The sequence below is a fragment of the Sphingobacterium sp. HSC-15S19 genome (assembly GCF_050433745.1).
Lineage (GTDB): Bacteria > Bacteroidota > Bacteroidia > Sphingobacteriales > Sphingobacteriaceae > Sphingobacterium > Sphingobacterium siyangense.
In genome coordinates, this window is the sequence record NZ_JBNPWQ010000013.1 from 1 (window position 1) to 57,671 (window position 57,671).

Sequence of the window (57,671 nt, forward strand, 5' to 3'; positions counted from 1 at the left end):
AAACCCAATAAATCCGGATAACGCTCGGATCCTCCGTATTACCGCGGCTGCTGGCACGGAGTTAGCCGATCCTTATTCTTCCAGTACATTCAGCTAGATACACGTATCTAGGTTTATTCCTGGACAAAAGCAGTTTACAACCCATAGGGCAGTCATCCTGCACGCGGCATGGCTGGTTCAGGCTTCCGCCCATTGACCAATATTCCTTACTGCTGCCTCCCGTAGGAGTCTGGTCCGTGTCTCAGTACCAGTGTGGGGGATTCTCCTCTCAGAGCCCCTAGACATCGTCGCCTTGGTAAGCCGTTACCCTACCAACTAGCTAATGTCACGCGAGCCCATCTCTATCCTATAAATATTTAATAACTAACCGATGCCGGTCAGATATGTTATGCGGTGTTAATCTCTCTTTCGAGAGGCTATCCCCCTGATAGAGGTAGGTTGCTCACGCGTTACGCACCCGTGCGCCACTCTCACCGTCTTCGAGCAAGCTCTCCGATGGATCCCGTCCGACTTGCATGTATTAGGCCTGCCGCTAGCGTTCATCCTGAGCCAGGATCAAACTCTCCATTGTAAAATGAAGTTTTTGATTCCAACTATTTACATAATCAGAATTCTTTTTTTATATCTCTGATCTTGGATCGAATTGAACGAATTACTTGAATTTGTTCATGACTTTCGTTTGTCTACTCGTCACGCTTACATGATTGTGTTTTCTTAAAGAACTTTTGTCGCTTCAACTTCCGTATCCGCTATATTCCGATAGGCATTGCGCCCCTCTTTATCGTTTTGTTTTTCCCTTCGTTTCCGTTGGGACTGCAAAGGTAGAAATCTTTTCTGAACTTCCAAAAACTTTTTGAAGTTTTTTTTCTTTTCCCTTTTTTCGATTTCCGCGTTTAAAATAAACTGAGCGGGATTTTAAATCCTGCCAGACTTCTCTTAAACCCTTCTTTTTTCAGGATTCCTTCTCTCGAAGTAACCGTCCCTCCCTTGCGGAGTGGTGCAAAGATAGGGAGATTACTAACAAACTTCCAAGCCTTTTGTTCTTATTTATTTCATTTTGTCCCTAACTGCCTGTAACGGTGCGAGATTCTTTTTGTAAAACAGGTGATCGGAAGGCTGGGATGGCTGATCCGGCCGGCAGATTGGGCCACATAGCGGCATCGAGCAACGAAAACATCCCGAATTGCACCTGCCGGATCTATCGCCCCACCGACGCAGCATAGCAAAGGGAGATCGGAAAACGCAAACATAGCCGAACAGAGAACAACAGAGATCCGCAACGTTTAATCCCATCGATATAATAGAAATAGGATGTAATGGGGAACCGCAACCGCAACGGAACAGCGGATGGCATGGCGACCTTAAGACTTCCCCGGGATTCTTTTTAGAATTTAAGCAAGGCTCCAGATCCTGTCATTTTGGTCCAGGGATTACTTATTGTAAACTTTGATCAACTTTTATTTTAGTATAGGGTTTAGTTAGGGTTAGTTTAGGTATAGCTTAGGTTATAGCTAAACTAACCCTAACTTAAAGCTAACTAAATACCAGTTAAAATCTAGCTTAAAGAGGAACTAAATAAAAGCGAATAAATATAATCAACAAATAAGATGGTGGCACGCTTCACCTCGGATTTGCCCCAGAGAAACAGAAAACAACAGCGATTTGAAGGAATATAACAGAGATAAGACGCTAAAAAGCCCTTTTAGTCTAGAACAAGAGCTAAATTAACATCCTACAAAACCAAAACTTGGTAAGAAAAGAGTAAGAGAGATCAAAAGAATCGGAAAACAGAAAAGAAACTGAAACCAGCTAAAGCTGATTCGCAAAAAGAAGGAAATTACTATTTCTCCTCCGCTTTAAAAACCCAAAAACGTTGAAGTGTATAGTTGAAGCCCAAAGAAACGAGCAGCTCAACGACTAGTTTCGAGAACAAAAAGTTTAAATGATAAACATCCACCAGAAAATGAATTCCTGTAGACTTCAATGTAATACTACCACAGACGACAATCACAAATTTCCATAGCTGACTCCCAACGGACTTTTGCGTACTACCAAAGGACCAGTATCGATTGATCAAAAAATTAACAACAGCACCAAGGCTACCACTAATAGCATTAGAAAAAGGAGCACTGATATGAAGTAGCTTATAACAAGCAGAGTATACTCCAAAATCAAACAATCCGCCTAAAAAGGCGGAAAGTTGAGCTTTTAAAAAAGTAATAACTTTTGAAGACATCGTTAAATAGCCTCCTCCTGCTGTTTTTTCAATTTATCCTCTTTATCTTTTTCATCGCCTAATTTAAGAAGTAGACGTGTATCATTTGTATTAATTATAAAAAGTGCAATACAGATTACCAGTACACACCAATTAATAGATCCAGGCATTAAAACTTCGAAGAGCATAACCAATGAAATAATCACCCGAATTTCAGTAGGCCCCAAAATTCCGGCGTCTATCGTATACTTATCTGTAATTCTATACCTGAGCTGAGAAATGATCATTGCCCAGCCATATAATGCGACCAATGTAAATCCCAGATACTTAAAGTCACCCACGGTATACAGCACATATCCCAATCCGATAAAAACCGTACTGATCCAATCCATTACAATATCCAGCGCGAAACCGTACCAGCGACGGGATTTATTGCGGTAGAATGCGATACGCCCATCTAATGAATCACCAAACCATTGTACAAAGAAACCAGGGATTCCTAAAAGTAAATAGCGAATATCAACATATTCAGCCAGTATAAAACTCCCCAATATCATTAAGGAACCTAAAAATCCAATTGCCGTAAGTCCATCCGAAGTAATCCAATTGGGGATTCGAGGAACAAGGTACGAAATAAGTTTTTGTTCGGGTTCACTTAAGATATTTGTTCTCTTTCTATCCTGAAAAAGTTTTTTATTTATTTTTAACTCACTCATTATCTGCGATTATAGCCATTTATTTTCCTTATACCAAGCCAATGCCTCCATTAAGCCTTTCTTCAAATCATATTTAGGTTGGTATTGTAGCTGACGTTGAGCCGCCGAGATATCACAGCCCCAGTTTTCAGCTGTAAGTTCATTCAGCCGTTCCGGATATAGTACAGGTATTGCTTTAGAATTTTTATACAAACGTTCAAAAATAACCGCGATAGTCTTCACTACACCCAAAGGAATATGCATACGAATCATTTTCTTTTGACTAAACTCTTTGAAAAACCTAGCCAACTCATAACGCCCATATACCTGTCCATCACTAAGGCTATACACCTGCTTTCCACCTTGGTCAAAACGACAGGCATGAATAATCGCCTGCACCAGGTCGGCAACATAAATAAAGCTAAGCTTTTGAGGAGAACGACCAACATAAGCATCCAGGCCTCCATTCATTGTTTTAAAAACAATAAAAATATCCTTTTCACGAGGGCCGTATACTGCAGTAGGGCGCAAAATCGTTAGTGGCTGATCTTTAAAATCATTCAACGCGAGCTCCGCTTTCCGCTTACTACGACCATATGCCGTAACAGGACGATAAGGGCTGCTTTCATCAATAAGTTGAGCATCATAGTCAACAGGACCGATCGCCGCAAGACTACTAACGAAAACAAATCTTTTGATGGGAGTTTTTAAAGAAAAACAAGCCGATGCCAAGTTTTTTGTATAACCAACATTGACCTTTTCGAGATCTTCTTCATGTTTGGCACGAGTCATTGCCGCAGCATGAACAACATAGGTATAGTTTTCCGCTTCCAGTAATTCTCGGATAGACTCTTCATCAGAGAAATCCGGATAAACAAATTTATCTACAACAGAGCGAATTTCTGAAACATCACTTGACTTCCTCACCGCGGCATGAACTTCCATCCCCGCGTCTTTCGCTGCTCTTGTCAAATGATAGCCTACAAAACCACTCGCTCCGGTGATTAATACTTTTTCTATCATAATGATTTTTGATACAAACGATAACGTTTGTACAATTCTCCATTCATTTGCTCAATAGCGTGGTTCATCATGTAATTATGCTCCAACATCCATGAACATTCGGCCCCCTTAATATTAGAATCTTTTGATTCTTTTATAATTCGGCCATACAAACATGCTTCAATACCAAGTTTACGGTAGTCTTCCAATACCCCTAACATGAGTACACGAAGCAAGTTGATTTTTTTCTTTCCAAATAACAATTTAAAAATACCCGTAGGAAGTAGACGTCCGCGCTTCACTTTGATAAGGATCTGATTGATATCTGGAATCCCTAGACCAAAGCCAACAAGCTCACCATCCTTCTCTGCAACGATAGCAAAACGAGGATCGAGAATCATTTTTAAATCTTTGGCCGTATAATTAAATTCGTCCTCTGTCATCGGAACAAAACCCGAATTTTTATCCCATGCTCTATTATAAATGTCACGAACTTTTGCTGCCTCGTTTTTAAAATCCTTCACATTGAATTGACGCAATGTAATGCCAGATCTTTTCAAACGCTCTTCCAGCCTATCCAAAAGCAATACAGAGCGTTTATCCGCAGACTTTTCCATAACCAAGTAAGCTCTCAAATCCACTTTATGTCCATAGCCTGAATTGGTAATCAAGTCGATGTAATAAGGTGAATTGTAGGGCATCATGGCCACCGGAGGCTTATCAAAACCGTCCACCAATAAACCAACGGTATCATTGGTCGATAAATTGATAGGCCCAACGATCGTATCCCCTCCTTTAGCTTTAACCCATTTTTCTGCAGTTTCAAATAACGCGTTTGCGACTTCTTGATCATCTATACAATCGAAAAAACCCCACTGTCCTTCATTCACATGATTAAAGGCATTATGGTTGTTGTTCCAGATGGCACATATACGACCAACAATCTTATCGTTACGATATGCTAGAAAAGGTTGTGCTTGGGAATGTTTATAAAAGGGATGCTTGTCAGGGGAAAGCAAATCGTTTTGTTCAAGAAATAAGGCAGGTACATAATTAGGATTTCCCTCATAGAGACTATGAGGGAAATCTATAAACAGCCGTCTTTGTTTCTTTGTTTCAACGGGTATAATCTGAATCATACGATTAGATTTTATATTAATGTTTCAACTTCAGCTTGTTTGAATACTTTAACCATCTTCTCAATAGCCTCGTCGATTTGGTCATAAGTATGTGTCGCCATCAATGAAAAACGGATCAAAGACTCTTCCGCAGGAACTGCCGGAGAAACAACTGGATTAACGAATACACCATCATCTTGGAGCATTTTAGTTACCCAGAACGTTTTTTCATTACTACGAATAAAGATTGGTAGAATAGGACTTTCCGTAGCACCTAAATCAAACCCATGATCCAGTAATTGTGCTTTGGCATAATCTGTATTTTTCCATAATTTTTCAATATGCTCGGGCTCATTTTGAATAATTTCCAAAGCTTTCAATGTTGAAGCCACCGAAGCGGGAGTCATTGAAGCACTGAACATCACAGAGCGCGCATTATGTTTTAAGAAATCAATCACATCTGCATCACCGGCCACAAATCCACCTAAAGAAGCTAACGATTTACTAAATGTACCCATAATCAAGTCTACATCATCATTAAGCCCAAAATGAGAAGCTGTACCAGCTCCTTTGTGCCCAATAACACCTAAACTGTGTGCGTCGTCAACCATTACGGCAGCATCAAACTCATTGGCAATCGATGTAAGCTCAGGCAAATTAACAATATCACCCTCCATACTAAAGATACCATCCGTACAAATTAACTTGGCACTATCCTCAGGTAGGCGTGATAACTTAGCACGTAAGTCCTCCATATTGTTATGACCGTATTTGATTACTTTGGAAAAAGACAAACGGCTACCATCAATAATTGACGCGTGGTCACGTTCATCCAACAAAATATAATCATTACGTCCCATTAGACATGACAAAGGGCCTAGATTTGATTGGAATCCTGTACTAAAAAGAATCGCGGCTTCTTTACCTACATAAGCAGATAATTTTTCTTCCAGTTCCACGTGAATATCCAACGTACCGTTTAAGAAACGAGATCCAGCACATCCAGTACCATACTTTTCCAAAGCATCTTGCGCTGCCTTTATAATACGTGTATCAGTCGTTAACCCTAAATAAGAGTTAGAACCAAACATCAATACACGTCTACCATCGATTTTTACTTCGGTATCTTGTTTTGATTGAATAGGTCTAAAATAGGCATATAAGCCCTTAGCTTTCAACTCCTCAACAATCTTAAATTGCGATATTTTTTCGCCTAACTTTCCTTTACTCATGCGATAAAAAGGTATTTCTAAAACTATTTCTAACTTTTAGATGTTATTGTAACAAACAAAATTATCGAATTGGACTTTTATATAAAAAACTCGGTCTCCGACTAAAAATCTGCTAATATGCACAATGCAAGTTGAAATTCTACGTTGTATATATTCACAATAATTCCAAAAAACGTTGCAAACATACGAAAACATAATCTGACTTTCGCTTAAATTTAGTCATATTTTTAACACATCGCCCAAAACCGTTAATTTTATTTTAATACTCCGCTAACATCTGCCCACACAATTCTACTTTAAAATAAGACAATTTTAATAATTATATTTGCGAACTTTAAATTATCCTATAATTAGTTACATTTAGGTTCATTGCAATAGCAATGGTATAGACTTACTAATATACAACAATATATGGCTTTATCTTCAGATATCAATATAAAAAATAAAAAAGCTTCTTTTGAATACCACTTACTGGACAAGTACATTGCAGGAATTCGATTATTGGGTACAGAAATAAAATCCATACGCGAAGGAAAGGCAAATATTAACGATAGTTTCTGTAGTTTTTTTGAGGACGGATTATATATCCGAAACATGCACATCGCTGAATACTCCATGGGATCTTTTTATAACCATGAAGCAAAACGCGACCGTCAACTACTATTGACAAAAAGAGAATTAAAAAAGCTAAAAGAGAAGGGGGAAGAACGTGGTTTTACCATTGTACCCCTACGCATCTTTATCAGTTCCCGGGGGTTTGCCAAAGTTGAAATTGCCTTGGCACAGGGTAAAAAAGATTTTGACAAACGAGAAAACATCAAAGAAAGAGATGTTAAACGAGAGCTTGATCGCGTGATGAAATTCTAGATTAACGCGCCAGGACAAATGCGCCTGGCGTCATTCCTACCCTGCTTTTAAAAAGCCTGACAAAGTAGTTGACATCATTAAATCCAGCCCCATAGCAAGACTCCTTTACATTCCGGGTGAGTAAAAGCATTTTTTTTGCCTTCTCGATACGCTGTTGGATCACATACTCCATCGGACTAAGTCCAAGTTCACGGTTAAACATCCGCGTAAGACTCGCTTTGCTCATGTGGGCAGTCCGCTCCAATAAACCAATTGAAATTTTCTCGGTAATATGTTTCTGAATAAATTCCTGCACATGTAACAGCACCTTGTTGGGCGACTTCCCAATTTTTAATGCAATCAGCGACTGTGACTGAAGTAGCCGAATCGTAAGCTCTTTAAAAGTCAAATCTGCAAGTACATCTTTCAACGGATTTTCGCTAATAATAATTTGAAACAACTTGTTCACCAGGTCGGCGAGCTCAGTCGAATTGTACAGATGAAAAAAATCCGGATCAATCCGCCACTGACTAAATTGTTCTTTCGGATAAAACTCATTTAGATAGTCCAAGACTGCTGCTATCTTCTCTTTATGAATTGTTAAAGCGGTACACTGCGTGGGCTGGTCGAGGCTCGCTTCCGGAAAGTCAATATGCATAGCCACCGATGCAGGCAACACCATCATCTGACCGGGCAGATAGTCAAAAGCCTTTACATTCTCCAAATGCATGATCTTTTTACCTTGGATCATGTTAATCATAACCAAATCCTCAAAACATAAAGGCACATGCTGCGATACCCGATATGTTTCGTAGATATTAAGCTCCAAGCTATCTAACGTAAATGCGCGTCGGTTCTCCACTAATGTGCTAAGCTCCCCAGCCCGCGAAAATGGCAATGTATGAATCAGCGTCCTATCTCCCATAGTGCAACAATTAAATATAATTGGCAGTCAATCAAATATAATAAAAAAAATAAATTGTAGCCGAAATTCATCTGCCACAATTGTGCTATGTTTTGGATCAATTCTGCTACGCTATTGAATAATTGCTGGCTAACTTTGATAAGAAGGGATTAAAAATAATTAATAATAAACCATATGAGCGCAATCAAAAGACCATCGTTCAAAGAACGATATGACAACTACATTGGTGGTAAATTTGTCGCACCAATTCAAGGAAAATACTTCGATAATATCTCGCCGGTAGACGGAAAAGTGTTTACTCAAGTTGCCCATTCAACAAAAGAAGATCTGGATCTCGCTGTCAACACTGCAGCCAAAGCTTTTGAAACCTGGGGAAAAACCTCCGCTACAGAACGAAGTATTATCCTCAATAAAATTGCTGACCGCATTGAAGCTAATTTAGCATATATCGCAGCCGTTGAAACAATAGACAACGGAAAAGCTGTACGTGAAACACTCAATGCGGATATCCCATTAGCCATCGACCATTTCCGGTATTTTGCCGGTGTAATCCGTGCTGAAGAGGGGTCCATAAGCGAACTGGACAGCAATACGGTGTCGCTGATTGTACACGAACCAATCGGTGTTGTTGCACAGATTATTCCATGGAATTTCCCGATTCTGATGGCCGTATGGAAACTAGCTCCGGCCCTTGCTGCAGGGAACACTGTCGTATTAAAGCCCGCTGAAAGTACACCAGCATCTATTCTTGTTCTTATGGAAATCATCGGTGATTTGATTCCTGCCGGAGTGGTCAATATCGTCAACGGTTTCGGCGCAGAACTTGGTCGTTCCTTGGTCACCAATCCTAAGGTCTCCAAAGCAGCATTCACAGGCTCCACAGCAACAGGACGTTTGGTCATGCAATATGCGACTGAAAATATCATCCCGGTAACCCTAGAATTGGGGGGAAAATCGCCCAATATTTTCTTCAGTTCGGTAATGGATGCAGATGATGCATTTTTGGACAAAGCAGTTGAAGGGGCGGTATTATTCGCGCTCAACCAGGGCGAAATTTGCACCTGCCCCTCTCGTCTACTGATCCAGGAGGATATTTATGAAAAATTCATTGCTAAAGTGATCGATCGGGTTAATCAGATCAAAGTCGGGGATCCATTAGACCCAACAACAATGATGGGTGCTCAGGCATCGAAGATTCAAAAAGATAAGATCATGTCCTATATTAAACTTGGCAAAGAAGAAGGAGCCGAAGTATTGACTGGCGGAGATGAAAACAATGTTGGTGCTGGTTTTGAAGAAGGCTACTACATCAAACCCACCCTATTCAAAGGTGATAATAGCATGCGCATTTTCCAGGAAGAAATCTTCGGCCCCGTGCTTGCAGTGACCACGTTCAAAGACGAACAAGAAGCAATTGCCATCGCCAACGATACCATGTATGGTCTCGGAGCAGGTGTATGGACCCGAGATGCACATCAGCTTTATCAGGTTCCACGTGCCATACAAGCTGGACGTGTATGGGTAAATCAGTACCACTCCTACCCAGCTGGCGCTCCATTTGGCGGATACAAACAATCAGGAATTGGACGGGAAAACCATAAAATGATGCTTGCCCATTACAGACAAGCCAAGAATATGTTGATTTCCTACAGCAAAGAAAAACTTGGCTTCTTTTAACTGAAGCATACCGGGTATACTTTTCGAACAGCTTGATACCCGAGTCTAGGGGGAGCAAATGCTGCCCCTTCCGCTGAATTTCATATGAACCAACGCTAAAACACATAAACTGATTTCACCATGATTAATAGATTAGACATCACTGAAAAAGCAAGGGAGCTCATCCATGAACTTGAAGCAAAGCATGGTAAATTAATGTTTTATCAAGCCGGAGGCTGTTGCGAGGGTACGCAGCCACAGTGTTTTGAGGAAGGAGGGTATTTTCCGAGGACGAATGATGCCATGATCGGATTAGCTGAAGGATATGAATTTTGGGTGGATCGTGATCTCTTTGAATATTGGAAACATGCGCATTTCACCCTCGATGTACTGGATGGGTTTGGTCCCGGAGGATTCTCATTGGAAACGCCACTGGGTAAAACTTTCAAAGTTCATTATCGCCTATTTACAACCGAAGAGCTTAATGACCTCGGCCCAATCAAACGAAACGAATAAAAAAAGCATAAAACACCATAGAATCACAACGTTGTAGAGATGACCTATAAAATTCTGGATCACTCTCTCAAAGAAAAAAGGGGCGCAGATGCGTCCCTTTTTCGATGTTATAATTTTAAAAAATTCTCTCCTGAGTTTCCGCATTCGGAATGCTAAAATTTTATTCAATATCCAAGCCTTCAAGGACTGGAATTGGCTGTTTGTTTTCATCTAGGGCAACAAATGTAAAAACACCCTCAATGGCCAGTTCTCTTCCCTCCTTGTACATATGTTCCAAAAATATCTCGACCTTCACCTTCAAGCTGGTCCGGCCTACATTCTGAACCCTTGCGATAGCTTCAATAATACTTCCGGAAGGAATTGCCCTATTGAAGTCTATACGATCTGTCGATACAGTCACCAACGTTTTGCGGCAAAATCGTGTTGCAGCCATAAACGATACTTCGTCCATAATGGACATCGCCTTGCCGCCGAATAAGGTATCGTGATGATTCGTCAAAAACGGAAACACGGTCGTGCAGACGTGTGTTTCTGATAAATCAATACGTTCTTGTAAAGTCATTTATTTTTTTATTAAGTGGATTTAAGAGGAGACAAATGTAAACCAATCTAGCTCCAGTTCCGTCATTTTTATTCCATATTTTCGTCGATATCCACTCCTATACCTTTCAATAAAAGCGAAGCATTGAATATTTTACATTCTCCTATCTTCAGCTTATAATCAAACAGCATCTGACCCTCGTCGACACGAATGTCAAAATGATAATTTTTGATATCTCCCGGAAATTCCTCTTGTAAACTGGACAGCTGTAAGTCATGTGTAGCCACCATACCTTTACCATCCAATCGAACCAGTTTCTTTATAATTGCACGGGAGCCCAGATATTTGTCGACAGAATTTGTCCCACGAAGCATCTCATCGATTAGAAAAAAACTATCGCTATGTGCTGAAACTGTATCCAATATAAATTTCATCCGATTCAATTCAGCTTTAAAGGTCGACGTACTTTCATTCAAATTATCCTTGATTCGCATATAGGATATCAGTTTATAAATCGGGAGCTGAAAAGAAGCTGCAGCAACCGCAGCTCCGGCATATGCCAAAATTGCATTAATACCTACTGTCCGCAGAAACGTACTCTTTCCAGCCATATTTGAACCTGTCACCAAAGCAACTCGATGGTCTATACTACTGTAATCATTGGCTACAACCTGATTGCTTGGAATCAATGGATGATATACCCCTTGCGCATCAATCTTATTTTCCAGTGGGTTATCCAAAATTACTGGATAAATGTACGACGAATGGTTTCTCATCCAAATAGCAAGGCTAGTTACAGCCTCAACCTTAGCTAAGGTATCAAATGAATTTAGAATCTCGTGTTCGTATTTATTCTTCCAGTCAACAATAGCCAATACTTGTCTAAAATCCCAAAGCAGAAACAAGTTTAGAAATATCCCGACAAAGACATTATTCCGGGCGTCCAAATTATTAATAAGACCAGCGAGTTTCTTAAAGGCAAGGGAAATGGATTCTGTACCCTGGTTTTGTTTAAGCTCTCCCGCAATCTCCCGCATAGCAATAGACTTCCATGCGTGGTCTTCAATAGATTGAATCGCCTCTGCGTATGAGCCCAGCACGCCACCTATCTTGTCTATTCGAGAGGAGAATATACTAACACTTCCAGCTTTGGCTAATGCCCAAAGAATATGAAATAGCCCTATCAATGTTGCCACCCCAGCCAATTTTGGCACGAAAAAACTGCCGACTAAAGCGACCAAAAATAAAACAGGCCCTACTTTGAGATAGACTCGCATGAAGGCATTTCCGAACTGAAAATTTCGGTCTTGAAAGTAATTTGTCAAAAATGCTTTGATATCCAATTTATGGTTCAGATTGGCCAAAAGCTTTGCCTGAAAATCCCATATCCATTCCGATTCATTTTCAAGTTCCTGGGAAGCTTCTTGATTGCGTTGAATTTGATGGCTTTGGAGAGGTGCATCAAGCCAAGAAGCCAAAAGATCAATTCCCTGTTTGGTCGTTGCCCGATTTATCTGTGCAAATAAGGAGTATGTTCCAAAGACATCCATATCGGAGCTATAAGGATGAGCTCCGTTTTCGAAATGCTGGCCATGATCATACATATTTAATTTTCCGTCCGCCAGGGCCTGTTCATTTGCCAAAACTTTCAGATAGGCTTCAAAATAGTTCTTCTGAAGCTCTAGCTGGCTCTGCTTCCGCACGAGATAGGCGAATAGGAACAATAATGCAAAAAAACAGAAAAAAACCAGCGGAAGGCTTTCCAGTTGAAAGGTATAAAATAATAATGCTCCGCCACCGAGTATCACAAATAGCCGCGACAAGCTGAGCGTGTTGACTTGTTTATTTAATTTGAGGACAGTTGAAGCGATTTCGCGATGCTTCTGGTCATATAGTATTGCAGTTGGAGTCATAAGGTGAATATTTATTCTTTCACGTTCATTTCAATTTAATCATGGATGTTTTGGTGTCGCTTAAAGACCTTGAGGGAAGTCGTTTAAGCTGGTTGAATGGATATCCTACCAGGCTTGATCACCCACCAAAGGCACAAAACGAAAAGTATCCAATTCGATACGGTCAAAATCATTTTCACCGACGCGAATGATCGTCATCATCTTTTGCGATTTTTCGTCTCCTACAGGGATTACAAAAATTCCGCCCATTTTCAGCTGCTTTAACATAACCTCTGGCACGAATGGCGCACCCGCAGTTACAATAATCTTGTCATAAGGAGCGTGCTCTTCAATTCCCTTGGAGCCATCGCCCAAAAAGAAATTCGGTTTATAGCCCATGTACGGCAACACTTGAATGGTTCGTTGATATAGGTTTTCCTGACGTTCGATGGTATATACGTCTGCGCCAAGTTCCAATAAGATACAGGTTTGGTATCCCGATCCCGTACCAATTTCCAGTACTTTATCTCCTTTTTTGACGTGGAGCAGTTCGGATTGATAGGCGACGGTATACGGCTGTGAAATTGTTTGCCCGTCACCTATTGGAAAAGCAATGTCCCGATAGGCCTGATTCCAGAATGTTTCATCAAAAAAATAGTGACGTGGTACCTTGCCAATGGCATCTAATACTTTCTGGTCCGCAATCCCCCGGCTTTTAAGATGTTCAACCAATTTCTTACGAGCACCTTTCTCTCGATAATTATCAATAAACTTGTACGCCATGATGTTTCAAATTTACCTTTTAAAAGGCACATTAAGCAGAATTAATCACAAATAATTCAATACCAATACAGTACACATTTTCAAGTCAATTTGCTTTATTTTCCAAATCACCTGTCCTTATGCCCAATCTACGCTGACCTCTTGAATTTGGGACCGAACAAAACGATAAGCGCATGTGGTTTAACTTTACCTAAAACGCAAGTCTTTAAAAGCTATATGGGTAATAATTGTCGCTAATATGGATCTACATCGACCTGAACGCGTACACCAGCATTGGTTTTATCTATTTCAAAATCCAGGAGAACCGAGCGGATCAATTCCTTGACCTTCGCAATACTAATATTTGTGCGTTCAATCTTTAAGGTAATGGTCTGGATAAAATTATTCCGCACGCGTGAAACTAAAGGCGGTTCCGGACCCAATACCCTTGCACCCAATTGTTGACGCAGCGCCGAGGCAAAACGATTGGCCGAATCATAGCATTTCTGAAAATCCGTATGTTTAATATCAATCCGAATAAGCCGGTAGAAAGGAGGATAAAGATAGTTTTTTCGTTCTGTAATTTCCGTCATAAACATCCCTTCATAATCGTTATTGACCACCTGTTCTAACACCCGATGATTCGTGGTGTAGCTCTGAATGATCACTTTTCCGCCTGCTTCACGCCGACCTGCACGTCCTGCTACCTGGGAAAATAACGAAAAAGATCGTTCATACGAACGGAAATCCGGAAAGTTAATGATCGTATCTGCATTGACAACACCGATGAGGCTTACTCTTCCGAAATCGAGCCCCTTAGCAACCATTTGCGTCCCAATAAGAACATCAAATTCATGCTCATCAAAAGCCGTGATAATTTTATCGAAACCGTATTTACCTTTTGTGGAATCCAGATCCAACCGACCGATGCGAATTTCGGGCATCAGGATTTCAAGTTCTTCCTCTATCCTTTCTGTACCGAATCCTTTACTTTCGATATGCGGCATTCCACAGGCCGGACAAACACGAAGTGGAGGCTCCACATGACCACAATAATGGCAATGCATCATATTAGAGCTCTTGTGATAGGTTAAGCTGACATCACAATTGACACATTTTGCAACGAATCCACAGGTATTACATTGGATCATTGTCGTGTGCCCACGTCTATTTTGAAATAATATAACCTGCTCTTTATTTTTTACGGCTTCTTCAATTGCTTTTAACAAGGTGCCAGAAAAATAGGAAAACATATTTTCTTTTCTTCCCTCTTCGGGAATATTCACCAACTCAATACTTGGCAATTGTGCGTTGCCATAACGCTCAAGCAGTTGCACAAAACCATACTTCTTAGCCTTGGCATTGTAATAACTTTCCAAAGAAGGCGTCGCTGATCCCAATAGCACTTTGGTCTGATGTAGAAACCCGAGGTAAATAGCCGTATCTCGGGCATGGTAACGTGGAGCTGGATCAAACTGTTTATAGGAGCTTTCGTGCTCTTCATCAACGATGATAATCCCTAAATCCTGAAAGGGCAGAAAAACTGAAGAACGGGCCCCAATCACGACCTGAAATTCATTTTTCATTACTTTATGCCATACCTCGGCACGTTCATTATCATTAAACTTGGAGTGGTACACCCCCAATTTATCGCCGAAATGCAGCTTTAAGCGCGCCGTAATCTGTGCTGTCAGCGCTATCTCAGGCAGTAGATAAAGGGCTGATTTTCCCGCTGCGATTGCTTGTTCGATAAGCCGTATATAAATCTGTGTTTTTCCCGAAGCAGTAACACCATGTAACAGGGTAACTTCCTTCTCTTCAAACGACTCTTGTATTTCGGCATAGGCCCTTTGCTGATTTTCATTAAATTGAAAATTGGCATCCAGTTCGATATCTTCCCCCTGGAACCGGGATACAACCTTTTCCTTTATTTCAAAAACACCTTTGTCAATCAAAGCCGTAATAGCACCGTTACCACAGCCCGAGGCCTCAGCCAACATGGGCCGCGTGATTTCCTCGGTTTTTTTGACCAGCTGCATAAATGCCAATACCGCATCTTGTTGTTTTGGCGCACGGTTTAAGCTATCCAACAATTCTCTTTTTGCATCTTCATTTCTAAAGTCGGGAGCAAAACGTAAAAATGCTTTGGTCTTGGGTTTATATCTTTCTGTAATCTCTTCAGAAATCAAAACAATTCCTTTGTCAAATAATTGCTTCAATATGGGGAAGACTGTTTTTTGTCCCAACAATTTCACAATATCATTGACTTTAAGTTCTCCCGCAACCTCCAAAGCCTCTATAATCAGATACTCTTTATCTGAAAGTGTAGAACGGTCAAAATCTGCCGCAATCGATGAAACGACTTTGGTCTCACTGGCCAGCTTCAATGCCGAAGGCAGCGCAGCTTGCATGACTTCGCCTAAACTACACATGTAATAATCGGCTAGCCAATCCCAAAGTTTAAACTGAGCCAAATTGACAATGGGTTTGTCATCAATGATGTCCAAAATATACTTTGCCTCATAATGCTTTGGTGCTTCCTGACTAATTGACTTCACAACCGCAGAATAGATCTTATTCTTTCCAAATTGCACAATGACACGTACACCGACCTGCACACGATCATTCCAGTCAATCGGAATACGATAAGTATATGTTCTTGCCAATGCTAGTGGTAGGACCACATCAACAAACAGCGTATCTCTTTCACTAAAAATCGTAGATTGTGGATTGGACATAAATTCAAATTATGGTATAAAAGTACAAAAAAACCTTCAGGAAAAGAGGTCAAACGACCCCGGCGATACCTAAAACCGACAACAATCATGCGGGCTCAAAGCGATATCGGCGTGAAAAAACCAAGAGATCATAGGTCAGTCAATTGCAACCTAAAAAAGCCTTCCTGAAATCTATTCAAGAAGGCTCCGTTATAATTAGATACGAATATGATTTCGTATGAACATAGGCAATTAAATAGGATTACGATTTATTTTTTAGTGCAGCAATAAATAATGCAACCCAGCCAACGATTAACGATAATCCTCCCAAAGGGGTGATAGGTCCTAAAATAGACGGATTTCCAAAGCCGGTTATTTCGCGCACGCTTAAGACATATAACGATCCCGAGAAAAAAAGTATACCAATGAGGAAAGCTATAAATGACACTTTAATGGAGTACGTCTTTGCTCTCGAAAAAGTGGATAAAAATAACAGGGCGAAGGTATGATAGAAATGATACTGATTTGCAGTTTTCCAAGTTTCAATATGATATGTACTTACCTTTCCTTCTAGACCATGAGCACCAAAGGCGCCTAATATTACAGCTAATGCTCCCAACAACGAAGCGGCTAAAATGATTTTCTTATTCATTATGTTAAAGTGAATGCTGAAAATGAGTTTCTAGCGATAAATGTATTAAAAACAGAGCAAAATAAGGAATTTTTTGTTAAATTTATATTACAAAGGCGCATTATAGGAACGATTTTCTATCTCTTCCCATATATTTTTATTAGGTTTGTTTTACGTATGAATCATCATGAGCATCGTGCAGCTCACCGAAATCTTGAACGAGGTGCAAGATTTGTATATCCTTGATAAACATCTGCCGCATGATGGCTTCATCACCATTAAAAAAACAAGTTTAGTGTACTTATTCTGCTGACAAGAAAATGAGTACCTCATAAATAGTTGTTCTGCTAAAACTGGATTTTTAATCGCATCGACCAGCGTGGTACTGACGATTTATTCGAGTTCTTATCAGGCATTGAAAAAAATAAAAAGGATGAAAAAAACAATCATCATCACTGTTATATTATTCATCGCGGTCATCGCGGCCACGATCTATCTTTTTGGAGACTTCAATAAAAACAATAAACAAGATTCTAAAGCTTTACAATATCTTCCTGAAAGTACATTAGCTATTGCCTCCTTTGCCAATGATCAGACTGTAGATACGATCTTCAATGACTATGAGCTCTTTAAAGCCATTATAGGTCAACGCAATTTCGGCAACCTGGAGCGTCTTAAAGACGAATTATTACGTAATGAACAGTTTGCACCTCTTGTAGCGGGGCAGCAAATATTACTCTCTTTTCACCAGGAAAAAGATCAGATTACGCCATTATATAGCGTTCAGGTTGGTCAAAGCATTGATAATAACTCGCTGGCAACATTACTTGGAAACGTCGGTAAAAACTACAAAATACAACCTTTTGACACCTTAGGCCAACGATTTTATGGGCTTAATCAAGGCACTAAGGATAGTACACTTTATTGTGCCTATTCTCACGAAATCATTTTCGCTAGCTATTCCAAACAGGTACTCTCCCAGATTTTTGATAAACAGGTTAAGAAAATAAGTACCAAACAAATCGAGTTCTTTGTAAACCATAACAATAAAAACACGCCACTTAGTCTCTATTTTTTCAATGAACAATTGGCGCAAATTGCTCGAATATTGATGAAATCCAAATTTGGCACTTATCTCAACTTAATCGATTCGCTGAAGGGCCAAACGTCCTGGAATATGAATTTCAAAAAGGATGCTTTTATTTTTAAGGGTGAAACAGATCTCTCGGCGAGCAAAAATAGTTACCTACAATTATTTGCCACGCAGACGGCTCAAGTGCAAGCTCTAGGGAATTATCTGCCTAAAAATGCTGCATCTTATATAGACTTTAGTATTTCAGATCCCCATAGTTTTCGCAGTGGACTGAAAGCCTTGTTGGTACAGCAAAAAGAAGATGCTCGATTGGCTAAAAGTATAAAGAACTTTGAAGAAGACAGCAAAGTATCATTTGACAGTATCATCGCGCCAATTTTCAACGATGAATTTGCGCTTGCGGAATTAGATAATCAGGATGCAATAGGTTTGATCAGTATTTCGGATTCAACGCTATTTGCTGATAATCTCAAGAAATTCAGTTCGTCTGTAGGTGATTCAATCTATCAATTTAAATATTCGAATCTCTTACATGCGCTATTTGGAGAACCTTTCAAAAGCTTTACCCGCCCCTATTTTACCATTGTAGATAACATTATGGTGGTCGCTACACGGACGGGTATCTTGAGAGATTATCGGGAATCTTTCCGGGAAAAGCAATTTCTTTCCGGAACGGCTATTTTCAAAAATCATGCAGCATTGCAGAATAGCCGCAGCAATGTGACTTTCTATTTAGAACCTAAAGCTGGTAAAAGCAATATTCTAGATAACTTAAAAGCTGACTTTGCAAAGAACTTTAAAGATGAGGATGAATATGGCTTTCAAAATTTCTACTCCTGGTCTTACCAGTTGAGTGGCAATCAGGGCACATTTTCGTCCAGTTTATATGCCCTCTTTAAGAGTGATACGAGATTAGGCGGCAAACCAGAATGGACAGTCCAGCTGGAGAACCGAATGATCAATAAACCTTGGATTTTCGATCAAGATGGGAAGAACAAGTTTATCCTGATTCAAGAACAAGATCACACGGTACATGCATTTTCGCCGGATGGAAAAGAACTTTGGCAAAACCTCTTCCAAGGTGAAATTTTGGGCGAGCCAATTCAGTTACAGGATCTCAGTATTGTCGCCGTCACAAAAAACCGCTTGTATCGCTTTATGCCCGATGGTAAAAACAGAACTGGCTTCTCCGTTGAACTTCCATACTCGGCAACTTACGGAGCTGCAATCGCCACCTTCAATAAAGAACAACGTATTTACATTCCGGCAACAGACCGCATTCTTGCGTATACCCTGGATGGCAAAAAAGTGGAGGGCTTTGAAAATAATAGCGTGGATGGTCGAATTTTATTCGATCTAAAAACAACCAGCCTGGGACAGACAAATTATATTATTGCCGGCACAAGCACTGCTTCCGTGTATTTCTTTGATCAAAATGGTAAGATCATCCGTAAAAAAACAATGGATACCGATGGGGAAAGTGTTAAAAATCCAATTGGTTTAGTTGCGGCGTCGGATGAAAAGAACTCCTTCATTTACTTGGCAAACAATAAAGGCAGCGTATTCAAAATTCCTTTCGAAGGCGAGGCCAAAAAAATAAAACTGGGTGATTGGGGTAAAGATGCGTTCTTTAATTTTGAAGATATTAGCGGTGGTGCTGACAGAGATTTTGTTATTCTAGCCAACAACAAACTGAATGCCTACAGTTCAAGAGACTCGTCTTCCTACTTTGAATATAAATTCATCGAAGAGGCCAGTAACAGACCGTTGTTTTTTAAACGAATAGGTAAATCTGATATCATAGGTGTTGGAACCGACAACCGCATGATTTATGTTTTCGGATCTGATGGCTTGGTCCAGGAGGGATTCCCTGTAGAAGGTTTTTCAAAGTTCTATTATGGACCGATTAACTATGGCGACAATGCCAATTATTTAATCTGCATGAAGCGGGATTTCAAGATCTATGTATATAAGTTTTAAGAACCTGAAAATCAATTTTTTAAAATCAACACCAAACGCTATAAGATGCTAAAAGATCTTTATAAAAAATTTGTCTAATCTAATTTTTTTATAGTAGGTTTGCAGACTTAATATGACTATGCTGAAATCGGAAGAATTAAAAGAATTATTAGCTGAACCAAAACGTATTGTAATTACAACGCACTACAAACCGGATGGGGACGCATTGGGTTCATCTTTAGGATTATATTTTTGGTTGACCGCGAAAGGACACCACGTAAATCTCATTGTACCGTCAGACTTTCCAGCCTTTTTGGATTGGTTACCTGGCTTAGAAAATGTACAAATTTATACGCAGGATATTGACCTGCACAATCAACAGATTGACGCAGCTGAATTAATTTTCTGCTTAGATTTTAATGGCCTTGCCCGGATTCACGAAATGGGTGAACCTATTCGTCAAGCGAAAGGAATCAAATGCATGATTGATCACCATTTAGATCCGGAAGGGTTTGAAGATTACGCATTTTGGGATCCATCTGCTGCAGCGACTGCACAATTAATCTATCGCTTCTTAGTCCATGAGATGCAAGATCCAGACCATATCAGTGCTGACATGGCGACATGCTTATATACCGGTATTATGACCGATACGGGCTCTTTCCGCTTCCGTTCTACCACTGCAGAAATTCACCGCATCATTGCATCACTCATTGATTGCGGTGCACAAAACTGGGCTATTCACGAAGAGATTTACAACAGCTCGTCAGAAAGCCGCCTAAAATTCTTAGGGTTCTGTCTATTGAATCGTCTAGAGGTTATCCATGAATATAACACCGCCATTATCCATGTAACCAAAGCGGATCTCACTCAGTTTGAAGTGATCACCGGTGATACCGAAGGATTAGTCAATTATGCCCTTTCTATCAAAGGAATTCGATTGGCTGCTTTAATTATTGACAGAAATGAACAAATTAAACTATCTTTGCGTTCGATTGGAGAAGTTCCTTGCAATGAGATCTGTAAATTGTATTTCAATGGAGGGGGGCATCTTAACGCTTCAGGAGGTAATTCGAAAGAAAGCCTCGAAGCAGTGATTGCAAAATTCAAATCGGTTTTACCAAATTATAAAGAAATATTAACAAAATAAGATATCGTAACATACATTAGAAAATGAAGAAAGCAATTCTATTTTTCGCGGCTGCCGGTCTTTTGATGACGTCATGCCAAAAATTCAAAAAGGCTGAAGGTGGTCTTGAGTATAAAATCGTAGATGATAATGCAAAAGAAAAAGCAGTATCAGGCGATTTATTAGCACTTGACATGGTTGTGAAAACGGACAGAGATTCTACAATGCAAAGTACGTATGACATGGGAGTCCCTCAAATCGTTCAATTATATCCAGATAGTATTATCGCAAAAAATCCAGGTGACCCTACTGGTTTATTCAAATACGTAGGTGAAGGTGATAGCTTGGTATTCAAAATCAATTTGGATTCTATGGCTGCTAAAACACATCAACCAAAACCAGAGTTTGCAGATAAATTCATTGTTTATTCGATCAAAGTCAAAAAACACTTCAAAAAAGGAAAGTTAACAGACCAACAATTAGGTGAACAAGTTCAGAAATATTTTGAAGAAGAATTGAACAAACACAAAGCAGCTGAACCAGCTAAACTTGAAAAATACATCAAGGATAAAAGCTTGAAAACAACGAAAACAGCTTCAGGTCTTCAATATGTAATTACTAAACCTGGAACAGGAGCAAATGCAAAAGTAGGTGATTCTATTCACGTGAACTATGTAGGATCATTAACTACAGGAAAAGTATTTGATACAAACCTTCCAGATGTAGCTAAAAAAGAGAAAATTTTCAACCCTCAACGTCCTTATGAAGCATTAAAATTTCAATTAGGTGTTGATGGTGTAATCCCTGGATGGACTGAAGCATTCCAATTGTTTAACAAAGGTACAAAAGCAACTTTAGTCATTCCTTCATCTTTGGCTTATGGCGATCGCCCTTCAGGTGTTATCCCTCCATATGCTCCTTTAGTATTTGAAGTAGAAGTATTGGATATCAAACCTGGAAAAGTTCCTGCTCCTACAGCAACAACTCCAGGCATGGTAGCGCCTACTGGAACTACTGCTCCAGCGGCAACAGCTCCTGCAGCAAAAAAATAATTCGACTGTAAATTTCAGTTAACAAAAAAGCGGTTTCATCTCGATGAAACCGCTTTTTTGTTGTTCGTATTTTTATTCACTATACGCTAATCTTTTTATCTTCTTTTTTGATCTTCCGTATTTTCAGCCATAGTATTATTACCGCCAATATAAAACTGATGATCATGATGATGGTCAATGCGATCAGCGCCTTATCGGTATGGTAATTTTCAGCATGCTGAATAAACATTAACCTAAAAATTCGAAGATAATGGGTCGATGGGATTACATTTGCAATTGCCTGCACCCAGCCTGGCATTAGACTCGAAGGCCAGGTAAAGCCACTCAAGATAAATGCTGGCGTCGCAATGACCATAAGGACTTCTGTCGATTTCAACTGCGAAGGCAGTAGAATACTGACGAGTACACCTATAAAACACACGGCAAGCAAAAAGACGAAAGTACAGAGTACAAAGCGACCAAATTCGGCCTGTAAAGGCATACGGTAATATTGACCAAAACCCCAATATAAAACCAGGATACCAACAGACATCAAAACATATGGTAATATCTTAACAAGAATAAGTCCGATAGGATTACCGATTTTACGTACCAGCTCCGGAAATGTATTGCCTTCAAATTCCGAGGAAAAAGACAAAGCCAAGCCCAAGAGCAAAACCTGTTGCAGCACAGTAATTAGCACTCCCGGCAGCATAAAATACAGGTAATTTCCACTTCGAATATTCTGCTTAACAAAAGTTGTCTTAAATGGTTCGTACTGCTGCGCAGCGATCTTTGCCGGAACACCACGTTTCATTTGCGCCTGAATCTGTATGCCCGCTTTCAACGTCGAGGCACACACATTGACAGCCATCATGGCGGTATTTGAGGTCAATGTATTGGCACCGTCTACAAAAACAGTCATTTCGGGCAAACGCCCCTGTTGGACTCCGGACGCAAAACCCTTGGGAATATGTACAATCGTTGTTGCCTCATATTGCATCGCAATATCTTTTGAATCAAATAAGGAGGGTATTACACGGGCAACTTCAATACTCTCATTATCTGAAAGCATATCAATAAATGAACTGCTTAAGGGGCTATTATCCTCATCAACTACAATGATCGGCATCTGAGTTACCTTACCTTGTTGATAAACATGCCCCACCAATACACCATACAATACAGGTGCACCCAGAAAAAGCATCAATAGCACTTTATTATTGAAGAAGAGCTTAAACTCCCGTTGGATCAATTCTAAAATTTTTTTCACAGTCAAGCTCTTTAATTCGCATGGAGAACCACAAGCGTTTTTGTTAACAAATCTTTGCTACCGGCAACATCTTCAGGAACAATTTTCAATTCAAACACAGCCTGTTGCGGATCGAAATCAGGATAAGCTGAGGCAATGCTTGCGTACGAATTTAAGGCTTTGATACTAATCACCTTTGCTTTAACCTTTTTGTGATTCAAATAAGGAATTTCAACCTCAACAGCCTCTCCTTTTTGAAGTTTTCCCATTTTATTTTCGGGCAATGTAAATCTAAAATAGGTCGATCGATCAAGGAAACCATTGATAATCGGATAACCTGCCATCGCCAATTCACCGACTTTCAGATTAATCGTTTCCACACTCATGTCCTGTGGAGCAATGACATATTTCTCCTGTGCAGCAACATTGACTTCAGATACCGCTCCCAGTGCACGTTCCTTTTGCCCCAAAGCCATAATCTGCTGTTCTTGTCTAGCCCCACCCTTTGCTTCAGCTAATTCAGCCTGTGCTGCAAGATACTGATTTTTAGCCCCCTGAAATTTAGCGTAGGTCTCGTCGTACTTTTGCTGCGGAATCAGGCTATCCTGCAAAAGGGCATCCAGCCTACCTATTGATTTTTTCGCAAATTCATATTGTTCCTTAAGTCCATCTACCTTCGCCTGCAATTGCACGAGTTGACCTTTCGTAGCACCTTTGACTGCCATGTTATATTGTGCATCAGCAGACTGCAGCGCTCCCTTTGCCTGCTCTTCTTTCGCATCTACCTCGGGAATACTCAAAATAGCCAAGGTATCACCCGCATGCACAAAGTCACCCTCTTCAACCAGAAGCTTCGCAATTTTCCCCGGAACCTTTGTCACAACCGTCACTTGCTCTCGCTCCACCTTGCCTTCAATAGGCTTCTCTTTCACTTGATTTGTACAAGAAACAAAAATAGACAGCGATAATATCCCATATAAATTCTTCATGTTACTCATGTATAGTTTGTAATAATTTTCCTGATGTATGTAGTAATTCAACTGCAGCTGTACGTTGCTGCAAAACATTGTTAAAATAACCCAAATTAACTTTGTACCAATCGTTTTCAGCAGCCAATAACTCAGTAACATCTATTAAGCCAGCTTGATATTGTTTAACAGCCATAGAAAGATTATTTTCGGCAACTTTCAACTGCTGTTCCCCCACTTTCAACTTTTGATTGCCAGTCGTGTAGGTAACGGTATTTTTGCTGAGTAATAAATTTAATTTTTCCTGTGTATCTTCCCTTTTGGTCGTATTGATATTTTGATCGAGTTTAACTTGCTTTATCTTATTGTGATGTTCCCCGCCAGTATAGAGATCCCATTTAACCCCTACGCCAACCATTAGATTGGGACTCCCCTTGATAGAATTAAGCGGTAAGTTGACCGTACCAAATAGCGGTTGGTCTTTCACCGTGAGTTTGGAGTTGAATACATTCAGATAGTTTGCGGATCCAAAGGCAAAGACAGCAGGAAGAGCTCCCCCCTTTTCTTTTTTATACAGGTACTCATACGCTTTTGAGGAAGCATCTAGTGCTTTCAATTCGGATCTTTGTTCGACATCACGTGGAAGATCCGACAAAAATATAGGTTTAAGTCCATAATGAATTCCACCGACCTCCTGAAAAGATACCCCTGTTTCTTGTTCGATCTTTTGACACAACAAATCCCGATTGCCAGAAACCTCTACCTTTTTCTCTTCCAGCTCCAGCAAGGCCAATTTCAATTTATCTCTATCATAAGGTATTGCAAGGCCATTTTGAATCGCTTTATTCACCTTTTCCTGTTCTTTCTTTAATCGCTTTTCAGAATCGACAATCAATTTATCCACCTCATCCAACAACATCAGCTGATCAAAAGAAGCAATAATATCCTTTGAAAGTGTTTCTCGACCGGCCGATTCTAAATATTGTTGAGCCACAGCTTTCTCCTGCAATGCTTTTATTCCATTCGGAATCTGTAATCCCGAAAAGATAATCTGCTTTACTGACACCCCCGCATAGGCCGCTTGTCCATGCATACTAAATCCTGTAGCTCCTTCAAACAAGCCGAGGTTCAATAAAGGGATATTAACCGTAGGAATATCAATACTCCCATTGCTATGTACATAACCGTATAGCCCGAGTGCCGAGACATGTGGCAGCCGGTTTGCTTTTACTCCATCGGCTTCCAGACGTGCTTTATCGACTTCGTAAGCCTTCAATTTCAATTCTTTATTTGTCTGAAAGGCTTTTTGAATAATATCTTTTACCGAAGGGTCAATCAATGATTGCGCATGTAGTTTGTTTAAAAACATAACCGACGCCAAAGTCAATAAACCCAGGCATAACCTCTTATTCATCATATGATTCATTTATTCTTATAAAAATAGGACAACAACCACCTCTTTTATCTGTTTAACAGTAAACCGTACGGTATGTTTGACTTCTGACTCTTTTTAATTAAACGTATCTTTTCAACGGCCAATAACAATCGTCACTTATGCATTCATGGCATGAAGGACTGACCTCCACCTGTTAGCTTTTCCAAGATACAAAAAAAGGAATTCGTTTCTGTAGAAGGAATCCTGTATTAATTTTCATTTTTGCTAATTAATAAGTTATCTTTGGAGATCGAATTGAAATTTTGGTAATTAAGTCTACCACTTTATTCGATAATAATAAAAACAAGTTTTTACCCTAACCCGCTGCTTCCACGCAGAAAACTATGTTGCTTACAGATACACATACACACATTTATTACCATGCAGGGACCGAAAAACTGCAAGAACATCTACAACGTTGCTTCGATAATGGCATACAACGTCTTTTTTTGCCGAATGTAAATAGCGCTTCCATAAAACCTGTATTTGATACCGTAGCAGCTTATCCAGAACATTGTTTTCCCATGCTCGGATTACATCCCTGCGATGTAAAGGAAAACTATGTGGAAGAGTTAGAAACCATCCGAAAGAGCTTGGAAACACACAAAGTCCATGCCATAGGTGAGATCGGGCTGGATCTTTATTGGGATAAAAGCACGCTTGAAATTCAAAAAGATGCTTTTCGAACTCAGGTCCAATGGGCTAAGGAATTAAATTTACCGATCGATATCCACTGTCGGGAAGCCTTCACGGAATTGTTCGAATTATTGGAAGAACTTCACGACGACAAATTATTTGGCGTCCTGCACTGCTTTACCGGTTCCCTAGAGCAAGCCCACCAGGCTATCGATTTAGGTTTTGCTCTTGGTATTGGCGGAGTCGTTACCTTTAAAAAAGCGGGCTTAGATCAGGTGGTCAAAGAAATCGATTTAAAACATATTGTCCTGGAGACAGATGCACCTTATCTGGCTCCTGTCCCTTTTCGCGGTAAAGAAAATGAAAGTAGCTATTTGGTTTACGTCGCACAAAAAGTAGCTGACCTTCACCAGATCTCCGTCGAAAAGGTGGCCGAAATCACAACAGAAAATTCAAAACGTATATTTGGTATATAATTTCAAAACTCAATGCATAATATCTTTATTATCTACACAGGTGGGACCATTGGAATGGTTAAAGATGAAACGGGAACATTCGTTCCTTTCGACTTTGAATTGATCAAACGTAATCTCCCTGATTTAAGCCGCTTAGACTATAAGCTGACCGTGCACTCTTTCGAACCCATTATCGATTCATCGAACATGAAGCCTGAGATCTGGATTGAAATGGCACAAATTATTAAGGATAACTATGCAGATTACGACGGTTTTGTTATTCTACATGGTTCCGATACAATGGCTTTTACGGCCTCAGTATTGAGCTTTATGTTGGAAGGGCTCCAAAAACCGGTCATATTATCAGGCTCCCAATTGCCTATTGGGGAAATTCGAACGGATGCCCGGGAAAATATGATGACAGCGTTGGAAATAGCCTCGGCAAAGCAGGATGGTATATCCATGATCCAAGAGGTATGCATTCTTTTTGACAATAAATTATTCCGTGGCAATCGCTCATTTAAATATAATTCGGCCAAATTTGAGGCCTTTAGATCGCCAAACTATCCCGTATTGGTTGAAGCAGGTATTCACCTCAAATATAATACAGATGCTTTATTAAATAATATTGATAAAGAATTTATCCTACATACCAAACTGGACAACAGGGTAGCCGTATTGAAATTATTTCCGGGGATCTCTGCACAAACAATCAAAGCAGTCCTAGATTCCGATGTCCGCTCCATTGTTATGGAAACATTCGGATCGGGCAATACAACCACCGACACTTGGTTTCTGGATCTATTGAAGGAAGCAATTGAACAAGGTAAAAATATCCTCAACATTTCGCAATGTAAAGTAGGGTCTGTTGAATTAGGTCGCTATGAGACTTCACAAGGACTTAAATCCATCGGTGTGCTGAATGGCTACGACCTGACATTCGAAGCGGCAGTAACCAAATTGATGTATCTTCAAGGTGAGTTAGAAGATCAAAAAGAGGTCGCCTATTGGATTGAAAAGGATATCCGTGGTGAATTGACGATCAATGATTAATGACCAACGGCACAAAATAACAAAAAGGGAGCTGCACTTCACGCAGCTCCCTTTTTGTGATCGGTTTCTATGAATTTCTCCCGAAGATTTATTTGCGAGGAAAGGCGGTATTCCTATTCCTGCGTCAAACTAGCAAGCACTTCCGCAACAACAAAATTGCTTCCGCCAACAAAAATAAGGTTACCTTGTTGATACGCTTCTTTTGCTGCATCAAATGCAGCTCCTACCGATGCATAATCAAGTCCCGTTAGACCAAATTCCATAGCTTCTTTCCGCAGCTCCTCGGATGGCATTGCACGCGGCATATCCGGAGCAGAGAAATAGTAGGTTGCATCTTTGGGTAGATAAGGCAGCATGTGTGATAAGTCCTTATCGCGCATGGCCCCTACCACAAAGTGCAATTTATCATAAGTTGTTGTAGCCAGATTTTTGAGCACTTCATGAATTCCGTCCTCATTGTGCCCTGTATCACAGATGATAAATGGATCCTTAGACAATTGTTGCCATCGGCCTTGAATTCCTGTGGTTGCCTGTACATTTTTTAGCGCTTGCTGCACATGTTGATCACTGATCTCAAAGCCCTGTTCACGCAATTCATCCACTGCTAACAGGACGCCGGCGAGATTCTTAACCTGATAGGAGCCTTTTAGATCCAGTTGATAGTCTGCAGAATGACCCGCAGAATCCGTCGCTTGTACCGTCAAATAATCTTGGTCCACGCCTAGCATTTTCGTCTCATACTTGTCGGAAGCGAATTGGATCGGTGCATGCTCGATCGCTGCTTTATCCAAAAACACGGCTGCTGTCTCTTCAGCATATTCCGAAATAACGACCGGTGTATTTCTTTTGATAATTCCGGCCTTCTCAGCAGCAATTTCCGCCAATGTATTACCAAGAAGATTCATGTGATCAAAACCGATATTGGTGATTACCGACAGCAAAGGCTGAATAATATTGGTGCTGTCCAAACGCCCACCAAGGCCGACTTCAATGACAGCGATATCAACCTTATTCTTCTCGAAATAATCAAAAGCCATGGCTACAGTAATTTCGAAAAACGATGGACTGACTTCTTCTATAAGCTCGCGATGGGTATTGACAAAATCAACAACAAATTCTTTCTCACATAACTGACCATTGACACGAATACGTTCTCTGAAATCCAGTAAATGTGGTGAAGTATAGAGGCCTGTCTTATATCCTGCTTCGGCCAAAATAGCGGCCAACATATGGGAGGTGGATCCTTTTCCGTTTGTACCGGCAATATGTAATGTTTTGAATTTTCGCTGTGGGTTGTCCAAAGCAGCACAAAGTTTGATGGTATTGTCAAGGTCTTTTTTGAAGGCAGAGGCGCCATCCCTTGTAAACATAGGCAATCGAGTATACAGATACTCGATTGCCTCATTATAAGCATTCATGTGAATGATTTTTATCTTAATCTAAAATTGAATACAATCCGTCCTGTTTGGGAGTCGGGAGCATTTGGCAATTGGTTTAGCCTAGCGCCACGTACAGCACGCTCACATTTCTCCAACAAGGATGGATCGGTAATCGTCGTTCCTTTTACACCAGCACGCGCATAGGTGATAACCCCTTGCTTGTTCACTCTAAACTCCACAGCAACCTTTCCTGCTTGCTGTCCATTATCGTCGATACTTGGCCGTTGCGTAAAACTTCGGTTCTCAATAGACAACATCATGTTACCGTTTCCAGATCCCCCTTCGCCGTAGTTACTTGCTAAAGGATCACCCAGTTTGGAACCCTGATTTCCAGGAGTTGTCCCTGTACCATCACCAGCTCCAGTACCGTTATTTTTATTGCCTTTAAAAAGCGCTTTGGCATTGGCCTGTGGTGCCACTTCTTTTACAGCTTTGGTTGTTTCCGGTGCTTTTGAAACGACCTTCTTTTCCGTTTTTGTTACCGCAGGGGCATCTTCTAAATCCTGTGTGACAACCGCTTTCTCCGCAACTTGCTGTGTTGGAGTTGGGGTAGGTGTTTCAACAGGGTCAATACGGTCAGGGCGTTCATTATTGGCGTTGGGATCCACCGATGGTTCCTCAACACTCATGGTTTGATCACCCATCCCCTCGGGAGACGTACCATAATTAACAATCAATCCACCCATACCAATATCATCAGGTACCTCAGCTTTAAAAACAACAAAAAATCCAATCAAGAGCAACGATGCCATGACCAAAGTCGATATCCCCAATGCTTTGGGGAAATTATTTTCTTCATGTTGAAGGTGATATCTCATCGCATTAATCTCCTATATTAATAGCTGACCAATAAACTTTAAAAAAGTTTAATTGTTCCTATTTATCTTTTTTTGGTTCTGTTGCCAATACCACTTTAATCTTCAATCGATTAGCTACATCCATTACAGAAATAACATTTTGAATGGGAACCGTATTATCGACATAGAGCATAATTGTCACTTCCTCACCCGCAGCCATTTGCGATTGAATTGCAGCTTCCAATCCCTCAATGGGAACTGGAGTTTTGTCAATAAAATAGCCCAAATCTTTTGTAATCGATACCGTGACGGTCTTTTTAGCAACAGATTGTTCTCCCGCACTTGACTTTGGTAACAATAGCTTCACCACTTGCGGATTAGAAACTGCAGAAGCCAACAGGAAGAACAACATCAGGAAAAACATGATGTCATTCAGCGCTGAAGTATATACTTCCGCAGATGGTTTATTTTTTCTACTTCGTAAGTTCATTATCTTCCCGGTTCATCCAATAAATCAATAAATTCTACTGCATCCGTTTCCATACGTAAAATCAATCGTTCCACCATCATATTCAGGATATGGTAGCCCAAATAAGCTAAGATACCGACCGCAAGACCTGATGCAGAAGATACCATTTTTACATATAGCCCCCCAGATACAGAAGCAATATCAATACCACCAGCTAATTCCACGTCGTGGAAAATCTTAATTACTCCAAAGATCGTACCTACGAAACCAAGCATCGGGGCAATACCAGCAATAATACCCAAAATATTGATGTTCTTTTCTAACTTGGCAACTTCCAATTTACCCACGTTTTCGATCGCTCCTTCAATATCTTTGATCGGTCTGCCGACACGCAATAAGCCTTTTTGCAACATACGTCCCAAAGCTGAGTTACTTGAACGAACTACAGCTAATGCCGAATCCAAATTTCCGGACAAAACATTTGCCTTTACTTGCGACATTAAGCTGTTATCATATTTTGCGGCGCGACGGATAGTCAAATAACGCTCAAAAAAGATAACCAATCCAATAAAGAACAACAGTAGGATTGGAACCATGATCCATCCCCCTTTGATCATCATATCGATCAAACTCATGTTTTCTGTAGGCGCAGCAGCAGGTAATGGTTGTTGTGCAGCTTGATTAAACGAATCCACAGCAGCCCGTGCTGTATCTTGTACTAATGACATAATTATTAATAGTTTTATATAGTTTCTATAATGTTTCTACCCAAGCACCTTCAATCTTTTTCTCTACAGATTTCTTAGCGAGGTCTGCCTCCGATTTTGTCATGTAGGTGTTTAAGATGATTTTCTTTCTATTTCTTTTAAACTTTCCCTCTACAGCTCGTGCTGTTTTATAGCCCATTTCCCGAAGGCGCTTGGCTTCCTGCTCTGCTTGTACCATTGTCTTTGCAGAACCTATTACCAATTGATATCTGGGTTGTGCAACAGGGATAGATTCTTTGATCACAGGGTTTGCTTCCAAAACCGGAGGTTTTGCTTCCGCATTGGTCGCTGGTACAGTTGTTGTCTTTTTAACAGAATCTATCACAGTGCGCTTAGCCAATGAATCGACTTTTTTCAAACTATCGGCTTGCAACGTATTGGACAATGTATCCGCAGGCATGATCGGCTGTTTTTGAACAAGCGTATCTGCCGTTTTTACAACAGGTTTGGTCGATCCAAATAACGAATCCTTCAACGCAGGATTGGTGTAAACCACCGCAACAGCAACCATTGCCAGCACAATAATTCCAGTCATCCAATACCAGATCGCATTTGAATTACGCGGCTCTTCCTCATAGATATTTGGTGCGTATGTTGAATTGGCGTTAGCCGACGCAATAGCACCGATTTCTCTTTTTGAAGTGTTTTCTTCCTTCGGAGTAACCGAAACACTGCTATCAGCTATCACAGCAGCATCCACAGGTTCAAACTCTTCAGTTTCCTTTTGCGCTAACGACGATTCTTCAGCTTCAAGACCGGTACGATCGCTTGTTGGTGCTGTCTCCTGCGAAAGCTCATCCGCTACTGGATCCGTTACCTGTGTTGTTTCAGCTTCTTCTTTGACCTCTTCAACCTCGATCGTTTCGTCTTGATCTGCCGTATCCGGCATAGACTCTATCGCAGGCTCTACCTTATCATTAGCTTCCACCACAGGATCTTCTTCTACAACAGGGTCTTCTTCAACAGCTAAGGCCGTAAGTTCTTCTTCTTTGGCTTCTTCCAAAGAAGAAACAACTGTTTCAATTTCTGGTGCAACAAGATTTGTAACCGGTTGGAAGTCGAATCCCGACAAGTCTAAGGGTTTGAAGACCAAACTTGCGCCATAACTTATCAGTAATCCAAGATCATCAAGTTTGACCTGTCCAAATTGCCCCAAATCGGCCCGCAGCTTATCAACAGTTTCCGACAATATCTGTTGCGCCTGATTGAGGCCCAAGTTTTCCTGTTGTTGGATATAATGAACAATATTAAATCCATGTTGAGCAGAATAGTCGAGCTCAACATAAGAAATCGGGGGTAAAAACACATTATTCTGTTTATCGAACTGAGCCGGAGAATGAATTCGTTTGAACACACCTATTCCGGGCACGTATACTTCCGCATAACGTTTTAATAAACTATTGATGTTTTTGCCTAGATTCATCGCGCACTATTTTAAGATGCAAATTTATAATCTTAATTCGTTAAAACGAATAATTAAGACCACCAATTACATTAAAGCCCAATCTTGGGTAATACATATAACGTTCGTATTCTTTTCCGAAGATATTATTTGCTTTAACGAAAATACCAAATTGTTTTTTGATTCGGTATTCTGCGCCTGCATTAAGATCAGCAAACGAAGCTATTGTTGCCTTATGCCCACTGTTGGCAATACGACTGCCATCTGCGTTATAATCATAAATATACGCATAGGTATTGCCTTGTGTAGAAAGTTCAGCATCTACGAAAAATTTATCGGAGATATTGAAGCGTGCATTAGCCTGCATACGGAATTTTGGCAATCCCCAAGCTTCCTCTTCATCACTCAAGTTATAATCGTCTATATACACTTTTCCACCTAGATTAACCAATTGTGAAAGACGTACATTGATTTCTCCTTCCAATCCCATATGTTTAGCTTTATTGATCACGCCATCATAAACGACATCAAAAGCCCAAGGCGCGTAACCTCCCAAGCTTCCATCTGGCTTCAAAAGAGCTACTCCACTATTTTTAAACAAGGGCAATCCTTCGATTTGCTTGTAGAATACCTTTACTTTATAACCAAATGTTGCACCGGCATTTCCTTTTAAACCCGCGTAAACATTCATTTTCTCAATCGAGTTTATCATTTTGGCGTTAGGAGCCAAATATGGATTTTCCTTAGCGAAACTACGGAAAGAAGCTTGTTTCACTCCCCCATTGATTCCGGCAAACAAGGAAATATATTCAGGTGCCAAAGCAAAATCAGCTTCTACGGATGGGAAAATATTGAATCTTGAGCTATCGCCAAATTCAGAAGTTAAATTCGCACCCAAGGTTACGTTATAGTTGTCGCCCTTAAAACGAATATATGGATTGATGACCGCCAAATGATTTTTTACTTCAGCACTATCTTTCACATTATTCATTGTCACGCTCAAATTCGCACCAACATTGAATGCACTTAGGCGTTTGTTCAAATAACCGGATAATGCAATGGAATTTTCTTTGGCTTTATAAGCGTCTTTAAACAAATAACCATCAACTTTTGCGGAATAGCTTAAGGCTTGCTCATTTTTTGGATCCACATTACTTGACAGCTCTCCATTCAAGTAGATATCTGTAAAGGTCTGTTTATCCGGAGTCGTATTCAACAAAGTTGTTCCCGATTGATCAAAAGTCTGGCTATAGAAGTTTGTGCCATAACGATTGTATCCGATGGTACCTTTAACGGTTACCGCATCCAATACACGACGACCAAAAATACCGATATCCTGTGTACTGAACTTCTGTCCGTCAATATTACCCTTTTGGCTCAAATGTTTTGCAAATAAGCCAAACCGTGTGTTTTCAAACTGCTCAGAAGCTAAATAAGCCTCGCCCAATATACTGTTATAATTACCGATACCAAATTTGACATAGTTGCTACTATGTTCAAAAGGTTGTGCAAAAGGAATCTCCTGTACATTCAATTGTTTCAAACCGGTATTGATATCCAATTTCTTGTCCAAAATATTGTTGTAGGACAATTTGGGCTGGTATTCCCTTTTATTGGTCATATCCGGACTGCGGCGGATTTTCACAGCATCCGCAAGAATTGGCTTGTAATCACGAACAACATCAAAAGAATCGATAGTGACCGGTTTCTCAGGATCATTCTTCTTGCCTGTTTCCTGTGCAAAAGAATTCAATCCCACGCCCATCAAAAGCGCTGCTAAAGTATATTTCTTCACGTTTCTATTTTGCAACTTCTTCATTGTATCCTATTTCTTTTTGTTGTTCAATTTATTTAGACGTTCTTTTGCTGCTGGCAAAATATCGTCTTTCGCATCATAGTTATCCACAATCGATTCAAGTGTAGCTTTCGCCTGGAAAGAATCTCCTTTACCTGCATAAGCATCAGCCATGGTAATAAAGCTTTTCGCCACCCAATATTCGTACGAAGAGAAATTATCGGATAGATCCATTGCTGTTTTGATACACGCATCGTATTGTTTATTTTCCAATTGTAGTACCGCAACATTGTATTTTGCTTCGGCACCATATACTGTACGGCTCTTCAATGCAGCTAAACTGAATTCTTTCATTGCCTCAGTTTTCTTATTCTGCTTCACATAGCATTTACCGGCATACAAGAATGCATTTGCGATCTCCTCTTCCGAAGACTTCTCGTAATTCTTGACAGCATTGGTATAATTTAATGCTTCTTTATAATCCCCAATTTGGAAATAAGAGACCATTAGGTTATTTATTGCGAAACCATAGTTAGCCTTGTATTCAGAAGTAAGCTCCAGCTTTTTCAATAACTGTGTCGCCTCGTTATATTTCTTTTGTTTCAAATATAAATTTGACACCGAAATTAACGTACGTTCTGTATAAGGAGACGTCCAGTCATTCAAGATAATATTGTAATCATGTAGAGCATCTTCTGTATTGCCCAAAGCTGCGTTACTTTCAGCACGAACAAAACGCGCATATTTCTCTTGATTTGGTTTCGGGAATTTATCGAAATACGCATTTACAGCTTCCACCGCCCCTTGGTAATTTCCTCTGGAGAATAGGGTTGTGGCAGTGGAGAATGAACGCGAGTCTTGCTCAGATTTCGACGCATCCCCTAAGTTTGTTCCAGTCGCATATTTAATATACCCTGTTGCATCGCCTTTATCCAAATAGATGTTCTCAATCGATCGCATGGCCTGTCTTGCTTCATCTGTTGATCCATATTGGTCGACTACACGTTGGAAAGTTGCCAATGCAGCATCATTGTTATCTTGATTATACTGAACCAAACCAATCGTCACCAAAGCACGTGGCACATAACTGCTGCGCGGATATTTTTCAACCATTGTTTGAAGTCCAGCAATTGCCTGGTCACTTTCTCCCATCAAGAAACGTGTGTAAGGAATCTCAAACGCAATATCATCCGCATAATTAGAGCTCGGGAATTGTGCAATAACAGCATTCAATGTTGAAATTTTACCATTGTTATCCCCTTGTAAACCTTGAATAATACCACGCTGGAATAACGCGTAATCCTGACTAGGCGCTTTAGAAGAGATCAACTTATTGTATTCTGTTAATGCTCTGCCGTAGTTTTTCGAAGAGAAATAAGAATCGCCCAAGCGTGCAATTGCATCATTACGTGTATTCATTTCTATTCCTTTCGAACCACCAGACGCTAAGAAACGCTCGAAGTAATTGGCCGCCGTGCTGTAGTTTCCATTACGGAAAGCCGCATAGGCTAACGCATAATTTGCATACCCATACACATCCGTTTTGTTAGCTCCTGGCAAGCGAAGGAATTTATTGAAATTTGTAACCGCTTCACCATATTTACGCACTTCGTACATGGCTTCCGCTTTCCAATAGGTGGCTAAAGCGTAAATTTCCTCGTCATAACGAAACTCTTCAGAGCGCATGAATAGGGAAATTGCATTTTCAAAAGCACGCTCATTATAATACTCCAAACCTCTGTAGTAGGTTACCTTTTGATAAGCAGCGTTTGCTTCTTTTCCACGTTTAGGAATAGATTCCAAAATATCAACTGCCTCACGGTAGTTTTTTGTACTCAACAATACTTCAGCAAGCAAAGTTTTCGCTTCCTCTAAGCGTTTCGATTTTGGGTACGTTTTCAGGTATTCTTGTGTCGAAGCTAAAGCCACTTGGTGGAATTCCAATTCATACGAAAGCTTAGCATAGTTGAATAAGCCTTCTTCTTGCATTGCTGGATCAAAATCCAATTTCGAAGCACGGAAAAATGCGTTACGCGCAGATTGCTTATTGCCTTTCTTCAAGAAAGCATCCCCTAGGGTAATCATCGCAGATTGATAATATGCGTCAGGATCAGTCATTTTTTCCAATTCAGTGATCGCTTTATCGTAATCCTTCAATTTGTAAGCGATGTAACCGATTTGGTAGCTATCCTGATTATTCTGCGTCTTACCTTGGTCTTGTGCCTGGAATTTGTCGTAATACTCTTTTGATGTTTTTAAATCACCTTTGATAAAGTATGTTGCCGCTATAATACGGAACATCTCTGTTTCATTTTCTTGTTTTGTTCGCGACAAAATTGGCAACGCATAATCCAACACATCGTCGTAGCGCTTATCCAAGAAATACAAAGCAGTAATATAATAAGGATAACTATTTTCGAATTGTTTAGATCCATTTAGGCGCTCAAATTCATTCAACGCCGTTTTATACTCGGCGTCTAAGTAAGAAAGATACGCGTAATAATAGATTGAAGCTTCCTGAAATTCAGTTTTCTGATCTTTCAATCCTTCAAATAATGGTTTCGCCGTTTTATAATCCTTTGTCATAAAGGAAGCATATCCATATTTAAAGCGATATTCTACATTTTCTTTACCTGCTAAATTTTTGCTGTCGATCTTGTTAAACCACTCTAAGGCCTTAACATAATCTTTTTTAGCATAATAGGATTTACCGATTTGAAAATAAGCTGCTTTAGCATTTGCACTGACAGGGAAATCTTTAATGTATTTCAGAAAACGGTTTTCGGCATCGGATTCGCCCAATTCCAGTGCGCAAACCGCTTGATAATACCGTACGTTCTCTTTCAACAAAGACAGTTCCTCTGTTTCGTCCAATTGCAAGTTGGATTTTGTCCGCAAAGCTTCAACACGGTCAAATTGGGCTGAAGCAGAACTAAATTTTCCGCGTTCATACAATTCCATTCCTGTTTTGTACGCCTTGTTGTTTTGTTGCCATTCTGTCTGTTGCGCTAATGCTGGCGTCGCCATAACGGTTAATGCAACTCCCACCTGGTAAATCTTCTTATACATAATATGTGAAACCTTAATATGTTATTTATCTGCAAATGTAAATGAATCTCCCTCCAAACCGCGATAAATTCGCATTTCAAAGCAAATTTATCGAAAGCCTCTCTGCCATTAAAGGCTTTAAGATAGCCTCAAATTTATTGAAAATCAATTCAAATCTCCACTTCTCAGGGAGATAGTTTTATTCATTTTACTAAATTATACTTTAATTGAGCTATTTTACACAAAAGTTATTAACATCTGTGAATAACCCTGTATTATAACGGAAATTTTGCACAAAAAATATGCCCGACAAAAAAATAAAGTCAGGCATACTATTATTGCATTAGAAAACAGTGCTATTTAGTCTCACACGTACATTAACGCACGTCAAAACCAATGTAGACTATCCGCGTTGCCCTGCTAATAGATACAAGACAGCCATGCGCACAGCAACACCATTTTCAACCTGATCCAAAATAATTGAATGTTCGCTATCCGCGACATCCGATGTGATTTCGACCCCCCGATTGATTGGTCCGGGGTGCATAATTGTGATTGGCTTCTCTAAAGAATCCAAAATCTCTTTATTCAATCCATATAGCATGGAATATTCTCTTAAGGAAGGGAAATAGGCAATATCCTGACGCTCCAATTGAATCCGTAACATATTTGCAACATCACACCAGTTCAACGCTTTCCGCAAATCATGCTCTACTTTTACACCCAATGATGTAATATGTTTAGGAATTAATGTGGTCGGACCACAAACCATCACTTCTGCACCTTGCTTTTGAAGACATAAGATATTCGACAAGGCAACGCGTGAATGTGTAATATCTCCAACGATAGCTATTTTACGACCAGCTACATCACCATAGCGTTCGCGGATCGAAAATGAATCAAGTAAAGCCTGTGTAGGGTGTTCATGTGCTCCGTCACCTGCATTGACAATTTGTGCATCAACATGTTTACTTAGAAATACCCCAGCTCCGGCGTATGGATGTCTCATCACAATCATATCAACCTTCATTGCAAGAATATTGTTCACCGTATCGATGAGTGTCTCCCCCTTACTTACTGAAGAGGAGGATGCCGCAAAATTCACGATATCCGCAGAAAGTCTCTTTTCAGCAAGTTCAAAGGATAGACGTGTCCGTGTTGAATTTTCAAAAAACACGTTGGCAATCGTAATATCCCTTAACGACGGAACCTTTTTGATTGGCCTATTTAATACCTCTTTGAAATTACTTGCTGTATCCAGGATCAATTGGATATCGTTCTCATTTAGATCTTTGATCCCCAATAAATGGCGGGTACTTAATTGTTCTGCTACAGATGACATTTTATAGTATATTCAAATATTTACTAATCATTTTTTTTCTGAAAGTGTCTGATCTTATTGGCCAGAAAGAACCTTCAGTTTGCTTTCATTGCTGTTGGCGTCTGCGAAGTCATGAAGGTTTTATTGAAAGTGCCTGTTTCCAAAGGTCAACAATAACCTTCAGTATCGTCATGACACCGCTATTAATCGCTAGCTGACGCCTTCTTTTCTGTAATCAAGATAATACTATCCTGATCCTCTGATTCTTTCCAGTTAACAATTACTTTTTGTGAATCAATAGAATCTACCTGTATTCCGATATAATCGGGCTGAATAGGGATCTGTCTAGAAAACCGGCGATCGACCAAAACAAGCAATTCTATTCTTCTTGCACGGCCAAATGCCTGCACAGCATCCATTGCCGCACGAATAGTACGTCCTGTCCATAAGACATCATCTATAAAGATCACCTCTTTACCTTCTACAATAAAATTGATATTTGTGCTATTTGCTAAGATTGGACCAGTATTCCCTTTCGTACGGAAGTCATCGCGATAAAAGGTAATATCCAAATCGCCAACTAAAATCTCTTTTCCGATCATTTGTTCAAGCTCTTTGACGATGCGTCTCGCTAAGAAAGTTCCTCGGGGTTGAATACCTATGACGACAGCATTTGAAAAATCACCGTGATTCTCAATCAATTGACGACATAGTCTTTGAATTGTGATTTGAAATTTTGGTCCGTCTAATAAAATCGACTGTTTCATTATGGGAATGTTTGAGCAAAGCTACACTTTTTTTAACAAAAACGAAGCCATGAAGGGCAATTAATTTCAATATTTGCATCCAACTGGCACAATAACAAAAAGTGATTTAAACAAAGATTATCTTCCTTTCCGGGAAATTTACAAAGCCATTATTCCAGCACATTAACAGATTTTGAAGTTATATACAATACGCATTGCCAACCATTTACAGCAAATTCCATAACATCGAAATGCTATAGGTAGCGACTATTCATCTAGCTCGGCACTTTTATTATTCCGTGCAAAAAAATACACCGGTACACCGATTAATACAAGTATAAAGCCTGGCCAGGTATATTGTGGCTTATAGATAATTAATAATACACAAAATACGGCACCTATCAACAGGTACAAGATTGGTGTAATCGGAAAGAGGAAGGTTTTGTAGGAACGTTCCAAATCCGGTCTCCGGATACGTTGAATAATAACACCCAGTACTGTAATCATATAAAATATGACAATAACAAAAGATATCATATCCAGTAAATTGCCATATTGCCCACTTAGGCAAAGTAAGGAAGCCCAGATTCCCTGAAGCCATAACGATCGTGCGGGCACATCATATTTGTTATTGGGAATCGCCTGCTTCAGAAACAATCCATCTTTTGCCATAGTCTGAAAAACACGCGCTCCGGACAGTGCAAGTCCATTAACACAACCAAAGGTCGAGATCATAACCAAAATCGCCATCGCTATTGTACCATTATGGCCTAATATTTTTTCAGCCGCCGCTATGGCAACACGATCATTTGCCGCAAAAGCAATTTCCTCTCGATTTAATGCCGCCAGGTAAATGTAATTACAACTTATATAGAGCAACATCACCAAGCTTGTTCCGATAACCAATGCCCGAACAACATTACGCTGCGGATTAACAATCTCTCCGGAAACAAACGTTACATTTTCCCAGGCCACACTACTAAATACCGAACCTACCATCGCAGCAGCTAAAGCCCCCATCAGTACGCCCCCAGAGATCTGCGACCAGCCAGCACCTTTCAAATTTTGAAAAGAGTCCCAGCCATAAGCCATATTTTCTGAAAAATGATTTTCCTTAATCAAGAACAGACCACCTAAAATCAGTAAAACCAGCGCAATAATTTTTGCTGAAGTAAAGAAAGATTGAACAGCTTTTCCACTCTTGATCCCTCTTGTATTGATAAAGGTCAGGAGAATAATAACACCCATAGCGACAATCTGTATCCAGGTAATCTTAAACTCTCCACGCTGAAATAGCGGTGCTGCATCATTTAGCTGCGGAATAAGGTAGGCTGTAAACTTACCAAAGGCAACAGCTACAGCTGCTATCGTTCCCGTTTGAATGACTGTAAATAAACTCCAGCCATATAAAAAGCCAATTGGCTTCCCAAATATTTCTGTCAGATAGGTATATTGTCCCCCAGCCTTCGGGTACATAGACGACAATTCGCCATAGCAGATTGCCGCCGCAACAGTTGCTAATGCGGTCAATAACCAAACTATCGCCAACCAATATCCGGATCCCAGCTGCCGCATCATATCACTCGATACAATAAAAATACCGCTTCCGATCATCGACCCCATGACCAGCATCACTGCATCCCACAATTTTAATTGACGTTTCATCATAACTTAAGGTTGGTTTTATATGGCGTTAAGCTAAGAAAAAATAATCAAAAAAAAGCCGCCCTTTCCTACATCGCATCAAAAAGTGTATTTCCTTTCGAATACCTGTAGTAAAGGGCAGCTCCTTCGGTTAAAATGATGTCTCTAATTGTTACTCAACACCATACTGTTGTTTATACGATTTTTCTAAATCGGTCACTTGCTGTAGCAATTGTTTTTCCGAGGTAGAGGCCAAGATACTCTTATAGGCACCCAAAGCACGTAATGCTGTACCGATATTTGAATATTCCAGCTCAGGTTTTGTTTGTGCAATATCCTGATACCAACGCATATTTTGCGTCATAAACTTCAGGTTACGGTTTACGATTTCATTTGCACGCTTCGTTTCACCAGTTTCATACAACACATTGACAATTGGAATATAGCCTAAAATATCGCGCATCAAATAAACACGTTTTGGCATTTTCTCAAAGGTTTCGACAGCAACTTTGCGCGCCTCATCCTTATGACCTTCCATCATCAACTGTGTCGCTGTACCACCCATTACTGTATTTGTAATCATGGTAATCATGCGGTAAGATTCAGGATCCAGGTAAGAAGCATGTGCCATATTACCCCATTGGTATTTGGTGGTAATGTCTTTATAAGCAGACTGTGTATCAACCAATGTACCTTCGGCCCCGGCAGGAGTTGCAATCGGCATCAAGCGCAGCGCAAAGCCCTCTTGTACCAAATATTTATCTAAACCAAGGTAGTTATCATTTGGAACTGTTGCCGCAAAATAAATCGGACGTTTCCAATCGTTATTTAACAGCACATTTAAGATAGACAACTCCGCTCTGGAAATATAATTTCTATTGTAAGTCCAGCTCATGGTATCGACAATAGATTCTTGCCAAGCTTTAGGAACGACATTATTTTTCAGAACAGATTCTTTATTCACCGGAAGGCTGAAGTTTTTGGTTGGCAAAAAGTTTTCAAACTTACCACCTCTCAATTCCAATTTGTTCTTCTGGTCGTCAGACAATAAAATCTGCATGATCAAATCCAGATCAACATGTCCTGGAACTTTCATATCCTGATAATAAAGCACTTCGCGAACACCTTTCTTGAACTTTTCATCATCGATATTGATCGGTAAACCATCTGCCTGATTTACTTTTTGTTTCATTTGGCGCATATACCAGTCCGAACTCAACAAACTTAAGTTTACGACCCGAACATCCGGACGATAATTTTCAACTTCTTGCACATACCACAATGGGTAGGTATCGTTATCACCATAGGTAAATAAAATTGCATTTGGTGCACAGGAAGCCAGGTAGTTTTTCGCTAAATCACGTGCGGTCGTTTTTTCCGAACGATCGTGATCATCCCAGTTTTGGAAACCCAGCAATACAGGAGCCCCCAATAAACAAGCTACTGTAGCAGCACCGGCCGCTATTTTACCATCCACTTTTTTGCTTAAATAATCCGCGATAGCGAAAACCCCAAGCCCGATCCAGATGGCGAAGGCATAAAAAGAACCGGCATACGCATAGTCACGTTCACGTGGTTGGAGTGGACTTTGATTTAGATATAATACAATTGCTAATCCTGTAAAGAAAAACAACAGACCCACAATTCCCGCATCACGTTGTCTTTTTCCAAAATGCCAGAATGCACCAATTAAACCAATGATCAAAGGCAGAAAATAATATTTATTGTTTGAAGGATCAGTTTTCAATGAATCTGGAATGGCATTTTGTCCACCCACATGCATCTGGTCTACAGGTTTAGCCCCTGAGATCCAGTTCCCCTCAGTGAAGGAACCCTGTCCTTGTTGGTCATTTTGACGACCAGCAAAGTTCCAAAGAAAATAACGACCGTACATGTGTCCGATCTGATAGCTAAAGAAGAACTTTAAGTTATCCCCAAATGTTGGCGATTGTCCTTCAGGAATCTTTAGGTAATCGCGGTAATAATCTATATGATTTTGGTCTCTTGAGCTATAAACACGCGGAAAAAACATCGTTTTATCGTATTTATAGTCCATGCCGTTCTCCACCTTGGTATACTTGTCTTTATCTTTTCTGTACGTATACGTAGGCTCGGCATCAACCACTTGCGCATCAAATGTAGGTCCATTCAAAAGCGGCTCACTGGCATATTGCTCACGTCCAAGATAACTCACAAAAGAAAATGCATTATCCGGATCACTGTTATTTAACGTAGGATTTGCCTTGGCGCGCACCATAATCATGGCAAAGGAACTATAACCAAAAATGATAAATGCTGCACTGATTAAGATCAGATTTAACATCGGTTTTACCTTTTTGATTGAATACCAGATACCATATACGAAAAGAGCTACCGCTAAAATCATGAATAAGTTAAATCCAGTACCAAAGCCCATGCCCAAACTATTCACAAAGAACAGATCAAAATATGCGGCGGCTTTAACAGTGTATTGAATAATACCCCATAAAATTAGCGCCAAAACAACAACACCGATTAAGAAAGCTTTGATCGCCCCCGATGATGTCACTGTTTTTGAACGTTTAAAATAAATGACCAAAGCAATTGCCGGAATCACTAGAAGGTTTAATAAGTGTACCCCGATAGAAAGTCCCATCACATAAGCGATAAAGATCAACCAGCGGTCCGAACCAGCTTCATCGGCATGATTTTCCCATTTTAGAATACCCCAAAATACGACGGCTGTACATAAAGAAGACATGGCATATACTTCGGACTCCACTGCTGAGAACCAAAAAGTATCCGTAAAAGCATAAGCCAGTGCACCAACAGCGCCCGAACCGAATATTTTGATTAAATCGGTGGATGTATATGATCCATCAACACCTTTTACAACGATTTTCTTTGCTAAAGCTGTAATTGTCCAAAATAAAAACAAAATGGTCAGACCACTACATACTGCCGATCCTACGTTCATCCAGAAAGCAATTCGTGTAACATCTCCACCAGCAAGGTTTGAGAATATATTTTGAATCATTAAGAATAAAGGTGCTCCTGGCTGGTGCACAATTTGAAGTTTAAAGGCTGAAGCGATAAACTCGCCACAGTCCCACCAACTCGTCGATCGTTCGGCAGTCATGACATACGCTACAGTTGCTATTAGCGCACATATCCATCCTAAAAGATTGTTGATTTTAGTATAGTTCATAAAATGATAACTGTAAAAAGTATTATTAATACGGCTCGAAAATAAGGATAAGTTAATAAGAAATGAACTTTATTCTGATTTTTTAACACATATTAATTGAAAAAATTTCATTACGCGATCCAATATTGGCTGAAAGGAAAGCATTCCCAAAAGCACGCATGTACTTTTGTGGGCCAACATCTCGATAAAAAAGCTTAGCGTGCATATCTTTTCAAATCAAAACAAAAATTATTTCTTTGAAAATCAGCCCTAATACACTTTTAAGTTCATTTTTATTTGCAGAAATGAGAATAGTCCGTATATTTGCATCATCAAATGTGAACGACATCATCACGATAGCAATCACTTTTGAATTGTTTGTCCGATAGTATAAGGGTAGTACAACAGTTTTTGGTTCTGTTTGTCTTGGTTCGAATCCAGGTCGGACAACAAACAATAGAAAAGGCTTGCATCTGCAAGCCTTTTCTGCGTTATATGCAAGGCTTATTATTTATAAAAGGGTTTAGATTTTTTTAAATTTACATTTTGATTTTTAAAACAAATCTCTATCTTTGCGTCGTCAAAAAGAGAAAAGCGGAAACGTTGACTTTTTAGAGACATTGTCCGATAGTATAAGGGTAGTACAACAGTTTTTGGTTCTGTTTGTCTTGGTTCGAATCCAGGTCGGACAACTTTTAAAGTTAAGCGTATATGGATTGTGAAAACAATCCATTTTTTTTAATGTTTAACTTTAAAAAACAGTAAGGGAATAAAAATATTGAATAAACGACAATACAATAACCCAACATAAATATACAAAACCATGCCTTTGCAATTCAACACGGTTAAACTATTTGCAGGTTCTGGCACTACAGAACTAGCCGAAAAAATCGCACAATCTTACGGGAAACCACTAGGAGACAAAACATTGTCACGTTTTAGCGACGGTGAGATTCAACCTTTCTACAATGAGTCAGTTCGCGGAAGCGATGTATTCATTATCCAATCTACCAACCAACCTACCGACAATCTTTTTGAATTATTATTGATGACAGATGCAGCGAAGAGAGCTTCAGCGCATTATATCACAGCGGTAGTCCCTTACTTTGGTTTCGCAAGACAAGATCGAAAAGACAAACCAAGAGTTGCTATTGGCGCAAAAATGATCGCCAATCTGTTGACTGCAGCTGGTATCCACCGTATCATGACAATGGACCTGCACGCAGCGCAAATCCAAGGTTTTTTCGATATCCCTGTTGACCATTTGGATGGTTCTATCATTTTTGTTCCTTATATCAAATCGTTAAAACTTCCAAATCTAACGATTGCTTCACCAGATATGGGTGGTTCATACAGAGCACGTACCTTTGCTAAATTTTTCAATGCAGAAGTTATTATCTGTGACAAACGTCGTAAACGTGCAAACGAAATCGAATCAATGTCAATTATCGGCGATGTAACTGGTCAAGATGTGGTTTTGATCGATGATATCTGTGATACGGCTGGTACACTTTCAAAAGCAGCGGCATTGATCATGGAAAATGGTGCAAAATCTGTAAGAGCCGTTTGTACACATGCTGTGTTGTCCGGAAAGGCATATGAAACAATTGAAAACTCGGTCTTGTCAGAGATGATCGTAACCGATACCATTCAATTGGATCCAGAAAAAGCAAAACAATCGACCAAAATCAAAGTATTATCAACGGCTGATTTATTTGCAAAAGCAATCACAAGTGTAAATCAACACTCTTCAATCTCCGATTTATTTGAAGTAGAATAATCTTTGAGTTTTAGATTCTAGATATTGGACCTTGGTACAGAAAGCATTCAGCTCAACGACCAGGGTCTTTTTTTTGTATTGCGCCACCACCCCACCTTCTCTCTTCCGCTTGGTTCTTATCTTTTAACCATAGGCGAATAGCCCTTTTTATCGCGTATATAGGTTAGCAATTGACTGTTGTCAACTTCCGCAATAACAGGGGATTTACAGGGGGTTAACAGGGGGTTAGCAGGGGTATAACAGGGGTAAAGCCCTGTTACCCCCCTGTTATACCCCTACTAAGAGAGTCCTATTCCAGTTTTAATATAGGAAATGGTATTAATTTGGTCATACTTTAGGGTAAATAAGTAGCCTTGAATAGGCCTAGTCATGAACATGGAAAAATCGAAAACCTGGAATAAGTATCTGTTTCCGAACTAATAGCGGTCGTATTTTTTTGATAATATCAGAAATTAGATTATCTTTGCACCTCAAATTTATAAAAAATTAAAAGATGAAATCAATTGCTATTAGCGGTTCTGTAAGACAGAACGTAGGGAAAAGAGATGCAAAAGAATTGCGTTACCAAGGTTTAGTACCAGCAGTACTTTACGGTGGTACAGAGCAAACAGCTCTTTCTGTATCCGCAGCTGATTTGAAACCAGTTCTTTACACTGCAGACGTAATCATTGTTGAATTAAACATTGAAGGTCAAACTAAAAGAGCTATCGTTCAAGACGCACAATTCCACCCATTAACTGACTTAGTTACGCACGTTGACTTTTTAGAATTATTTGATGATAAAGAAGTATCATTGAATATTCCTATCAAATTAACAGGAACTTCTCCAGGTGTTAAAATGGGGGGTAAATTAGTTCAAAAATTACGTAATTTACGCGTAAAAGCATTACCTGCAAACTTACCACAAGAAATTGCTGTACCAATGGAATCTTTAGAAGTTGGTAAATCAGTTCGTGTAGGTCAAATTCAATTGGAAAACGCAAAAGTATTAAACAATGCTGATGATACAATCGTATCAGTAATCATGTCTCGTGCATTGCGTCAAGCTGAACAAGAAGCAGCGAAAGCATCTAAAGGTGGTAAAAAATAATCTGAACAAGATTCTTAAAATACTACAGAAAGCACCGAAATTCGGTGCTTTTTTTGTTTATTAAAATTTTTATTTTTGCATCATGAATTATCTTATCGTTGGATTGGGCAACATTGGCAGTGAATATGCCGATACACGGCATAATATAGGTTTTATGGTTGCCGACGAGCTTGTCAAACAGGCTGGCGCCAGTTTCTCCTTGCTCAAGTTAGCCTATTATAGCGAATTTAAGCAAAGAGGCCACAACGTCACAGTAATTAAACCCACGACCTATATGAACTTAAGCGGCAAGGCCGTCAATTACTACATGCAACAATGCAAAGTTCCTATTCAGAATGTATTGGTGATTGTGGATGATCTGGCCATTCCATTTGGTTCGCTACGAATGAAACCCAAAGGAAGCAGCGCCGGTCATAACGGACTTAAATCCATTGAACAGCTTTGTGGCGGACAGGTTTATCCGCGCTTACGTTTCGGTATTGGAGACAATTACCCAAAAGGTAGACAAGTGGATTATGTACTTGGCCCTTTTGACAAAGAGGAACAAGCTGAACTACCGGCTTTAATTGACCATTCCGTTAAAATGATCCAGAGTTTTGTCAATATCGGCATCGAGCTGACGATGACAAATTTGAATACAAAATAAGTTATTTGTCGTTGTAATGCCCCAGTGCTTGGATCACAACGACAGCAATCTCTTCTTCAAAAATTTCATAAATAAGGCGATCTTTCTTATTGATCGCCCTACTCCAAATTTCACCGTCAAAATATTTAATTGTTCGGGAGAGCCTGACCCCATTCTCGGACTCTCCTCCATTTCCAAGAGAAATAGGTCAATTCTTGTCCTATCAGATTTACGTCCTGATTTTTTAATCATTTGCAAATCTCTAATCGCTTTTTTCGAATATTGGATTAAATACTTTCCCATATATTCTTGCTATCCAATTGGACTAATTCGCCTTTTTTCTTCTCAGCCCTAGCTTCTTTCACGCGGTCATTTAATTTCGACGATCTATCTTCAGACTCAATTTTTATTTTTGTCCCACCGAGTGCCTTTAGTACTGCTTTAATCTTTTCTACTTCAGAAGAATCTATTTGAAATGATAATATTGCCATAACCCTTTCGTTTTTACAAAGTTAATAAAACAACTCCACAAACGGAAAAGCCGAATAAATCGGCTTTTCTTGTGTAACTCTTGTGCTTTTATTGTGTCGACCTTGTGTTAAGCAAGGGCTTAGGTATAGTCATCCTTGTGTCGATCTTGTATGTTTCTTGTGTCAAGCTTTAGTTGAACGGATTAATGTACCTGTTTTTCCTTAACCGCTTCAACTTTTTCTTTATCCAGCTCGGTCTTAATTACTTTTTTCACTTTTCCTGACAAACGGTCCTCGAGATCGGAAGACAATGCTTCAGGATGTTCCTTTGCATAGACTTTGGTGACAATGATAATAACGCCATCCTTTCCCTGATCACCATAGAGTGCAGTAGCACTTTGATCTTTCAAGATCGACAAGGTATGGATTGTATTCGGGTCCAACTCACTTAACTTCTTATCTTCGACAATTTTTCCGTCCACAACAAATAGTGGATCTCCCTTAATCCCACCAATACTACGGGCACCAAACTTGCCCGGTTCACGATCTGTAGGTCGTCCCTTCATATAGACCGCAACTCCTTCTGCCCGGCCCTTGAGTTCGCCTCCGCTCGCATCTTCTTTTTTATACCCTGTTACAACAACTTCCGAAAGCTCTCCTTTCACCTTCATCTTGGGAGCGTTAGCTGCATTGTCCTTTTTATCATAATTAAAAGTAAGCGTCTGATTCGTAACCGTAGGTGAACCGTTTTTCTTCAATGCAACAAGAATAACACCATTCTTACCCTTTTCGCCATATATTGCTGCGGCCTTATCTTTAATCACATCAATCGATTGGATTTCCGTACCTGGTATAGCGGCCATAATAGTGGAGTTTACCTCCTTACCTTCCAAAATATAGAGAGGCTCCTTTTCAAATCTCATATTTGCCCGAAAATGAAGCGTATCCGCCGGAGATTTCGCGATAAGAGTATCTACGCTCATTTGATTGACCGACAAATTTTCCACCAAAGGCTTACTTACCTTACTCACCTTCTTTTCTGGCAAAGAAACATCAACCTGTAAGTCCTTGTTCAACTGAATAAAGGTAGTCTCATTTGCCTTCTCAACTACCCCCTCTATACTTCCCTCCGCTTTACTTACCGTAAATGCCGCTCCCGTCAATAAAAATACGGGTAAAAGAAAGGCGTATTTACTCAGCTCTATTTTCGATGATCGCTTCTTGTTCATCATCATAATTCGACGTTTTAAAAGTTTAAAATTAAATTGATTGCTCAATCCTACTGAAGTGCCCTTTTTGGACACATTCAATAGGCTGTATTGGTACGTCTGCTTGTCAATTCCTTTATCGAGAACCTGTTGATCAGTCAGGAACTCCAAATTTTGGCGAATGGCCCTGCGCATGAGCCAGACGAAAGGATTGTACCAACAACACACCAATATCATTTCAAACAGTAAAATATCCAGACTGTGAAGGCCTTTCACATGAATATCCTCATGCTTAAAAATATCTTTTAGTTCAGCATCAACATGCTGCCCTTTATTGACATAGATTTTATTCAAAAACGAAAATGGAACAATAGGAATAAGCACATTCCTGAATAGATAAGTCCGCCATTGATCGGACCTCGAATTCAGATGAATTCGCAATAAACTCAATAATTGAAATACAAATTTTAATAACAATAAAACAGCACCGGCCATAAATACGATTTCCACCAACCTCCCTAATGTCAGCTGCTGTTGAACCTCCGGCTCCATAATATAAAGCGAAATTTGCTCGCCTACGACCCCCATATTCAATCCGCGCTGTACAAACAAAGACTTTAAATCCAAAAATGGATACAGAAAAGCAAATAGCCCCCCTACTAAAAAGTAGGCTCTATTTAAAAAATAGAACGTCAAGCCTTTCAACAGTCCGATATATCCCAGATAGATAATACCCAACAACAGGTTGACTTGTATAATATAGGTTAGTAGACTTTCCATGCCATTAAGATTTATTATGCTTAATCATATCCATGATCTCCTTTAACTCATCAGCAGTCAGTTTTTCTTCCTGTACAAAAAAGGAAACCATCTCTTTATAGGAATTTTTGAAATAATCGCCCACAAAGGAGTTCATAAACTTGGCCTTATAATCCTCCTCACTCACCATCGGCTCATAGCGCTTGGCATTGGCATAGCGTACTGCTTTCACAAAATCCTTGCGCTCCAGATTCTTTACTGTCGAAGCTAATGTCGTATAAGGCATCTTCTCGCCTTTTACATTATCCAAGATCTCTTTTATAAAACCTCCATTGAGGCTCCAAATAGATTGCATTGCCTGCTCTTCCTGTGCTGTTAATTTTTCCATGTCTTTATCTTCCTGTTTCTAATCTATCACTAATCTACGAATAATTCGTAAATACAAAAAATATTTTTTCTTTCCTTTACGGATCTCTCCCAAAATAAGACCTTCCTCACCCCTCTAAAAAAAGAAGTGGCTCATTTCTTGCGTATTTAAACTCAAATCCGACGAATATAAGTTAGCTGGCAGAAAATTTGCAATACGTTTATTTTAATTCTAAATTCATTCATAAATCGCTTCATCAATTGAAAAAACAGGAATTTCCACTGTGTAAAATTGATAGCAATCAGTCGCACCGTTCACTCCGAAAGGAGATGGTTTAAAACAAATACAAGAAAGATCAATGGCTAAAAATATCAAAGCGATCAAATGTCCGCATTGTGGCAGTATAAAAATCACCACATTACGCCCCGATTATTACAAATGTGATAGCTGTGGAACAGAATTTTTTCTGGATAGTGATGACATCAATATCAACCACAACTATAACTACCCACGCAACAACCAAGATCAATATAAAGCCATACGGATTGTATTATTTGCTGTTGTGGGCTTTATTGCGCTTATGTTTATCATTGGAGCCCTAAGTGCTATTTTCTCCAAAAAGCCAGCGCCCGATTATTCAACTTACAGCACTTCCAATACAGCAGAGAAAAAAGAAGAGGCAGAACCTCTCGAATGGAACTACGCAAGCAACACGCTATTTTTGGATAAAGATAATACGCCACATGTTGTTGTTGTCGGCAACGTCGGAACCTTCAGAAAACGAATGGACGAAAACAAGGACAATAAGGTTTATATTGGGCTCTTCGATCCCAAAACGGGTAAAAAAGAATGGGTAAAGGCTTTGATGGAAACTCCCGTCGAACTATCAAGCAGCGACGTCAAACTTCAGGTATTTGAAGACCATAATCTATATATCATCGTCAAATCCAAATACATTTATCAGCTGGACAGAAATACACTCACGTATAAAAGTGTCCTAGAGAACTATGTAAAAGATGCGCCATCTTTAAGCACAGGCATCGCCAAAGTTGAATTTAAATACGAAGACTATGGCTCAGCCTATCAAATTGTCAACAATGAAGGCCAAAACCTGGCTTATTATCCTTTGATTAACAAATCTATTCCCGACAAACAGCTGTACGACGAAAGAAGGAAAAAGCTTCCCAACCCAACTACAAAAACGGAATTTACCTTCTCAAGTAAATCCAGTTATTATCCAGAAGAAAAAATCCAGTTAATCCAGTACAGTTATCAATATCAATATGGATTCCCAAAAGATAGCCCGCGCTTTTCCTGGGATAAAGACTACGGCGGATCGGGCATATTCACCGACCGCGATCCTTATAAAAAGGTATTGATTAATCCATGGCAATTTAAGGGCGCCCGTCTGATTAGCTTCAAGGACTTTACGCCAGGAAGACTTTACTTTCAGCCTGTAATCATTGCGCAGAATGACAAAACGCTACTCATTGCGTATAAACCAACGCCTGCCGAAGACGATCCTTTCCAGATCCAACTATTGGATGTAACAACTGGCGCTATACAAAAAACAGTGACCACAGATCTTAAATCCATGTATGGAAATGGGAGCCTCCTCAAAGATGGTTTTATCATAAAGGGAGCCAGCGACTATTATTATTTTGATAATAGCGGCAAACAAATCAACAAGTTTGAAGGGTATAACCCCAAATTCGACACACTAAATTAAACACTATGGGACTATTTAATCTTTTTAACAACCAGCTTTCTGAAGTCATCGAGTGGAAAAACCAAGCCCCTCAATTATTGTGGTATAAATTCCCATCCGAAAGGAACGAGATCAAAAATTCCAGCAAGCTGATCCTCGCTCCAGGGCAGGGCTGCATCCTTGTCTATGAAGGAAAAGGTGAAAACCTGCTGACCGAACCGGGAACATACAACCTCAAAACGGACAACCATCCATTCTTTACCACTTTAGCGCGTTTACGGCAGAATTTTGAATCCGAACATAAGCTTTACATCTACTTTTTTCGTACGGCCGCTATCGTCAATCAATCCTGGGGAACCGGAACACCTATTAAATATATCGACCCCCATTACAATTTACCAATAGAAATCGGCTTGAATGGTACATTCTCTTACCTGATCAAGGAACCAGTGCATTTCTATAAAAACATTGTAGCTAATCAAAATACGGTCAACACAGCTGTCATTCAAGACATCATCAATAATCGGATCCCACAACAAATTATTGCGCAGATTGCACAAAAGAAACTAGGTTATAATGAGATTGACAGCCAACTGGGGCTGCTATCCAGCGATATCAAAACTGCAGTTGAACAAGACTTTAAGGATCTTGGGCTCGATGTTACGGATTTCAAAATCTTAGGAACTCAATTTGACGCCAATACTCAACGAAGAATCGGAGAAATCGCAGATTTGACCACCCAAAACCAAGCGGCGCAACAGGCAGGTCTGAGCTATGTTGAACTGGAAAAACTACGTGCGCTCCGTGATGCCGCTAAAAATGAAGGGGGAATCGCGGGTGTAGGCGCACAACTGGGTGTCGGTATGGAACTCGGAAAACAGTTTGACCTTCAAAAAGAGGAAATCAAAGATCATATCCAGCAAGAGGGCGACTTTGTCGAGAAACTTCAAAAGCTGCAGCTGCTGCTCCGTGAAAACATCATTACCCAAGAAGAATTCGATACGCTCAAAAAACAGATCCTCAATAAAATATAATGCATACGGGGATATTCATATCACGATTCAGCTCAATTATACCGAGGTGAATCAATTCATAACACATAAATTAATTCAGCTATGAAATACATATTCGGTATATTATTCACCTTGGTGATACTTTTCGTTGCCACCTATTTCCTACTGGGGCTTTGGGGCATTAAGCTATTGGATGCAGAGAACTTCAGCAAAATATTGTGGACTACAGGAATTCTGACACTAACGTCCATTATTCTGGTATGCTTTGTCATACTACCTTTTTTCGGATCGGGTAAACAGGGCAACTACGAAGACAAAGGAAAGGTTGCGCAAAGAAAAATAGATTGATATTTTTTGCAAAATAAGATAATGTTAAATTTGAATAAATTATTTGCTTATTTAAGTAAATAATTAGTGAATATTATCCAAAATGACGCAATCATGTCATTTTAATTCCAAAAGAACTTTCAATTTTAAATATCAAATAGTTAAATTTGTGAGATTAGCATAACAAATCAGATATAAGATAATATATAAACATGTCAGATAAAGCATCTATAAATTTAGACGGCACTTCGTATGACCTTCCGGTCATTGTCGGTACTGAAAATGAAAAAGCAGTTGATATTTCCAAATTAAGAGATCTAAGCGGATTTATTACGTTAGACCCAGGATACAAAAATACAGGTGCAACGAAAAGTGCGATTACTTTCCTTGATGGTGAAAAAGGCATATTGAGATATAGAGGATATCCAATTGAACAATTGGCAGAGAAATCGACTTTCTTGGAAGTTGCTTATTTGTTGATTTATGGAGAGCTTCCAAAAAAAGAGGTATTGGAAAAATTCAGAGCTGACATCAAAAAGCAAATGATGATTCACGAAGATATGAAAAACTTCTTCGCTGGATTCCCATCCAAATCTCACCCAATGGGCCAACTTTCGTGTTTAGTAGGTGCATTGTCGGCATTTTATCCAGAATCTTTAAATCCAAACTTAACAGACGAAGAAGAAGATCAAACGATCATCAATCTTTTGGCAAAAATGCCAACAATCGTTTCTTGGATTCAAAAGAAATCATTAGGTCATCCTGTTGTTTATCCAAAAAATAACCTTGGTTACATTGACAACTTCCTAAACATGTTATTCGGAGAAGTTAACGATGAAAAAACATTCGATCCAGTCGTAATTGATGCCATGCACAAATTGTTGATTTTACATGCTGATCACGAGCAAAACTGTTCAACATCTACTGTTCGCATCGTTGGTTCATCCAATGCAAACCTTTATGCATCTGTTGCATCGGGTATCAATGCATTATGGGGACCGTTACATGGTGGTGCAAACCAAGCCGTAATCGAGATGTTGGAGGCCATTAAAAATGATGGTGGTGATGCTGAAAAATATCTTGCTAAAGCAAAAGACAAAAACGACCCTTTCCGTCTAATGGGATTCGGTCACCGCGTTTATAAAAACTTCGACCCTCGTGCTAAGATCATCAAAAAAGCATGTGATGATATCTTGGAGAAATTAGGCGTTCAAGATCCGGTATTGGATATCGCTAAAAAGCTTGAAGAAGCAGCATTGAATGACCAATATTTCATCGACAGAAAACTTTATCCAAATGTTGACTTCTATTCAGGTATCATCTACCGTGCATTAGGTTTCAAAGCAGATATGTTTACGGTATTATTTGCTTTAGGCCGTCTACCGGGATGGATTGCACAATGGAAAGAAATGCGCGAAAACAAAGAGCCTATCGGTCGTCCTAGACAAGTATACGTTGGCCACACAGAACGCGACTACGTTGAATTTTCAAATCGTTAATCCGATTTCGATTTATATCCTAAAAAAGCATCCCTCGGGGTGCTTTTTTATTTTCATCCGAGCTAACATGGATGGCATTACAGCTGTCCGAAACCACCTACTCGAACAAGATATGATTACTTGTCGTTACGCTATTGTCACGATAATCTACTTGTTAAGTATATTTTAATTTTTCCTTATCTAAATTCCCTGTTTTTCGTTAAGTTTGCGTATTCATTGGTCTCTTATTAAAAATCATTATAAATAAGACTTGTTAGAAACAATACTACATATCTTGGTTCCCATTGCTATTTTCACCTTTATAGCAGCTTTCACCTTGTTTGCAGTATATGCCGAGCGAAAGATCGCGGGATTTGTACAGGATCGTCTAGGACCGATGGAAACAGGGAAGTACGGCAGTCTCCAAACGATCGCCGACATTCTCAAATTATTACAAAAAGAATTAATTACCCCCTCATCAGCCGATAAGATTCTCTTTAGAGTTGCTCCTATCGTTATTTTCGTTGCTGTATTTACAGGTTTTGCCGTTATTCCCTGGGCCAAAGATTTTATTCCAGCGGATACGCATACGGGTCTGTTCTTCATAATGGCCATCATCTCCATTGATGCTTTGGGCATTTTAATGGCTGGCTGGGGATCTAACAACAAATATTCTTTATTAGGATCCATGCGTGCCATAGCACAGATGGTGTCTTATGAAATTCCGGTAGGCCTCTCCCTAATTACGGTCGTTATGCTAACCCAAACCCTAAATTTGAATGAAATCGCTATTGGACAGGGCATCCTAACCAATGGAAGCATTAAACTCTTGGGTCTTTGGGAAGTCAATGAGATTGGGGGGCTCTTCGCCTGGAATATTTTTCAGGCTCCACATTTGATTATCACCTACATCATATTCTTTATCGCAACCCTTGCCGAGTGTAATCGTGCTCCCTTTGATATCCCGGAAGCCGAATCTGAATTGGTCGGTGGCTTCCATACAGAATATGGCGGGATACAATTTGCCTTTATCTTTTTGGCGGAGTATGCCATGATGTTTTTGGTATCGATGTTGGGGGTTGTTCTCTTCTTAGGAGCTTGGAATACACCGTTACCAAACATAGGTGCAATACGTTTGGCCGATTGGACCACAGGCTTAGTGTGGGGAATATTTTGGACCTTAGCCAAATCATTATTTATTGTTGGTATCCAAATGTGGATTCGATGGACATTACCACGGTTGCGTGCAGATCAACTGATGAGTTTATGTTGGAAAGTATTGACGCCGCTGGCTTTTCTTTGTATGGCCATTTCTGCAATTTGGCGAATTTTAGTTATAGCATAGGATATGATATTTAAAACGGCTTCGCATGCATTTCGTACGGCAATCAAGGGTTTATCTTTGACTGTTAAACACTTGTTTGGTGCCCGACGTTCGCGAACGGAATTAAATATCAAAAAGGATAACTACTTTGATCAGCAGGAAGGTATTGTCACGGTACAATACCCGCGTGAAAAAATGCCTATCCCCGAGGTTGCCCGCTATCAGCTGCAAGTCGATATCGAGGACTGTATTGTATGTGATTTATGCGCAAAGGCTTGTCCTGTCGACTGCATCGAAATCGAAGCCATCAAATCACCAGAAGCGATTGGAAAAACCTCCGATGGTAGCGTTAAAAGACTATACCCGGCCAAATTCAACATTGACATGGCCAAATGTATGTATTGCGGGCTATGTACTGTCGTATGTCCGACAGAATGTATTACCATGACCAACGAATATGACCGCAGCTCACAAAAACTGACTGATCTTATCTATGGTTTCTCAGATATGACCGATAGCGAGGTCGCACAACGTAAAGCAGAATGGACCAAGTTTCAAGCTGAAAAGGAGGCAGCAAAGCAAAAATAAAAGATGGAAAGTATTTTATTCTATGCCTTTGCTACCCTAGCAATCGGTTCAGCACTTTTGCTCGTCAATCTTAAAAATATTGCACGTGCTTTATTCCTGTTTTTTATTGTGCTATTTGCAATGGCAGGACTTTACCTATTTGCTTTAGCCGATTTTGTGGCCATTACACAAATTATGGTTTATGTTGGCGGCGTGCTCATATTGATGTTATTTGCCTTTATGCTTTCCAATAAAGAGCTTTTAAAAGATCTTCAAGATAGTAGCGGTTCATTCTTAAGCATACCCAAATGGCAGACTATTCCAGTAGTGCTTGGCTTCCTATTACTCATGCTATACGGCATTATTGAATGGCAACAAGCCCCTTCTACGTGGATTTTACAAGCTAGGGAAAATAACACCGAGATTGTCGCAACAGACAATAATATTCATCAGATCGGATTACGTTTTATGACTTTTTATGTATTGCCATTTGAAATCATATCCGTGTTTTTGATGATGGCCTTGATAGGAGCCTCACATTTATCCAGAAAGGAGCGTACAATATGATTACGCTGACGCATTTTTTAGTTGTCAGTGCCTGC

The 57,671-nt window shown here is 39.8% G+C and carries 47 protein-coding genes and 1 rRNA gene (1 of these 48 running past the window's edge); 19 read left to right on the forward strand and 29 right to left on the reverse strand.

Features of this window, described 5'->3' with window-relative positions; translation table 11 throughout:
- The 6 genes from L1283_RS12175 to spt all read right to left on the reverse strand — a co-directional run.
- A 16S ribosomal RNA gene (locus L1283_RS12175) occupies positions 1 to 571 on the reverse strand; the annotation flags it as partial.
- Positions 572 to 1,840: 1,269 nt separating this feature from the next.
- A complete protein-coding gene (locus tag L1283_RS12180) occupies positions 1,841 to 2,236 on the reverse strand; it encodes a GtrA family protein (protein ID WP_075994197.1) in 396 nt (131 codons plus the stop codon).
- A 2-nt stretch (positions 2,237 to 2,238) separates the two neighbouring features.
- Complete coding sequence (locus tag L1283_RS12185; RefSeq protein ID WP_075994198.1) at positions 2,239 to 2,931, reverse strand: CDP-alcohol phosphatidyltransferase family protein; 693 nt, start codon at positions 2,929 to 2,931, stop codon at positions 2,239 to 2,241.
- 9 nt (positions 2,932 to 2,940) lie between these two features.
- Positions 2,941 to 3,933 carry an NAD-dependent epimerase/dehydratase family protein gene (locus L1283_RS12190; RefSeq protein ID WP_088162961.1) on the reverse strand — a complete coding sequence of 331 codons (993 nt, stop codon included), beginning with the start codon at positions 3,931 to 3,933 and terminating at the stop codon, positions 2,941 to 2,943.
- Positions 3,930 to 5,051 (reverse strand): hypothetical protein, encoded by a 1,122-nt coding sequence (locus L1283_RS12195; RefSeq protein ID WP_070561222.1) that lies wholly within the window; start codon positions 5,049 to 5,051, stop codon positions 3,930 to 3,932. The genes L1283_RS12190 and L1283_RS12195 overlap by 4 nt, the downstream gene beginning before the upstream one ends.
- 11 nt (positions 5,052 to 5,062) lie before the next feature.
- Positions 5,063 to 6,262 carry a serine palmitoyltransferase gene (gene spt / locus L1283_RS12200; RefSeq protein ID WP_046672730.1) on the reverse strand — a complete coding sequence of 400 codons (1,200 nt, stop codon included), beginning with the start codon at positions 6,260 to 6,262 and terminating at the stop codon, positions 5,063 to 5,065.
- A gap of 411 nt (positions 6,263 to 6,673) precedes the next feature.
- Between spt and smpB the strand changes: the two genes are divergently transcribed.
- On the forward strand, positions 6,674 to 7,129 hold the full coding sequence (gene smpB / locus L1283_RS12205; RefSeq protein WP_075994200.1) for an SsrA-binding protein SmpB: 456 nt from the start codon (positions 6,674 to 6,676) through the stop codon (positions 7,127 to 7,129).
- Position 7,130: 1 nt separating this feature from the next.
- Here smpB and L1283_RS12210 read toward each other — a convergent pair whose 3' ends face one another.
- Complete coding sequence (locus tag L1283_RS12210; protein ID WP_145329440.1) at positions 7,131 to 8,033, reverse strand: AraC family transcriptional regulator; 903 nt, start codon at positions 8,031 to 8,033, stop codon at positions 7,131 to 7,133.
- A gap of 174 nt (positions 8,034 to 8,207) precedes the next feature.
- Here L1283_RS12210 and L1283_RS12215 point away from each other — a divergent pair, with 174 nt between their 5' ends.
- Both L1283_RS12215 and L1283_RS12220 read left to right on the forward strand, forming a co-directional pair.
- The gene (locus L1283_RS12215) at positions 8,208 to 9,710 is read left to right on the forward strand and encodes an aldehyde dehydrogenase family protein (protein ID WP_088162964.1); all 1,503 of its coding nucleotides are present in this window, start codon (positions 8,208 to 8,210) and stop codon (positions 9,708 to 9,710) included.
- A 120-nt stretch (positions 9,711 to 9,830) separates the two neighbouring features.
- Positions 9,831 to 10,205 carry a DUF779 domain-containing protein gene (locus L1283_RS12220; protein ID WP_088162965.1) on the forward strand — a complete coding sequence of 125 codons (375 nt, stop codon included), beginning with the start codon at positions 9,831 to 9,833 and terminating at the stop codon, positions 10,203 to 10,205.
- A gap of 160 nt (positions 10,206 to 10,365) precedes the next feature.
- Here L1283_RS12220 and L1283_RS12225 read toward each other — a convergent pair whose 3' ends face one another.
- The 5 genes from L1283_RS12225 to L1283_RS12245 all read right to left on the reverse strand — a co-directional run bounded on the left by L1283_RS12225 (position 10,366) and on the right by L1283_RS12245 (position 16,769).
- Positions 10,366 to 10,767, reverse strand: coding sequence for an acyl-CoA thioesterase (locus tag L1283_RS12225; RefSeq protein ID WP_088162966.1), 402 nt, complete (start codon positions 10,765 to 10,767; stop codon positions 10,366 to 10,368).
- 68 nt (positions 10,768 to 10,835) lie between these two features.
- Positions 10,836 to 12,659, reverse strand: coding sequence for a MutS-related protein (locus tag L1283_RS12230; protein WP_145329437.1), 1,824 nt, complete (start codon positions 12,657 to 12,659; stop codon positions 10,836 to 10,838).
- Between the two features lie 105 nt (positions 12,660 to 12,764).
- Positions 12,765 to 13,421 carry a protein-L-isoaspartate(D-aspartate) O-methyltransferase gene (locus L1283_RS12235; protein ID WP_075994205.1) on the reverse strand — a complete coding sequence of 219 codons (657 nt, stop codon included), beginning with the start codon at positions 13,419 to 13,421 and terminating at the stop codon, positions 12,765 to 12,767.
- Between the two features lie 233 nt (positions 13,422 to 13,654).
- Entirely contained in the window at positions 13,655 to 16,138 is a 2,484-nt protein-coding gene (gene priA / locus L1283_RS12240) for a replication restart helicase PriA (RefSeq protein WP_088162968.1), read from the reverse strand.
- A gap of 241 nt (positions 16,139 to 16,379) precedes the next feature.
- On the reverse strand, positions 16,380 to 16,769 hold the full coding sequence (locus L1283_RS12245; protein WP_046672738.1) for a DUF423 domain-containing protein: 390 nt from the start codon (positions 16,767 to 16,769) through the stop codon (positions 16,380 to 16,382).
- 412 nt (positions 16,770 to 17,181) lie between these two features.
- Here L1283_RS12245 and L1283_RS12250 point away from each other — a divergent pair, with 412 nt between their 5' ends.
- From L1283_RS12250 to L1283_RS12260, 3 genes are all read left to right on the forward strand, one after another.
- The gene (locus tag L1283_RS12250) at positions 17,182 to 19,821 is read left to right on the forward strand and encodes a hypothetical protein (RefSeq protein ID WP_157698579.1); all 2,640 of its coding nucleotides are present in this window, start codon (positions 17,182 to 17,184) and stop codon (positions 19,819 to 19,821) included.
- A gap of 118 nt (positions 19,822 to 19,939) precedes the next feature.
- The gene (locus L1283_RS12255) at positions 19,940 to 20,950 is read left to right on the forward strand and encodes a DHH family phosphoesterase (RefSeq protein ID WP_075994208.1); all 1,011 of its coding nucleotides are present in this window, start codon (positions 19,940 to 19,942) and stop codon (positions 20,948 to 20,950) included.
- Between the two features lie 23 nt (positions 20,951 to 20,973).
- Positions 20,974 to 21,981, forward strand: a complete 1,008-nt coding sequence (locus L1283_RS12260; RefSeq protein WP_088162971.1) for an FKBP-type peptidyl-prolyl cis-trans isomerase — start codon at positions 20,974 to 20,976, stop codon at positions 21,979 to 21,981.
- 79 nt (positions 21,982 to 22,060) lie between these two features.
- On the opposite strand, the gene L1283_RS12265 is transcribed toward L1283_RS12260, so the two are convergent.
- Genes L1283_RS12265 through L1283_RS12275 form a run of 3 tightly spaced genes read right to left on the reverse strand, consistent with a single transcriptional unit; the run spans position 22,061 to position 25,597 of the window.
- The gene (locus L1283_RS12265) at positions 22,061 to 23,233 is read right to left on the reverse strand and encodes an ABC transporter permease (protein ID WP_075994210.1); all 1,173 of its coding nucleotides are present in this window, start codon (positions 23,231 to 23,233) and stop codon (positions 22,061 to 22,063) included.
- 11 nt (positions 23,234 to 23,244) lie between these two features.
- Complete coding sequence (locus tag L1283_RS12270) at positions 23,245 to 24,201, reverse strand: HlyD family secretion protein (RefSeq protein WP_070561231.1); 957 nt, start codon at positions 24,199 to 24,201, stop codon at positions 23,245 to 23,247.
- A gap of 1 nt (position 24,202) precedes the next feature.
- The gene (locus L1283_RS12275; RefSeq protein ID WP_227550146.1) at positions 24,203 to 25,597 is read right to left on the reverse strand and encodes a TolC family protein; all 1,395 of its coding nucleotides are present in this window, start codon (positions 25,595 to 25,597) and stop codon (positions 24,203 to 24,205) included.
- A 362-nt stretch (positions 25,598 to 25,959) separates the two neighbouring features.
- On the opposite strand from L1283_RS12275, the gene L1283_RS12280 reads away from it, so the two are divergent.
- Both L1283_RS12280 and L1283_RS12285 read left to right on the forward strand, forming a co-directional pair.
- A complete protein-coding gene (locus L1283_RS12280) occupies positions 25,960 to 26,727 on the forward strand; it encodes a TatD family hydrolase (protein WP_075994211.1) in 768 nt (255 codons plus the stop codon).
- Between the two features lie 12 nt (positions 26,728 to 26,739).
- Positions 26,740 to 27,759, forward strand: a complete 1,020-nt coding sequence (locus tag L1283_RS12285) for an asparaginase (protein WP_075994212.1) — start codon at positions 26,740 to 26,742, stop codon at positions 27,757 to 27,759.
- Positions 27,760 to 27,872: 113 nt separating this feature from the next.
- Here L1283_RS12285 and L1283_RS12290 read toward each other — a convergent pair whose 3' ends face one another.
- The 11 genes from L1283_RS12290 to L1283_RS12340 form a co-directional block, all read right to left on the reverse strand.
- A complete protein-coding gene (locus tag L1283_RS12290) occupies positions 27,873 to 29,177 on the reverse strand; it encodes a bifunctional folylpolyglutamate synthase/dihydrofolate synthase (RefSeq protein ID WP_075994213.1) in 1,305 nt (434 codons plus the stop codon).
- 11 nt (positions 29,178 to 29,188) lie between these two features.
- The gene (locus L1283_RS12295) at positions 29,189 to 30,016 is read right to left on the reverse strand and encodes an energy transducer TonB (protein WP_429626128.1); all 828 of its coding nucleotides are present in this window, start codon (positions 30,014 to 30,016) and stop codon (positions 29,189 to 29,191) included.
- A gap of 58 nt (positions 30,017 to 30,074) precedes the next feature.
- Entirely contained in the window at positions 30,075 to 30,485 is a 411-nt protein-coding gene (locus L1283_RS12300; protein ID WP_088162977.1) for an ExbD/TolR family protein, read from the reverse strand.
- Positions 30,485 to 31,192, reverse strand: coding sequence for a MotA/TolQ/ExbB proton channel family protein (locus tag L1283_RS12305; protein ID WP_046672749.1), 708 nt, complete (start codon positions 31,190 to 31,192; stop codon positions 30,485 to 30,487). Before L1283_RS12305 ends, L1283_RS12300 begins: the two co-directional genes overlap by 1 nt.
- Positions 31,193 to 31,217: 25 nt before the next feature.
- Positions 31,218 to 32,654: an SPOR domain-containing protein gene (locus L1283_RS12310; RefSeq protein WP_088162978.1), complete on the reverse strand. Its 1,437-nt coding sequence runs from the start codon at positions 32,652 to 32,654 to the stop codon at positions 31,218 to 31,220.
- A gap of 40 nt (positions 32,655 to 32,694) precedes the next feature.
- Positions 32,695 to 34,452: a TonB-dependent receptor gene (locus L1283_RS12315; protein WP_088162979.1), complete on the reverse strand. Its 1,758-nt coding sequence runs from the start codon at positions 34,450 to 34,452 to the stop codon at positions 32,695 to 32,697.
- 6 nt (positions 34,453 to 34,458) lie between these two features.
- Entirely contained in the window at positions 34,459 to 37,497 is a 3,039-nt protein-coding gene (locus L1283_RS12320; protein WP_088162980.1) for a tetratricopeptide repeat protein, read from the reverse strand.
- 382 nt (positions 37,498 to 37,879) lie between these two features.
- Positions 37,880 to 38,818, reverse strand: coding sequence for an aspartate carbamoyltransferase catalytic subunit (locus L1283_RS12325; protein ID WP_075994218.1), 939 nt, complete (start codon positions 38,816 to 38,818; stop codon positions 37,880 to 37,882).
- Between the two features lie 182 nt (positions 38,819 to 39,000).
- Positions 39,001 to 39,564, reverse strand: coding sequence for a bifunctional pyr operon transcriptional regulator/uracil phosphoribosyltransferase PyrR (pyrR, locus tag L1283_RS12330; protein ID WP_070561239.1), 564 nt, complete (start codon positions 39,562 to 39,564; stop codon positions 39,001 to 39,003).
- 246 nt (positions 39,565 to 39,810) lie between these two features.
- Complete coding sequence (locus L1283_RS12335; RefSeq protein ID WP_232475619.1) at positions 39,811 to 41,211, reverse strand: APC family permease; 1,401 nt, start codon at positions 41,209 to 41,211, stop codon at positions 39,811 to 39,813.
- Between the two features lie 148 nt (positions 41,212 to 41,359).
- On the reverse strand, positions 41,360 to 44,374 hold the full coding sequence (locus L1283_RS12340) for a glycosyltransferase family 117 protein (protein WP_088162981.1): 3,015 nt from the start codon (positions 44,372 to 44,374) through the stop codon (positions 41,360 to 41,362).
- A gap of 802 nt (positions 44,375 to 45,176) precedes the next feature.
- On the opposite strand from L1283_RS12340, the gene L1283_RS12345 reads away from it, so the two are divergent.
- The 3 genes from L1283_RS12345 (at position 45,177) to pth (ending at position 47,869) form a co-directional block, all read left to right on the forward strand.
- Entirely contained in the window at positions 45,177 to 46,133 is a 957-nt protein-coding gene (locus L1283_RS12345; protein WP_046672755.1) for a ribose-phosphate pyrophosphokinase, read from the forward strand.
- A 493-nt stretch (positions 46,134 to 46,626) separates the two neighbouring features.
- On the forward strand, positions 46,627 to 47,223 hold the full coding sequence (locus L1283_RS12350; protein WP_075994221.1) for a 50S ribosomal protein L25/general stress protein Ctc: 597 nt from the start codon (positions 46,627 to 46,629) through the stop codon (positions 47,221 to 47,223).
- 82 nt (positions 47,224 to 47,305) lie between these two features.
- Positions 47,306 to 47,869 carry an aminoacyl-tRNA hydrolase gene (pth, locus tag L1283_RS12355; protein ID WP_075994222.1) on the forward strand — a complete coding sequence of 188 codons (564 nt, stop codon included), beginning with the start codon at positions 47,306 to 47,308 and terminating at the stop codon, positions 47,867 to 47,869.
- A gap of 266 nt (positions 47,870 to 48,135) precedes the next feature.
- Here pth and L1283_RS12360 read toward each other — a convergent pair whose 3' ends face one another.
- The 3 genes from L1283_RS12360 to L1283_RS12370 form a co-directional block, all read right to left on the reverse strand.
- Positions 48,136 to 48,339 carry a hypothetical protein gene (locus tag L1283_RS12360; protein ID WP_088162982.1) on the reverse strand — a complete coding sequence of 68 codons (204 nt, stop codon included), beginning with the start codon at positions 48,337 to 48,339 and terminating at the stop codon, positions 48,136 to 48,138.
- Between the two features lie 182 nt (positions 48,340 to 48,521).
- Positions 48,522 to 50,306, reverse strand: a complete 1,785-nt coding sequence (locus L1283_RS12365; protein WP_145329401.1) for a M56 family metallopeptidase — start codon at positions 50,304 to 50,306, stop codon at positions 48,522 to 48,524.
- A gap of 4 nt (positions 50,307 to 50,310) precedes the next feature.
- Positions 50,311 to 50,673 carry a BlaI/MecI/CopY family transcriptional regulator gene (locus L1283_RS12370; protein ID WP_075994224.1) on the reverse strand — a complete coding sequence of 121 codons (363 nt, stop codon included), beginning with the start codon at positions 50,671 to 50,673 and terminating at the stop codon, positions 50,311 to 50,313.
- Between the two features lie 337 nt (positions 50,674 to 51,010).
- Here L1283_RS12370 and L1283_RS12375 point away from each other — a divergent pair, with 337 nt between their 5' ends.
- The 8 genes from L1283_RS12375 to nuoK all read left to right on the forward strand — a co-directional run.
- On the forward strand, positions 51,011 to 52,381 hold the full coding sequence (locus L1283_RS12375) for a hypothetical protein (protein ID WP_429626129.1): 1,371 nt from the start codon (positions 51,011 to 51,013) through the stop codon (positions 52,379 to 52,381).
- Between the two features lie 5 nt (positions 52,382 to 52,386).
- Entirely contained in the window at positions 52,387 to 53,394 is a 1,008-nt protein-coding gene (locus L1283_RS12380) for an SPFH domain-containing protein (protein ID WP_429626130.1), read from the forward strand.
- A gap of 81 nt (positions 53,395 to 53,475) precedes the next feature.
- A complete protein-coding gene (locus L1283_RS12385; RefSeq protein WP_120333696.1) occupies positions 53,476 to 53,721 on the forward strand; it encodes a hypothetical protein in 246 nt (81 codons plus the stop codon).
- 191 nt (positions 53,722 to 53,912) lie between these two features.
- Positions 53,913 to 55,199 carry a citrate synthase gene (locus L1283_RS12390; RefSeq protein ID WP_075994228.1) on the forward strand — a complete coding sequence of 429 codons (1,287 nt, stop codon included), beginning with the start codon at positions 53,913 to 53,915 and terminating at the stop codon, positions 55,197 to 55,199.
- A 250-nt stretch (positions 55,200 to 55,449) separates the two neighbouring features.
- Positions 55,450 to 56,523: an NADH-quinone oxidoreductase subunit NuoH gene (gene nuoH / locus L1283_RS12395; RefSeq protein WP_088162987.1), complete on the forward strand. Its 1,074-nt coding sequence runs from the start codon at positions 55,450 to 55,452 to the stop codon at positions 56,521 to 56,523.
- 3 nt (positions 56,524 to 56,526) lie between these two features.
- Positions 56,527 to 57,090, forward strand: a complete 564-nt coding sequence (locus L1283_RS12400) for a NuoI/complex I 23 kDa subunit family protein (protein WP_046672765.1) — start codon at positions 56,527 to 56,529, stop codon at positions 57,088 to 57,090.
- 3 nt (positions 57,091 to 57,093) lie between these two features.
- Complete coding sequence (locus L1283_RS12405) at positions 57,094 to 57,636, forward strand: NADH-quinone oxidoreductase subunit J family protein (protein WP_088162988.1); 543 nt, start codon at positions 57,094 to 57,096, stop codon at positions 57,634 to 57,636.
- Positions 57,633 to 57,671, forward strand: the 5' portion of a protein-coding gene (gene nuoK, locus L1283_RS12410) for an NADH-quinone oxidoreductase subunit NuoK (protein WP_075994232.1). 270 nt of this gene lie beyond the right edge of the window; 39 of the gene's 309 nt are visible here — the first part of the coding sequence; its start codon is at positions 57,633 to 57,635; its stop codon lies off the right edge, out of view. Before L1283_RS12405 ends, nuoK begins: the two co-directional genes overlap by 4 nt.

Excerpts from the sequence above, each read along its gene's own strand:
- L1283_RS12180 (WP_075994197.1), bottom strand. The coding sequence starts at position 2,236 with ATGTCTTCAAAAGTTATTACTTTTTTAAAAGCTCAACTTTCCGCCTTT.
- L1283_RS12185 (WP_075994198.1), bottom strand. The coding sequence starts at position 2,931 with ATGAGTGAGTTAAAAATAAATAAAAAACTTTTTCAGGATAGAAAGAGA.
- L1283_RS12190 (WP_088162961.1), bottom strand. The coding sequence starts at position 3,933 with ATGATAGAAAAAGTATTAATCACCGGAGCGAGTGGTTTTGTAGGCTAT.
- L1283_RS12195 (WP_070561222.1), bottom strand. The coding sequence starts at position 5,051 with ATGATTCAGATTATACCCGTTGAAACAAAGAAACAAAGACGGCTGTTT.
- spt (WP_046672730.1), bottom strand. The coding sequence starts at position 6,262 with ATGAGTAAAGGAAAGTTAGGCGAAAAAATATCGCAATTTAAGATTGTT.
- smpB (WP_075994200.1), top strand. The coding sequence starts at position 6,674 with ATGGCTTTATCTTCAGATATCAATATAAAAAATAAAAAAGCTTCTTTT.
- L1283_RS12210 (WP_145329440.1), bottom strand. The coding sequence starts at position 8,033 with ATGGGAGATAGGACGCTGATTCATACATTGCCATTTTCGCGGGCTGGG.
- L1283_RS12215 (WP_088162964.1), top strand. The coding sequence starts at position 8,208 with ATGAGCGCAATCAAAAGACCATCGTTCAAAGAACGATATGACAACTAC.
- L1283_RS12220 (WP_088162965.1), top strand. The coding sequence starts at position 9,831 with ATGATTAATAGATTAGACATCACTGAAAAAGCAAGGGAGCTCATCCAT.
- L1283_RS12225 (WP_088162966.1), bottom strand. The coding sequence starts at position 10,767 with ATGACTTTACAAGAACGTATTGATTTATCAGAAACACACGTCTGCACG.
- L1283_RS12230 (WP_145329437.1), bottom strand. The coding sequence starts at position 12,659 with ATGACTCCAACTGCAATACTATATGACCAGAAGCATCGCGAAATCGCT.
- L1283_RS12235 (WP_075994205.1), bottom strand. The coding sequence starts at position 13,421 with ATGGCGTACAAGTTTATTGATAATTATCGAGAGAAAGGTGCTCGTAAG.
- priA (WP_088162968.1), bottom strand. The coding sequence starts at position 16,138 with ATGTCCAATCCACAATCTACGATTTTTAGTGAAAGAGATACGCTGTTT.
- L1283_RS12245 (WP_046672738.1), bottom strand. The coding sequence starts at position 16,769 with ATGAATAAGAAAATCATTTTAGCCGCTTCGTTGTTGGGAGCATTAGCT.
- L1283_RS12250 (WP_157698579.1), top strand. The coding sequence starts at position 17,182 with ATGAAAAAAACAATCATCATCACTGTTATATTATTCATCGCGGTCATC.
- L1283_RS12255 (WP_075994208.1), top strand. The coding sequence starts at position 19,940 with ATGCTGAAATCGGAAGAATTAAAAGAATTATTAGCTGAACCAAAACGT.
- L1283_RS12260 (WP_088162971.1), top strand. The coding sequence starts at position 20,974 with ATGAAGAAAGCAATTCTATTTTTCGCGGCTGCCGGTCTTTTGATGACG.
- L1283_RS12270 (WP_070561231.1), bottom strand. The coding sequence starts at position 24,201 with ATGAAGAATTTATATGGGATATTATCGCTGTCTATTTTTGTTTCTTGT.
- L1283_RS12275 (WP_227550146.1), bottom strand. The coding sequence starts at position 25,597 with ATGATGAATAAGAGGTTATGCCTGGGTTTATTGACTTTGGCGTCGGTT.
- L1283_RS12280 (WP_075994211.1), top strand. The coding sequence starts at position 25,960 with ATGTTGCTTACAGATACACATACACACATTTATTACCATGCAGGGACC.
- L1283_RS12285 (WP_075994212.1), top strand. The coding sequence starts at position 26,740 with ATGCATAATATCTTTATTATCTACACAGGTGGGACCATTGGAATGGTT.
- L1283_RS12290 (WP_075994213.1), bottom strand. The coding sequence starts at position 29,177 with ATGAATGCTTATAATGAGGCAATCGAGTATCTGTATACTCGATTGCCT.
- L1283_RS12295 (WP_429626128.1), bottom strand. The coding sequence starts at position 30,016 with ATGAGATATCACCTTCAACATGAAGAAAATAATTTCCCCAAAGCATTG.
- L1283_RS12300 (WP_088162977.1), bottom strand. The coding sequence starts at position 30,485 with ATGAACTTACGAAGTAGAAAAAATAAACCATCTGCGGAAGTATATACT.
- L1283_RS12305 (WP_046672749.1), bottom strand. The coding sequence starts at position 31,192 with ATGTCATTAGTACAAGATACAGCACGGGCTGCTGTGGATTCGTTTAAT.
- L1283_RS12310 (WP_088162978.1), bottom strand. The coding sequence starts at position 32,654 with ATGAATCTAGGCAAAAACATCAATAGTTTATTAAAACGTTATGCGGAA.
- L1283_RS12315 (WP_088162979.1), bottom strand. The coding sequence starts at position 34,452 with ATGAAGAAGTTGCAAAATAGAAACGTGAAGAAATATACTTTAGCAGCG.
- L1283_RS12320 (WP_088162980.1), bottom strand. The coding sequence starts at position 37,497 with ATGTATAAGAAGATTTACCAGGTGGGAGTTGCATTAACCGTTATGGCG.
- L1283_RS12325 (WP_075994218.1), bottom strand. The coding sequence starts at position 38,818 with ATGTCATCTGTAGCAGAACAATTAAGTACCCGCCATTTATTGGGGATC.
- pyrR (WP_070561239.1), bottom strand. The coding sequence starts at position 39,564 with ATGAAACAGTCGATTTTATTAGACGGACCAAAATTTCAAATCACAATT.
- L1283_RS12335 (WP_232475619.1), bottom strand. The coding sequence starts at position 41,211 with ATGATGAAACGTCAATTAAAATTGTGGGATGCAGTGATGCTGGTCATG.
- L1283_RS12340 (WP_088162981.1), bottom strand. The coding sequence starts at position 44,374 with ATGAACTATACTAAAATCAACAATCTTTTAGGATGGATATGTGCGCTA.
- L1283_RS12345 (WP_046672755.1), top strand. The coding sequence starts at position 45,177 with ATGCCTTTGCAATTCAACACGGTTAAACTATTTGCAGGTTCTGGCACT.
- L1283_RS12350 (WP_075994221.1), top strand. The coding sequence starts at position 46,627 with ATGAAATCAATTGCTATTAGCGGTTCTGTAAGACAGAACGTAGGGAAA.
- pth (WP_075994222.1), top strand. The coding sequence starts at position 47,306 with ATGAATTATCTTATCGTTGGATTGGGCAACATTGGCAGTGAATATGCC.
- L1283_RS12360 (WP_088162982.1), bottom strand. The coding sequence starts at position 48,339 with ATGGCAATATTATCATTTCAAATAGATTCTTCTGAAGTAGAAAAGATT.
- L1283_RS12365 (WP_145329401.1), bottom strand. The coding sequence starts at position 50,306 with ATGGAAAGTCTACTAACCTATATTATACAAGTCAACCTGTTGTTGGGT.
- L1283_RS12370 (WP_075994224.1), bottom strand. The coding sequence starts at position 50,673 with ATGGAAAAATTAACAGCACAGGAAGAGCAGGCAATGCAATCTATTTGG.
- L1283_RS12375 (WP_429626129.1), top strand. The coding sequence starts at position 51,011 with ATGGCTAAAAATATCAAAGCGATCAAATGTCCGCATTGTGGCAGTATA.
- L1283_RS12380 (WP_429626130.1), top strand. The coding sequence starts at position 52,387 with ATGGGACTATTTAATCTTTTTAACAACCAGCTTTCTGAAGTCATCGAG.
- L1283_RS12385 (WP_120333696.1), top strand. The coding sequence starts at position 53,476 with ATGAAATACATATTCGGTATATTATTCACCTTGGTGATACTTTTCGTT.
- L1283_RS12390 (WP_075994228.1), top strand. The coding sequence starts at position 53,913 with ATGTCAGATAAAGCATCTATAAATTTAGACGGCACTTCGTATGACCTT.
- L1283_RS12400 (WP_046672765.1), top strand. The coding sequence starts at position 56,527 with ATGATATTTAAAACGGCTTCGCATGCATTTCGTACGGCAATCAAGGGT.
- L1283_RS12405 (WP_088162988.1), top strand. The coding sequence starts at position 57,094 with ATGGAAAGTATTTTATTCTATGCCTTTGCTACCCTAGCAATCGGTTCA.